Origin of the sequence: Desulfogranum japonicum DSM 18378 (genome assembly GCF_000429945.1) — a bacterium.
Classification (GTDB): Bacteria; Desulfobacterota; Desulfobulbia; order Desulfobulbales; family Desulfobulbaceae; genus Desulfogranum; species Desulfogranum japonicum.
The window spans coordinates 1-57671 of sequence record NZ_AUCV01000014.1 but is presented as its reverse complement, the minus strand read 5'-3'; the positions used below and the strand labels follow the sequence as shown (position 1 = coordinate 57671).

Sequence of the window (57671 nt, the reverse complement as noted above, 5' to 3'; positions counted from 1 at the left end):
ATCCTGTGCCCCAGACAACAACTTCAGGAGAATTGGACATTTTCGCTTCATGAAAGCGACGAATAAGGGCCGGGAGCACGTGGGAATTTTCCGGATGGTAATTATCGTTAATGCCGTAGAGATTTGTGGGCATGGCTGAGATAAAATCAGTTCCATATTGCTGGTTATAGCTTTGACAGAGTTTGATGGCTGCTATTTTAGCGATGGCATAAGGCTCATTGGTTTCTTCCAGATAGCCACCTAAAAGCTCAGATTCTTTCATGGGCTGAGTAGCCAGTTTGGGATAGATACAGGAGGATCCCAGATTGAGCAGTTTTCTCACTCCGCATCTAAAGGCAGCATCAATGATGTTGGCGGCAATCATAATATTTTGATAAATGAACTCCGCCCGGTAGGTATTGTTAGCGTGAATACCTCCGACTTTCGCAGCAGCAAGGAAAACGTATTCAGGCTTTTCTGCGTTAAAAAAGTCTTCAACGTCTTGCTGCCTGATAAGGTCGAGCTCGGAATGGGTCCGGGTGATTATGTTTGTGTAGCCTTTAGATTCAAGGGTTCGCATTATTGCAGAGCCCACCATTCCCCGGTGACCGGCTACGTATATTTTTGCGTTGAATTGCATTGCGAATTTTGTTTGTTTATTTTCTCGACAGTTTGCTTTTCCGCTGGTCGCTTAAGCGTCTTGTTTGACGGAGCACACTGCATCGATTGTTGTTTATACAGCAATCTCAATTGCCTTTGCTGAACGATTGAAAGACATACAGATTTTTCCACCTTGCACGAGGGAGCATTACAGCACTTTGCATTTGCTCTATTCGTGATGGTTCAACACTGTATAGCCTTCATTTATACATAGTTCGTCTTTTTGAGCATCCTGCAAATCAGACCGTACCATTTCAGCAACCAACTCTTCAAAAGTAGTACTCGGAGTCCAGCCGAGCTTATCCTTCGCTTTAGCAGGGTCACCTAATAATGTCTCAACCTCCGTGGGACGGAAGTATCGCGGATCAACACGCACAACAACAGCGCCGGGCTTTAGCAGAGAACCCTTATATTGCTCTGGAATAGTCTCGATGATACCGGTTTCATCTATGCCTTGGCCTTTCCAGAGGAGCTTTATCCCCAATTCCTTGCAGGCAGCATCGACAAAATCACGCACCGAATACTGCTTACCGGAGGCAATAACAAAATCATCCGGTTCATCCTGCTGCAACATCATCCACTGCATTTCCACATAGTCTTTGGCATGCCCCCAGTCACGTTTAGCATCCAGATTGCCAAGATACAGACAGTCCTGCAAATCAAGGAAAATGCGAGCAATTGCGCGGGTTATCTTTCGAGTGACAAAGGTCTCGCCACGTAAAGGTGACTCGTGGTTGAAGAGAATGCCGTTACAGGCAAACATATTGTAGGCCTCACGATAGTTGACAACAATCCAATAGGCGTACATCTTTGCGACTGCATAGGGCGATCTAGGATAAAACGGTGTTTTTTCGGTCTGCGGAATTTCCCGAACCTTACCAAAGAGTTCAGATGTTGAAGCCTGGTAAAATTTTGTTTTTTCAGTTAATCCCAGAATCCTGATAGCCTCCAGCAGGCGCAGAGTACCCAAAGCATCTGAATTGGCTGTGTATTCAGGTTCTTCGAAGGACACCGCCACATGGGATTGCGCTGCGAGGTTGTAGACTTCATCAGGCCGCACTTTTTCAAGTATGTGAATCAAGTTACTGGAATCTGTCAAATCTCCATGATGCAGAATAAATCTTCTGTTGCGCTCATGGGGCCCTTGGTACAAATGATCAATACGATCCGTATTAAAAAGGGATGCCCGGCGTTTAATGCCATGAACCTCATACCCCTTGTTTAAGAGAAATTCGGAAAGGTAAGCACCGTCTTGACCGGTAACTCCGGTAATTAAAGCTTTTTTCATATCAGTTAGAAATCGTTAATGTTTGTTATATGTTACCTGCCGTATTCCCCATAAACCTCTATGACGGTTTCCAGGAACAGTTATATATCAAGGGGGCCAAAGATTGATTATCAGTGTATCCTGCCCCAAATATTCCCTTGAGGAGCAGCAGGACCGGAGCTTATACCACTCAACATCGTCCGGAACAGGCAACCATGGAGTCTCAACCGGACTTACTTCTTCTACGAGGGGAGTTTATTGGATTGAGGATTTGCAGCCATATATTTTTTTTGGACATGGCGCAGAGTGTAGTTCTCTTGCAGCTATATTCATTGCAAACACATAGCAACCAATTGAATTTTACAGTTCAACCTCAACCAGATTAAGGTAAGCGATGAGTTATTTTAACTGGTACAATCACCTAACAATCTCACTGCAAAGCAATTCTATATACAACAAATAACTACCTGCCTCCACCTGCCAGAACAACAGCAACAGTGCGAAAAAGTAATTTTATATCAAGTAATAAACACCAATTATCAATATATCGTAAATCCATTTTCATCCAATCATCGAAAGATATATCATTACGTTTGCCTGACACCTGCCAGATACATGTAAGCCCAGGTTTCATACTCAACCTACGTCTTTGACAAGGCAAATACTCTTCTACCTCTGCAGGAATAGGAGGCCGAGGACCAACCAGACTCATCTCTCCTTTAAGAATGTTGAACAACTGTGGAAGTTCATCCAAACTTGTTTTGCGGAGAAAGGAGCCTACAGGTGTAATCCGCGGATCTTTTGCAATTTTAAAGACAGGTCCATCCATTTCATTCTGATCATTAAGAGAGGCCTTTAATGCTTCTGCGTTCTCAACCATAGTTCGAAATTTATAGACTCTGAATTTTCGACCATTCAATCCCGAGCGAACTTGAGAAAACAAAACAGGTCCCGGCGAGGTAAACTTAACCAGCAAAGCGATCAGCAAAAAAACAGGACTAAGTGCAACAATACTGATCAGGGCTGCGAAATAATCGAAGAAACTTTTAAACAGGAGCTCAAGATCTTTTTTAGGAGTAGAAGATAGAGCAAGCGTAGGAATCCCTACAAAATTCTCAAAAAATATAGACGCAGTTTCTGGCCTGAACATAATTTGCTGCAACTGCCAATCCGGCATAATACGTATCTTAACTCCAATTTTCTCTGCAAAGGCTATTTGATCATTAACGTTTTCTATCTGCTTCAATGGTATGGCAAAGATTACTTCATCAATGACCTGATTCAGCAAAATGAATTTAAACTGACGCATGTCGCCCAAAATTTTTATATTCTTTTCGACTAATTTGCCAGTGAGAGCCGCATCAATTTCCAGACAACCAACCACTTCGTAATTATCGTCTTCTGCTCCCAAAATAGTACGTATTGTTTCCTTTGCGCGATCCCTTGAACCTACGACCAAAATACGAATCTGATCTTTTCCCTTTGATTTAATCACCCGCAGGTAATGGCTTACGGCCAAACGCCTTGCAAATAATACCAAAATCAATACCGAAACATAAAGTCCTAATAGGATACGACTCACTTCAGACTGATGAAGGATGTATAGTGTTACAATAACAAAAACGCTACTCAAACAAACAATCAATATTGCCTTTATCAATTCTCTAAAACGAGATCCTACAATAGTAGGAATAGAAAAATGGAAAAATGACAACATAAAATTATAATAAAATAAATACAGAAGCAATACTGTAAAATAATTTGTACTTGAAGACAATCCTGAATATCTACCCATATGATTTTCTTTCACAAAATATATTATTACATAGCAAAGAGTAGCGATAAATATATCTATCGCATGAAGCACTACGCGAGACCTTCTATTGTTCCAGAAAAACATTATTATCACCTCTTCATTCAAAACTACTATCAAGCAATTCCAATGGCAAAATACCCTATATATATGAGTTAATAGTTATATTATATTTAATAGATCATTTTACTTCTATAGCAAGTGCTAATTCTCTCAAGTCTTTATCTCCTGGACGCAAAGCTAACGCCGATAAATATTGTTCTCTTGCGTAGTTCATTAAGCCGTGCTCCTTGTATAACTCCGCACATTTCACCCGAATTTCAAAATCGTCAGGAAAATATCGGGTTGCAGTTCGAAGCACCTCCAATGCCGCTCCGGACTGATTTCGGCGCATAAAAAAACTGTACTGCTGCCAGAAATATCTTTTCTCAAGTCGTTCTGCCTGACCAAATAAATTAGGAATATGCCGATAAACCCTGGCTGCACTAGCGACTTTCCCTTCCTGCTCATAGAGCTTTGCCAACGCAAGCTGACAGGTAATGCTATCAGGCACGTAACGAGCCAAACCTATTGATGAAATCCCTTGCTCAGAATACAAGTTTAGAGTTTTAAAAGCTTTTCCAGGAAACAAGGCTAGCATTTCAGACAAATAGGCCAATGCCTCCTTTTCCTTAACTGATTGCAGCAGTAAAGATGCATACCAGGAGGCGTAAGCATAATTCTGAGGATCCAACTGCAGGGCAATTTTACCATTTTCTAATGCTGGCCCTATTTCATATACCTCGGCCAGGATTTGTGAGGCTGCTTGAAAGTATCGGGCTGATGCGGGCTGTAACTGTTGAGCAGCCGCAATCTGGTGAATTGCTTCCTGGTGCTCATGCAACTGAATCTGAATTTGAGCATTTAAGAAAGGATACAACGCGTTAAAGGGAGCCCAACAGGCTGCTTTCCTGGCACGTGAAGACAATTCCACCAACTCCCTGACAGATCGTTCTTTCCTCGGCAACACCTGTTGTCCACGCTCAAGCTTCTCTCTTGCCTCGTAGCCGACCTTAGCCAGCGCTGCGCCATAGGTGCTATTGGCAGGAAACTGCAACCCTGCATACAATTCTCCTCCATGAAAAGCGAGGGTGCAAAACAAAAGCAGGGGCAAGGCAGCACAGGTCGCCAAGTATAACGACCGTGGCACTGCAATTGCCGCAACACCTACCCGAGGCTTTGCATTTCTCTGCGATATTTTTACTGAAGCAGACAGCAGCGCCAGCATAATACAAAAGTACAAACCGACGCTGGAGCTTACATGGAAATCCAGTTCCACAATGCAATGCACAAGAAAGGAGAGCAAACCAGCTAATACCGCGCTGTATAAATAGCGGACATACCTCTCCCGACGGGATTTAAAGTGACCATAGGTGGCAACAAGCACTGCAACAACAAACCACGCTATACACACCGACCCAACCACACCGTTTGTTACCAGTGATTCTATATATTCATCATGGGCATGTTGGGGCAGAATTCCAGACGTTGTTGTCTCATACAAGGGATAGGCACTGTAATATGTACCTGCACCTGTACCTGTTATGGCAAAATCTCGTATTATTGCCTTCGAATTTTTCCAAAAACCTGTACGCCCCGTTACAGTTACCAGATCATAATCAATGGCTTTTCCAAGGCGATAATCAACTGTTTGCAAAGCATCCTTACCCACACCGGTCAACAGCACCAACGCTATAAGGCAACCAATGAATGCCAGAGCTGAAAACTTTATCTGCTGCCGGTTAAAACCCAAAAAAAGAAACACAGACAACCCTGCACAACACACCCCTCCCCTTGATTCACTCAATCCCAACCCCAAAACCACCAGCACGATAGCCACGGCATACAAGAGTTGTCTACGCGTTGAACGAGCTTCCAGAAAATACATACATCGCTTGACAATTGGACCTTTTGCACCATTCACCCTGGATCGGTAGTAGAGATAATGGGCCAAGATCAAAGGGGTAACCAAGCACACCATTGCCCCGAAATGATTTTTATAGGCAAAGGTTCCAAAAAAATTCTGTACAGAAAATTCACGTATCCACCATACCCTCGTTGTGCCACTGTAATGCTGCAGGATGCCAATAATGCATACCGTACTCACGACAACAACTATGCTGGCTGTCAACTTGCGCATCTGGGCCCTGGTGCGAATACACTGAATCACAGATACATAAATGGCCGCATAAGCGCTGAAACGAAGCAACTCCTGCAAAGTTTCCCTTGGAGCGAGCGTAATGGGTGCAAAGTTACGCAAGCTTTCAGATGTATTCATGGCGGCCTGACTATATATCTCTGCAGCTTTAGGTGATACGAGGGAGAGCACTCCCATTGGCAGGGGAACTAGCTGTACAGCAACCCAACCAAGATATAGACAAAGCGGCAGCATCCCAGGCACTCTTTCCAGGAGTTCTTCTGTTCGATACCTATGGATAAGCCAGACAAGCAATGCTGAAAAGGCCACCACTTCAATCACCATATTCGACCAGATATCAATACTGCCAAATGCCAATGGTGCGAACACGACGAGAAATACCAATACTGTATTGATGCGATTATCCATAACAATAACAGGTAAACAAAACGTATGATAAGTCTTGCGTTATACAACCAGAACCAAGGAGGATTATTCTGAGAATACAGTCAAAAGAGAGGAGAAAGGGTAACTGCATTTTTCACAAAGGACAGCTACCCCACCTACAACGTTTACGGGGATGTATTGCATACAGCACAGCATTCTAACCATATACTGTTCAACTGTCGCCTTTCGGCATCCACATCATACATCAACGTTTGATATATAAATAAATTATTTTTTACGTCGTATAACAGCAGTAATGCCCAGCATACCTGCACCGAACAGCATCATGGAACCAGGCTCAGGAACACCATTTGCTGTCAACAACATATTGGTCTGGTAACTTGCAACCAGATTGCCATCTGCATCGACGAAGGTGCCACCAATCCAGAAAACCAGGTCGCCATATTGATCCAAATACCAGCCGTCAAACGAATCATCGAGATCAAATGTTATTGTAAAGGTGAACGCTGCCAGTTCAGATTCGCTATAGGTATAGCTGATACCATTGGCATAGGATGCTCCGTCACTAAGCTCAAGAGAGGCATATACAGGCACGGTCTCATCCAATGTTCCGCTGTCGCTGTACAGAAAGGCATACCAGCCGCTTGCGCCCACAGAACCACTGAAATCCCACCCGTCAACCACATACTCCTCGCCCCAGTCAGAGGCGCTTGCTCCACTGATATCACCAAGCCCCCAGAGATTAAAAGAGGTCAGGCGATAATCGTTGGCAAGAGCCTCATTATAAAAATTTGTTTGAAATGCAGCTGTATCTGCACCTGAAGTATAAGTTGTATAAACGGTATCTCCCATGACAACACGGGTAGCGCCATTGTAAATATCTGCTGCTGTGGGTGTGCTGCCACCATTGCCAAAGAGCACCCCTTCAATGTACAGAATATCATTTGCGTTAAATTCAAAGGTATACGAAGCTGCCTGCGCACCAGTGCTGAAAAACAGGCATCCGGCAGCTGTTGCGGTAAGACTCGCCAGTAACTTGTTCATTTCTTCATTCTCCTGCAATATACCGTAACCATACGGTTGTTTTAGTGACACCTGACTGCCAGGCAGATGTCGACACTCAAAGCCTTTTGCCTCTTCAGTTCAACCTTCAGATACTGTAATGAAACACTCTGCCCAATACAAAGATCATACTTTCGGTTGAGCACGCACAACTTCTATGTCCAGCAACTACATACCTCCAGAAACATGTGTTAAAAGAATTCTGCCATGTAATTCTTTTAAAGAATACACATACTCCTGACCAGGCATAAAATATATGATATAAACAACATTTTTTTACTGGGGAAAACTCAAAAAGTAGCAAAAAAGAGCCCCAGTGAATAAGAAAAAACTATGAGTTTTTGTTTATGAATAGACAACACAGCGAACATCCATCAACATACTCCTGTATCATCATTTGATGAAAGGCAAGATACCAGAACAAAATGAAGTATGCAAACTGGCTTCTTCAATAGCGTTTCCGTCTTTTCGGAAGGAATACTCTTGCAACTTATCTTGTCGCCACAAGCTCTCCAACGCCAAATAACTCTCTTCTGATATCGTCAGGTATATTGTTGTGGTTACGAGTTCGTAATGCATCAATACACAGAACAGCGTTCATGCAACATTGAATAACCTCGCGGAGTTACAATAAAAATTTAGCCAGCAATATGCTGATTAAAAATAAGACTATAAAAAAAAACTAACGTAAAAAAAATATTTAAGGAAGTCGCTAATTTATAACGTTTTCACGTGGCGACAACGGCAGACAGAATGCAATCCTGGAGTTGCTCCAGGTCGTCTGCCTGGCTGGTGCGGGTTACTTCAAACGAAGGTACAGATTGAGATACAGCAGCACACTGTTGAAAATGGCCTGCACCTCCCACTTGCTGCATTAACCGAGTGGGCATGGTGAAACGAATATTTTTCAACATGGCTTGCCGAGCTGAAATCCTGGTACAGGACACCCTATCCCCCTGCTCGAGAAAACAGATGGCCTGAAGAGCATACCTCTCATTTGTATTACATGCAGGTACTGGCAGATAACGCTTTACTTCACCATCCTGAACTGGTAGCAGGGTGCCTGCAGAGGGAGATATATGCTCCACCATGTTCGGATGAATTTTCAAAAGAGGAAACGCAGGCAACACCCTGACTGTTTGCTGTTGCATATCAAGGGCCACCACATCATCTGAAAGTACGCTGTACCCATGTTGCATGAGCCTTCCTGCCAGGGTTGATTTCCCGGCACCGGAGTCTCCGACAAGGGCTATAACCCTACCATCAGCATCGGCCACACAGCTGCCATGAAATACCAGATAACCACGAAGATAGAGCAATACCGCAAACACAACTCCGCTTAAATACAAAGCCAGGGTGCGATTATCTGCACAGGGTGCCGGCCGCAAAACTATCAGGTCATCAACAGTAAGCCGGTATTCCCCGACTCCGCTGAAATAGAGCACAGCTGTGCCCCGCTCTGTATCAATATTGAAGAGGAAATTCCGTTCCGTGTAGAAGGCAGCAAGATCTTTTGGCTGCTCAAGACGAATATGCACATCGCAACGTTGCTGCCTGGCAATGGGGGAAAATTCCATCACAGGCAACTGGGAACGTATGGCCAGGCCAAAGGCACTGTACCATTGTTCTTGCACATCCACTGTTGAGAGATACGAGAATACCGCTGCTCAGCGGCAAAAAATCACTGAGCAACGGTAAAAGACAGGCAAGGTGGGTATTACAGACTAGGATGATGCCCGGCAGGCTCAAGGCCCTGACCATCCTGTGCGCCCCAACCTTTGAGGGTAATTTTTTCAACGCTGCCATAATGGGTCAGCTCAGGCTGTGCCCACTGCTTCTTTTCAGTATTATTTGTAACTTTCTCTCTGGTTTCCATCACGATCCTCCGATCATAGTAAAAGACAACAAAAAAGCTGGTAACATAGAAGTATGATGGCAGTAGGTACTTGATAAACACACTCATGGGATGAAATCAAGCCTTATTTAGTTTTGTTTGCCGCAACCCCTTTCTTATTTGCCCTGCCCACAGCTTATGCAGTCCGTTGAACTAACTGTGTTCAAACAACAGTTTATGCAAATATACATTCATGATCACCTCAAATATTTTTTTCAAGATACCAGAACCGGTCGCAACAACGTAACAATACTCTGTGCTATATGATAAAAGATAACTGATCACAGATATAACCACGCCGCCATGAGTTTCAAATTACACACTATTTCAACCAGTAGCAGCGTGCCAACATGCCTGATCCATGTTCGGATGTGGCCTGCCAAAACAAGTAAACCATGACGTAGAACTTGCAAACACAGCAAAACTTTAGTAACAGAAAAAGGTCTCTTCAAAAATGTCATCTCAATAATTCAGCATACAAAACCGACTGGCAGGTTGTGCTTATTTCATAGTTTCTACGGAACATAAGAGGGATAGTTCCGCAAAGCGCAATCCCTGGCTGGTACAGTCTGGGGGGAATGCACCAGCAAATGAGCCTGATCGGTAAGGATGGAGGCAGAGAAGAGGCTACGGCAGGCATGTGCGTTATACGTGTTAAATAAAGGTTACTGTTTTGTGGGTGAAGCTGGTCTGTTGGGGGAGTTCCGGCTAAAAAAGCGTGGGGAAAAGCACTTAACTTTTGTGATCCGTGTAACGCACCCTACCCAAGTTTGTACCAGATGATACTCATGGGAGTATATGGAATTTTTTGGCGGGTTAGGGGTAAATATTACTATTTGGGTAATGGCTGCAGCTTCATGGTGCGACGTGTGTACCATAAAAAAAGCTCTTTAGTGTAAAAGCCCTGGCATAATCTGCCAGGGCTTTTGTGGTGTGGACAAGGCATTACCACCTTTCTGTGCCGATTATCTGATTGACATCCATGCAGGTTGCTTTTTCTTCTTCGCTGAGATCAGCAAAATTTTTCACCTGACCTTTTCCCGGATTAACCGAACAGGAAAACTCTTTACCTGCTTCATCACGTACCCATACCAGGGATTCATACCCAACGCTGTTCAAGTTTGTATTTCTTTCACTATGTTCCATGATATCCTCCTTGGATTGTGTGATAATTACCAACGCTCTGTTCCTATGAGCTGATTAACATCCATGCATTGTTTACGTTCTTCTTCCGTTAAATCGTCGCGGTCACTGATATCGCCTTTGAGTACATCAATGGGGCATACATATTCTTTACCGTGTTTATCTTTAATCCAGGCAAGTGATTCATATCCGTACATGGTAACCTCCATGGGTAGTGTTTATTGTGTTCTTCCTTTGTGATTGAGACATTAATCACCACAAGGGTTGTAGCAATGGGGTTAAAAAAAGGAATAAATGATAGTTTAAATTATCATCTATTAGAAATAAGATGCTATTTGCCGGGATAGAGAGGTCATTCGGAGATGTTGGGTTAAATTTGTGATCTGTGTGGTGCGTGTGACGCACCCTACGAGTGCAGTGCTACGAAGAGCGTGATGGGGATTAGATATAACATTAAGAAGGACGGGGCTATTTTTTTATGCAGAAGGTTGTCACTACGATGAAGCCGTAGGGCGCGTCACACGCACCGAACAGATTGAATTGCTGGCTTTATGGTATTTTCAATACGGTTAGACCACATGCTTTTCCAGCCATTTGAGCAGGCAAACTGTTGCGTAAAGTTGCAAACTGCTTTCAGGCTTCTGGTGACTAAGGAGTTTGTGGGTAAATGCGGGCGCAAGATATTGGCTCAGAAGCGGGTTAGCTGAATCACAATGTTGTGCCAGTATTTCTCTGCCTGCAGTTCGGGTCTGCTGCATGAACACAGGGCTCAAGTTAGCCTTGGTGAGGCGCTGGCAAATTTTGGGAGGCAGAGTGGATGCCATGGCCTTACGGAGAATGGCACGACTCCAGCCATTATGAAACTTCTGTTCCGGAGGTAGAGCCAGGCAGAATTCCACCAGTCTGGTATCGAGAAACGGGTATCGCTCCTCCATATCATATCGGGATGCCACCTGATTGCTGGTTTCCAGAGCAAACATGAGGTGCGGCAGCGCGAGGGTAGCCTTGTGATGATTGCGTGCATTGCCAACATCTGTATGGGTTTGTGATGAACTTTCATAAATAAGCGGAGCCAAAGGGTTACGCTTTGCAAACTCCTCTGAAAAACTGGCCTTGCAAGTTGGCAGAGTTATAACCGTACGCAGGATAGGCGAATCAAGCAGCCATTGGAGTACCGGTTTTACAGCATAGGCTGCTGCCAGCCTCCACAGTGGCTGACGACTGCCACTCAAGTGTTTCATATGCTGCAGTTCCCTATGCAGTCTGATCCACCCGGGCTTAAGAAAAAGCTGGGGTAGAAGTTCGTAGCCATGGGAAACCACAGTATCGCCATCAATACCATCAAGAAACACCTGCACCCCATCATTTCTTGCCTGTTGGTACAGAGCTCTATGTATATAAAGGTTGGGATTGAAAAAGGGAGCATCGAGCCAGGAGAGTTCCTGATCTAACTGCTGATAGATATCAGCCTGGCTTACATCAACAATCCGTGGTTGTACCAGTACCTGGTCAAGCACAGCCTGGCGATACACAGTCTCATCCACCCTAAAAGCATCTTCACCCTCAAGACCGCTAAAAACGGCAGAATAGGTAAACAGCTCCCTGCCAGCCTTGTTCAGTAGGGGTGCGGCTGTACAGACAATGGAAGAGGAATCCAGCCCTCCACTTAATGTAGAGCCAACCACACCAGAGGATTGCAGCCTGCAATGGACAGCTTGAGCAAAGAGTTCCCGGAACATTTGTGCATATTGTTCTGTGTTACCGCAATTTATAGGGGCGACTTCATGCGGACTCCAATATGTATGGGTTGTTGTTTTCTGACCATGAACCTGTTTAATGGTTGCAGGAAGCAGGCGGTGGATATCCTGAAAAAAAGTGTGCGCAGGATTGGGAACAAGGCGCAGAATATAGGCAGCAAGGGTGTGTTCATCTATGGCACTGTCAACCAGAACCTGAAGTGCTTTGATCTCTGAAGCAAACGCAAAAAATTGTGGAGTGTGGCAATAGAATAACGGCCGAATCCCCAACCGGTCGCGCACGCAAAAAAGGCGTTGCTGGCTGGTATCCCAGAGTGCAAAAGCGTAGTCACCCGTCAGGTGACGGGGAGTATCTGTGCCCCAGTGTTTCCAGGCGTGGAGAAGCAGGCCGTTGTCGCTGTAGTCTGCAGGATTCAGGTTCAGGTCATGGGCCAGTTCTGTTCGATTATCAAGACGGACATCCCCGGTTAATAAAAACTGCTTACTCTGGCAGACCAGGGGAGTCTTTTCAACAGTTTGGCCGGTATCTGTTACAAAAAGGCTGAAGCCCAGGCAGGCGCGCCCAAGGGTTTGGACTTGAGGAAGGGCCCCTGCCCGTTCTGACATGGCAGATAACATGGCGTGTACACGTTGACCTGCACCTGGGTGCTGCTCGTTATAGACAATGCCTGCAATGGTGCTCATGGGGTCAGGCGCAGTGAAGGTAAGGGGGTGTAGGAATCCAAATCAGGAATATTGCCGATCACAATCTGATCATCCACTACCACCCAGGCATGGGCCTTAAGCTCGGTTGTTTCTTTTTTCACACCAATACAGAGCTGGGATGCTATCTGATTTCTGGTAAACAGGTATTGGCCAACCAGTCCGTTGACCAGACAGGTGGCATGGGAAAAACGGCGGTCAATGGCTCGGATGGCCCAGAGTATATCGGTTAAAGTATATATGTTTTCGAGCTTACCAGACGGTGTCTGCACATATTGGACAACAGACCTCAACGGGCGCAGGCGCAGGCCAAACCAGATTGCCAGAGACAGCAACAGGGAGGTAAGGAGAAGTTTTTTTCTCGAAAAAGGCAGAGTTAAAAATTTGATCATGGCAAGATATGGCTGCGAGCAGTAAAACATTAATGAAAGTAAAGCATTACCAATTGCAGATGAATGAGAAAGAGCATAAACCGTGTTTAGGGGAAAGGCAAACAAGAAGATATCAGCTGAGAGTATGATGGTGCGAATGACGCATTCCCTACCCTCTTTCCAGCAAGAAAATAATCGGATGAAAAAAGAAATTATGCTGTAAGCAGTTGTTTTTCTCCCTGGAACCCGGGACGCCATACGTTTTATAAGGCTAGGGAAACACACATTCTCCCTTGTATTTATTGTGAGTTTTAATATTATACAGTCTCATTTTTTATACAGATTACAGGCCCTCCACCTTTGGGCGATGGTTTTCTCCGTAGAGAGAAAAACCGTGCCTAGCAGATTTACAGTGCCTGGGATCTGTCACCACTCTTCTACTGCAAACGGCATTCTGCCATTGCCAGGTAAGGGGGAACCATGGCACTTCTTATTGGAATAGATGTCGGCGGTACCCACGCCGACGGCGTACTCCTGGAAGGTAAGGAAATCCTTGCCAAACACAAAATTCAGGTTGACCAGGAAAACCTTAGCGACTCCATCTTTACCCTGCTTCAACAACTGGTACCGGACAATCCCGACCAGGTCGAGCGTATTCAACTCAGCACCACACTGTGTACCAATGCCATAATCAACAATCAGCTCGATGATGTTGGCATGTTTATTCAGGCCGGTCCAGGCCTTAACCCTTCCTTTTTACAGTGCGGGGATTATGTCTGCCTGTTGGATGGTGCCATTGACCACAGAGGCAAAATAATCCGATCCCCAGACAACGACATGGTGCTTGAGGCAAGCAGTCAATTTAGAGATGTCGGTATTGAAAGCATAGGTGTTGTAACCAAATTCTCTCACCGTAATAACATCCATGAACAAACCCTGGCAGATCAATTGGAGCAACAGTTTGCCCATGTAAGCACCGGTCACAGGATTTCCGGTTTGCCCAATTTTCCCAGGCGGGTTTATTCCACCTGGCTCAATGCTGCCCTGAAGAGAAAATTTGTAGAGTTTAAAACCGCCATGGAGGCAGGACTGGAGCATCTCAACCTGCGTTGCCCCTGCCACATACTCAAAGCAGACGGAGGGACCATACCATTCAGTGGGGCAAGTGATTTTCCCTGCGAAAGCGTACATTCCGGCCCTTCTGCCAGTGTCATGGGCTGCCTGGCGCTTATGGAAAACCTGGAAGATGCCGTACTCCTGGATATTGGCGGCACCACCACGGATATTGCCTTGCTTGCAGACGGTATACCGCTGCTGGAGCCCTATGGCGTAACTATACAGGGCCGCCCTACCCTGATTCGAGCCCTGAACACCAGAAGTGTCGGTCTTGGAGGAGACAGTGCCACCTCCTATGCTGATGGGAAATACACCATTGGCCCTCTGAAAAAGGGCGCACCCATGGCTTTTGGCGGAGCAGTTCCAACACCGACCGACGCCATGGTGATGTTGGGGTCCATCGAAGAAGGCGATACTGCACAGGCAACCAAAGCCATGCAGGCACTGCGCCCGGAACAAAATCCTGAGCAAACGGCCACAGAACTGCTGCAATCCTTTGCAGATCAGATTCATACAGCGGTTGAGCAAATGATCGACGAAGTGTTCAGCCGCCCAGTATACACAGTTGCAGCCCTGCTGAGCAGGAAACGACTACAGCCCGCACAGCTGATAACAGTGGGCGGACCAGCCAAAGCCATGCAGGATATGCTGGCAGGCTGCTTTGGCCTGCCCTGTACAGTTCCCGAACATTTTGAAGTGGCCAATGCCATTGGCTCTGCCCGAACCCGCCCCACCCTGCAGGCAACCCTGTATGCAGATACTGCAGATCGCAAACTGGTTATACCGGAAATAGGTTTACAGGACAAAGTCCGCAAATATTTTTCCATGGAAGATGCCGAGGAAAGGCTGCGTCAGGTGATCATGACCCAGGCAGCGGAATACGGACTGGAGGAAATTGCAGACATTGATTTTGTTGAACGTCAGGAAATGAATACGGTTCGCGGTTTTCATACATCGGGAAAAATCATTTCGCTCAAGGCACAGATACGCCCTGGCCTTGCACAACTCTAGGAGGGATGCCATGCACTACATGCCCATAGCCAAACGCTCCACAGGCCTTGTACTTTTTCCGGCCTTTGACTGGTGCATCAGCCCGACACATCCGGAACGTGAAGAACGCCTGCTATACACCAAAGACCAGCTCATTGAAGAAGGATTGGAGGATGTGCACAACATCCACTTTTATAATCCGGAACTGGCTGAATACCATGATATTGACCGGGTGCATTTCTGCGTACCCTCATCGCGTAATCTGCTCACAGAGTCGCATCTTATCTCGGCCGGAGGAGCCATTCGCGCTGCCCGGTCTGTGATGAACAAAGAGGTGGAAAGAGCCTTTGCCGTTGTCCGCCCCCCAGGGCACCACGCCATGCAGACCGTATTCGGCGATCGGGGCTTCTGCATAGTAAACATTGAAGCCATTATGGTTGAATATATCAGAAAGCACTATGGCGTGCGTAAAATCGCCATAGTGGATACCGACTGCCACCATGGTGACGGCACCCAGGATATTTTCTGGAATGATCCTGACACGTTGTTCATTTCTGTTCATCAGGATGGACGAACCCTGTATCCTGGCAGTGGTTTTGTACACGAAGCAGGAGGGCCGTCTGCCCCAGGATACACCATTAACCTCCCACTGCCGCCATCAACTTCTGAAGAAGGCTTTGACATGGCCATGGAACGGGTGATCCTGCCGCTGCTGGAAGAATTTCAGCCAGAAATAATCATTAACTCAGCCGGTCAGGATAATCACTACACAGACCCGATCACCAATATGAATTTTACAGCCCAGGGCTATGCCCGTCTAAACAGAATGCTCAACCCGCATATATGCGTGCTGGAAGGCGGATATTCCATTGAAGGGGCTCTTCCCTACACCAATCTGGGCATAATCCTTGCTATGGCTGATATGGATACCTCCAATGTGCGGGAACCTGATTATGATCCTGCAAATTTTGTTCAGCCCCCGGAGATGAATGCCCATATTGAAGAGGTATGCCGGCAGGCCAGGCAGGTATTTGATGACCGGGAAAGAATGCGCAGGGAGCAAGCTGCCAAAGAAGTGGTGCGTGAACGGAAATCCATTTTTTACGATACCACCGGCTTTGGAGTTGAGGAAACCAAATCCTACCACCTTTGCCGGGAGTGTCCAGGATATATGGAACTGACAGGCTATGGACTTGGTACACATGTGCATGGGTATTCCATTCCGTTTAACAGCTGTCCCGCATGCCAGCAGAAGGCAAGAGATGCCTTTGCCAGGGCAGAGAAAAAGAGTGATACTGTTACAGCATTGCAGGACAGGGCTCGGGATATATATGAAACAAAATAACGTAAAATGATTTCAGGAGGCTGTGCGAGAGCAGGCATTTTGTTACGATCTGACGAAGATATTGATAGAAATAATGGTCACCGACAGCCTCCAACCCTCCACAGAGGAGCGCAGCCCTATCTTGGGCATGGAGGCTCTTTCCAAGGATTGACCAGAAGGTAACCAGGTCCCCCCTTCTCCCCTGGTTTTATAGCAGAATACACTTGTGAAAGATCAAGGATAAAGCACCCAGCCCATTTTCGGGGCCTGCCTGTCTCCTTTGCATAGCGACGTGTCCCTGCTCGTAGTTTTGTATGCTCCACGGCTAAAGATACCTCTTGCCACCAGCACCACGAAGTGGTACATACCTTGGCTCATATTTCATTTCCCGCTAACGTTCTACAGACTGGCACCACAGGCATCTGGCTATCCAGCAGCCTATATTTTTACTGGTTTTTTAAGAAAAACCGAGTAACCTTAATATATAGTTTTTACCTGTTTCGACTGAAAGCAGCTGTATTCTCCGTGATCTTAAGCACATGCAAATACGTCACATCCTGCTCCGAATGCAGCCTGGTTGTTCCAGATCATTCACCCGAAACAATGCTGTCCACTGCCCATCAAAAGCCATTGCTTACCTGGGCTTGCAAGAGGAAAAAGACGTAAAGATGTATCACCACACCCCCTCCGCTGGAGGGCAGCGTATATGAAGCTCAAGCTGGTAGGCCAATTTCTGGGCATTATACTGTTTATCGGCAGTATCACGGCTTGTTTTGAAATCGTCTTTTTTCGTATGCAGGAAAGCCAACAAGCTGAGAACACAGCCGTACAACTGGCAAAAATCCGTTCAGCTATTGAATACAAACTCACCAAAAACCTGTTGCTGATTCAACAAATGGGCAGCTACCTCGGCCTGCACCCTGACCTTGATCAACAAAGTTTTGAACAACTTGCCGAAGCAACACGTCGTCAAAGCTCTCTGCTCTCCTATCTGGAAATTGCCCCCAATTACACTGTCACCTGGACATGGCCTGTACTTGAAACAGGTCAGGAATCAGAGAAAAACCTGCTCTCCCTGGAAGCACAAAAGCCTGCATTGCTTGCCATGCAGGATCGTCCTGACATCTTTTTTTACGGGCCGGTTTCCCAGGCAAACGTCCAATGGGGATTTATCGGCAGAGCCCCGATTTTCACACAGCAAAAAGGTAACTACCGTTTCTGGGGTATAATCTCTGGTATAGTGAATATGAACAAGCTGCTCCAACAGACAGGGGTAGCGAACACTGATCTTCGTCTGTCGCTTCGCTTCAAAAAGCCTGTGAATCCGGCAGTTCCCCTGCTTTGGGGTGATGAGGCTCTGTTTACCCATTCCAGGGCCGTATTGATGGATGTACAATTTCCAAACGGCAGCTGGCAATTGGCTGCCCTGCCCCAGCAGACTATCTCTTTACATTCCGAATCTCACTGGGCAATCCGCCTGGTCGGCCTGATGGTCGCTGCTATTTTTTGTGCGTTGGCTGCCAGAGCACGACACAATTATGAACTTCTCCATAATACCAGCCACCTGCTAGATGAAGCACAATCCATTGCCCATCTTGGCAGCTGGAAAACGGATACTTCTGGAAAACAGACCTGGTGGTCCAATGAATTGTATTCCATTTTTGGTGTGGAGAAGGGAATGTTTGTACCTTCCATATCCAGTCTGCGACCACTGCTGCATCCCGACGACAGGGAAAAGGTTCTTCAGGAGCTGGATAAAGGCTGGGCAACCCGGGAGGAATTCACCACCGAACATCGCATAATCCGCAAAAATGATGGTGAAATCCGCTTTGTCCAGGGGAGAGGTAAAGTACAACTGGATACTTCAGGTGCCCCGAAGTACATGACCGGCACGTTGCTGGATATAACTGATCGTAAAGCAGCCCAGCTGGCCCTTGAAGAGCGAGAAAACATGATTTCTGCAATGGCTGAAGCTTCCCTGGATGCCCTGGTGGCAATCAATGCAAAGGACCATATCATTTTCTGGAGCAGTGCAGCAGAAAAAATGTTTGGCTGGAGCAAACAGGAGGTGGTTGGTAAAACACTTCATGATCTGCTGGTACCACCCGATAAGCGCGAACTGGCCAAACGTGGACTACAGACCTATCATGCCAGTGGATATGCCCCTGTCCTTGGCTCTGTTCACGAATTTTCAGCCTGTACAAAAAACGGCCGCAGAATTCCCATTGAACTGGCGGTGGCACCCTTTATCCTCAACAACGAACGTCATGCCGTTGGCAGCATGCGGGATATAACCGAGCGAAAAACTGCTGTGGAAAAACTGCAACAACTCATCATCACCGATGAGCTGACAGGTATATACAGTAGACGGCATTTCATGAATATGGCTGAAAAAGAAGTACAGCGAAGTCTACGCCATCAAACACCATTCACCCTGATTATGTTTGACGCGGACTCCTTTAAAAACATCAATGATACCCATGGCCACGCAGCAGGGGATCTTGCCCTGAAATGCATAGCTGACACAGCGAAAAGCATGTTGCGAGACATTGATCTGCTGGGACGCCTGGGTGGAGAGGAATTTGCCGTTGGACTGCTGCACACAGATTTGAACGGAGGCATGGATGTGGCCGAGCGTCTGCGTCTTTTTACGGAACTGGCAACAGTGAAACTGGCCTCTGGTTATGAAATTCACTGTACAATCAGCATGGGTCTTGCCACCCTGACACCTGAGTGTAAAACACTAGAGAAACTCATGCACCATGCAGATACTGCCATGTATGAAGCCAAACGACGGGGCCGTAACCGGGTGGTGCCTTTCCATGAAAGCTTCTCTGAACCAAATCCTAATTGATAACAACTAGTTTCTGTATTACAATAGTTCATATCTTGGTGTTATTCCCCACCCACCTATCTCCAAGGAGCAGATATGACCCCTCAGGCCCCCCCTTCTTCCTCTTCCAACAGCAACGATTACTACACCTCGATATTTGAAAAAGCGGGTGTTGAGCAGTTTAAGCTCTGCATACAGCACCATCTGGTAAGCTTTCAGGGCAGGGATCCTCTACGCGCCTCTGACCAGGATGTCTACAGAGCTCTCTCCTATGCCCTTCGTGATGTTCTGATGGAGCGATGGATCAGCACGCAAAAAACCTTTTATGCTGAGAAGAAAAAACGAGTGTATTACCTCTCCCTGGAATTCCTCATTGGCCGTTCCCTGGGTAATGCCATTATCAACATGGGGCTCATGGACGAAGTCACCCAGGCTCTGGAGCAGCTTGGCTACGACCTGGAAGAACTCCGGATGTGTGAAGAGGATGCAGCACTGGGTAATGGTGGCCTGGGAAGGCTTGCGGCCTGCTTTATGGATTCCATTGCCACCATGAAAATCCCGGCCTATGGCTATGGTATTCTTTACGATTTCGGCCTGTTTAACCAGAAAATCGTAGACGGGTATCAGGTTGAAACCCCGGACAGCTGGCTGCGCATGGGTTCACCCTGGATGTATGAAAGAACATCCTTTGTCTACCCCGTCAATTTTTACGGCAGGGTAAGCAGCGCCACTGACAGTGACGGCAATTACCGCGCCAAGTGGGTGGATACTGAAGTGGTAATGGCCATGGCCTGCGATATGCTCGTACCAGGATTCAATAACGGGCATGTCATCAATATGCGCCTCTGGAAGGCCAAGGCATCGCGGGAGTTAGACCTGAAATCCTTTAATATCGGTGATTACGTCAATGCAGTTGAGCTCAAGGTTCGCTCAGAGACAATCTCCAAAGTACTTTATCCCTCAGATGATATACGGGAAGGCCAGGAACTTCGCCTGAAACAGCAGTATTTTTTCGTTGCTGCCACATTTCAGGATATTCTTCGCCGTTATCGCAAGGAAAACAAAAACTTCAAGGATTTTCCAACCCAGGTTGCCGTACAACTCAACGACACCCATCCTGCCATTGCCATCCCGGAGCTGATGCGCCTGCTGCTGGATGAGGAACAGCTGGGCTGGGTGGAGTCGTGGGATATCTGTGTAAAAACTTTTGCCTACACCAACCACACCCTAATGCCGGAGGCACTTGAAACCTGGACAGTTGAAATGCTGTCACGGGTGCTCCCCCGTCATATGGAAATCATTTTTGAAATCAACCGGCGCTTCCTTGAAGAAGTGAGTACATGCTACCCTGGCAATATGAGAAAACTGCAGGAAATGTCAATCATAGACGAGAATCATCCCAAACGGGTTCGCATGTCCAACCTTGCCATTATCGGCAGCCATTCGATTAATGGCGTAGCAGCCCTGCACACCCAGTTACTCAAGGATAATCTGTTTCATAATTTTCATGAGATGTATCCAACCCGGATAAACTCCAAAACCAACGGCATTACGCCCAGGCGCTGGCTGCTTAAATGCAACCAGGATCTTTCCATGGTGATCGGACGTGCCATGGGTATGGGATGGGTTACGGATCTGGACAAACTACGGAAACTGGAAAACTTTGTAGACGATGCAGAATTCAGAGAACAATGGCAAACAGCCAAATTGAACAATAAAATACGGCTCGCCCAAACCATTCAGCAACAGTGCTGTACGCTGGTTGACCCCAACTCCATGTTTGATATCCAGGTAAAACGGATTCATGAGTATAAACGCCAGTTACTCAACGTATTGCACGTGATCAACCTGTACCAACGGATTATAACAGAGCCTGACCTGGCAGTCACACCAAGGACCGTCATTTTTGCAGGGAAGGCGGCGCCATCCTATCATCGGGCCAAACTGATCATCAAATTGATCAACGAAGTGGCACGGGTAATTAACAAAGACCCGCGTGTTGCGAACAAGCTCAAGATAGCGTTTATTCCTAATTACAGTGTTTCTCTTGCTGAAGTTATCATTCCGGCGGCCGATCTTTCTGAACAGATATCCACTGCAGGCACCGAAGCGTCTGGTACAGGAAACATGAAATTTGCCCTTAACGGGGCTCTTACCATCGGTACCCTTGACGGAGCCAATATCGAAATACAGGAAGAGGTGGGTGAAGATAATATCTTTATCTTTGGCATGACAGCCCAGGAAGTGGAATCGGAAAAACGTATCAAATCCAGAATTCCCTACCAGATCTATGAAACCAATCCCACTGTACGTAAAATAATCGATGCCATCGCCAGCGGTGTGTTCAGTGATGGAGACCGGGAGTTATTCAAACCACTGGTCAATGACCTGCTGAATGAACATGACCCATACCTGTTACTATTGGATTTGGAGGCATACCTGGAATGTCAGGAACTTGTTGGAAAATGTTACCAGGATACGGAAGCCTGGACAAAAAAATCCATTTATAATGTCGCCCGCATGGGAAAATTCTCCAGCGACAGAACCATCAAGGAGTATGCCGAAGAAATATGGGGTGTCAAGGTGGGATAAGCGGGCTGCATACGCGCTGCACAGGGGCAGGATACAACAAAGAAACAGCAGGGGTAGATTGCACACTCTGTGTGGTGCGTGTGACGCACCCTACCCTTGCTCACAGGAAAGGATAAAAGAAGATTTGTCCTTGAAGCTTAGGGTCACGGAGAAAATAAATTATCCAACCTTGCTTGTCTCTCAACTCGGTAGCGTCGTCGCGTCAATGGCTCAATGCGGGCAGTATGGAACCATTGACGCGACGACGTTACCAAACCGATACCCTACGCAATTTTTGGATTTGTAGTATTTTCCGCGACCCTTACGTCTCTATCTTCAACTATTGCTGAATCCGGAAATCCCCAGAGTGCGACTTTCACTGCACAAAGCTGGAATCCTAAACTTTTCCACGCCCCTTATAATGGCCAATCAGCCACAGCGTTTCCTGGTACATTCGATGAAATGGTTGCGATAATATTGCATTTCCTCTATGGACTCCCGGATGTCCTCCAAGGCGCAATGACTGTGTTTTTTGATGAACCCATAACGTACATCAGGCGCCCAGCGAGCGGCCAGTTCCTTGATGGTGGAGACATCTATATTACGGTAATGAAAATACGCTTCGAGCCGGGGCATGAACTTGGCCAGAAAACGACGATCCTGGCAGATGGAATTGCCGCACATGGGTGACGCACGCTCAGGAACCCACTTCTGAATGAACTTCAGGGTTGCCATTTCAGCCTGATGATAATCATAACTGCTATCCTTGACGCGCTTGAGTAGACCAGACAAATGGTGATGGGTCTGGTTCCAGTGATCCATGGCATCCAGAATCTCATCAGGTTGCATGATGGCAAGCACAGGACCTGTGGCAAGAACTTCCAAATCAGAAGAAGTCACCACTGTGGCCACTTCCAGGATGTGGTCAGAGTCCGGGTCCAGGCCTGTCATCTCAAGGTCCAGCCAGACAAGATTTGATTCCTGCTGTTTACTCATGGCACCGGTAACCTTTTCAGTTTTCGTTCTTCCCCTTTTTACCATGGTAGACGGAAAGATAAAAAAAAGTCAAATCGTACCTCCTCCCATGGAGGGGTAACATCTTATTTTTCTTCACGTTAGGCCTCTAATCAGTTGCTTCAAATCATTGAGACAGGTTGCCCTGTAGCTGCGACTACGCTTGACCACAATCTCCCCTTGGGATCCACTTTTTTTCTGTCAGCAACTGCCATGGGGATCGGTACATGGGTAAAATAATTATTCCAGTGGCCGATCAGAACATTGGTAAAACCTGCCATGCCGGCATGAACGGCGTTATGACCAAGCTGCAGACAAAACGCAGAATCATATGCTGAAGCAGGCATAGAGCGAATCATATAACTGGGATCAATATATTTCAGGGTTATATCGACTCCACAGCACTTGAAATGCTCCTTAATTCTATCGCGTAGCAACAGGCCGATATCGCCAAGTTTGCGGTTACCGCTCAGGTCACATCCCAGATCATCACAAAACAGAGTCTGCCCGGCACCTTCCCCAACCACGATTACGGCATGTCCCCGCATGCGTAATCTTCTTTCCAGTGCGCTGAGTAACCCTTCCAGGCTGAACTCCACCTCGGGTATCAGGCAAAAGTTGACTTCATTATTAGCCAGGGCTGCCGATGCCGCAATAAAGCCGGACTCCCTGCCCATCAATTTCACAAGACCAATACCATTACGGGCGCCTACAGCTTCCACATGGGCAGTATAGGTAGAATGGCGCGACTCAGCCACAGCTGTTTCATAACCAAAAGAGAAGTCTACATTACTGATATCGTTGTCTATGGTTTTGGGGATACCGATAAGGGCTATTTTCAAGCCACGACGCTCGATTTCCTCCACAATGGCAGCAGCTCCGCGCAGGGTTCCGTCACCACCGATAGCGAACAGGATGCCAATATCCAGATGAACCAGCGTATCGACAATGGTTTTCACATCCTGTGGTCCCCTGGATGACCCGAGCACACTGCCGCCTTGCTGATGTATGCCGTCAACCACCTCTGGAGAGAGTTCAATGGGCCGATGATAGTATGCAGGGTTCAGACCTTCATATCCATAACGAAAACCCAGCACTCTTTTGACCTTATAATGATGGTGCAGACTCAGCACCAGGGACCGAATAACGTCATTCAATCCCGGACAAAGCCCTCCGCAGGTTACAATACCGCATGAGAGCGTGGCTGGATCAAAATATATGTTTTCTCTCGGTCCGGCCATACTGAAACCCGGCGGTTCTCTGTGATCTTCAATATATGGCAGCAGATCTGCATAATGGGAATGGTAGAGCACCTTTTCGCTATCATCTGTAAAACACACACCTTGCATAGGTGAAGGATAACGGCACTCACCAAGTCTCTGAACGTCAAACTGATTGGAATCCATATGAAAGACTCTTATAATATTCGTTGGTTGTTCTGTACTCCCGACAAAATACATCCCAGGAGAACTTTTACCTGGACACGGCCCCTCAGAAAACGAGTCTTACCTTCTGCCTTTTCATAAATTCCTCGTTTCCATACAGATACATATAGTATAAAGCTACTATCAGGAACAACGCAACCTTTGTTACGCTGTTTTCTTCTCTCGCAGTTTTTTGAACAGTTATACATACGGGGAAATTGTCAAGCTTAAGAACTCCCCCCAATATTCGTAAGCTTACTAAGAGCTCACCCTTTTCCAGGAACTGATAAACCAATGACAAATGCACCCGCTTCCTTTGATATCATTATCGTGGGTGGAGGCCCTGCCGGTCTTTTTGCAGCCTACTACCTCAGTGAACACTCTTCTCTCAAGATTCTCTTGCTCGAACAGGGACGAATGGTACAGCAGCGCAACTGTCCTATTGGAGCCAAGGGGTGCATAAAGTGTCGTCCCTGTAACATTCTGTGCGGTATCGGCGGAGCCGGATTATTTTCCGATGGAAAACTCAACTTTATTCATAAGCTCGGCAAAACAGATCTCACCCAGTTTCTTCCTGCAAGTGAAGCCAGTGCCCTGATTGACGAGACCGAAGCTATTTTCAATCGTTTTCATATGGATGGTCCCATCTATCCAACGGATATGCAAACCGCACAATCCATCCGAAAAGAAGCCAGAAAGTGCGGTATTGACCTGCTGCTCATCAAACAAAAACACCTGGGAAGCGATAACCTGCCGCGCCATATACAGGGAATGACCGAGCATATCCTCGCCAATGGAGTGATCATACACGACCTGGAAACTGTCCGGGATGTGATAGTTGAACATAATACCGTAGCAGGTGTGGTAACCGATAAAGGTGAATACCGGGCGAAAAGTGTTATACTCGCTCCCGGACGGGTTGGGGCGGAATGGATTGGTGGCCTGGCAAAAAAATACGGGCTCCAGGTTTCCCAACGCGGGATTGAAGTAGGGGTGCGGGTGGAAGTTCACAATGAGATCATGCAGGATATCTGCTCGGTGATCTATGACCCCACATTCTTCATTCGCACCAGCAAGTACGATGATCAGACACGAACCTTCTGTACAAATTTCGGCGGGTATGTGGCCCTGGAAAATTATCAGGATTTTGTTTGCGTCAACGGTCATGCCCTCATGGACACAAAATCGGAAAATTCAAATTTTGCCTTTTTATCCAAAGTAGTTCTCACAGACCCGGTAGAGGATAATCAGGCGTATGGAGAATCCATAGGGAAACTTGCGACCTTAATTGGCGGTGGTAAACCTATCCTGCAACGGTTTGGCGACCTGAAACGAGGGAGACGATCCACCTGGAATCGCATCAGGAACAGTTATATTGAGCCAACCCTGACCAATGTGGTCTGTGGTGATATTGCCATGGCCCTGCCGGAACGTATATTAACCAACCTGATCGATGGTTTGAAACAACTCAACAATGTTGTTCCCGGTGTAGCCAATGATGAAACACTGCTCTATGCTCCGGAGATCAAATTTTTTGCTACGCAGATCGAAACCAGCAACTGTCTGGAAACAGCCATAACCAATCTGTTTGTTGCCGGAGACGGCCCCGGGGTTGCAGGAAACATTGTCTCAGCCACGGCAACGGCTCTTATCCCTGCCAAAGAAATACTCCGCCGAGCCACAGATGTGTAACTGACCATGGGGTTAACAACGCTGATATTTCAACTACTTCTGAGCAGTAACTCATCGCAGGTGCTTCAAATTTGTGCAAGCGCGATTTTTCGCAGGTAAGCGGAGACTCCCCGTTAAGCTATCTATGCGGGAAACCGCAATCGTGCAAAGAGGTAAGCGACCAGCGGGAGACTCCGAGGAGTCTGTGATCAGTTACGCAGATGTTCCGTCAGAATGAGAAATTATCCCGCATTTCCCATGACTTTTTCTCACAGATGAGTTAACTGTTTCCTTCACTTATGTATTACTGAATACGTAACTGCTCACAGGTAACAAAGAACATGGAAGTACCTGCACCCAAACATATACGGATTCAGGGTATACTGCATGCTCTCTGTCTGCGGTAGCACCCTTTTGAAATAAACCCTAACCCACAAACCAGTAATCATGACCATTGAAGCAGGAAAAACCGTCGCTCTGCACTACACCCTACGCCTCGAAAATGGCAAAGTTTATGAAACTACTGATGGCGAAGAACCACTGATATACCAACATGGCACCGGTGAAATTGTCGCAGGATTGGAACAGCGCCTGGAAGGTCTGGAAAAAGGAGCTCAGGATTCTTTTGTCATTCCTGCCCTGGAAGGCTATGGCGAAGTGAAAATCGAATCCCTTATTGAAGTCCCAAAAGAGCATATTCCGGAGGAAGCACGGGAAGTTGGCAGTGAGATCACCGCTGTCAGCCGCAATGGTCACAAGGTTAAAGGTGTGGTTTATGAGATAAAAAAAGATTATATTGTGGTGGACTTTAATCATCCCCTGGCCGGTATGGATCTGTACTTTGACATCACTGTTGTTGATGTTATGGATCCCCCCAATGAAGAGGCCAGATAGGGCCTATCCATAAATGGCCTTTTCGCCCGATAGCTGTGTTATCTTTGAAATTTTATCCTCGGAGGAAAGCATAGCCTCCGATATCAGCTCTATGCCTGTGATAACATTTTGAAGAAGCCTCGGAGGCTTCGCTTACCTGCTCTCGGACGAAAGCCCTCATTTCTGGACAGACACGAAGTAAACTGTTACAAAAAATTCAGTGTAGTCTGCTGCAATTCCCCTTACTTTCTCTGGTGCAGGTAACGATATCGCTCTCCTTTGCCCCGTGTATCCTAAGAAGGCAAGAGAATGATACATGCCTGATATATTCCAGAACGATCTGGCAGGAAAATCGCATACACTATTTTTGAGTTCTACTTTATCCGTAAACTATTTACCTCCCTGCGGAGCACACAGTACTGTAGTACCACGGGGCGTAAGCTGTACATCATGAATACGAGAAAATCTTTTATCTTTTACCGCGATTTTTCCATTTTTTCCACAACCTATCCTATTAACACGACGCATACAGGTATCGCCCTTGGGGGAATGCTATTGTATGCAAGCCTGTTGTACGCAGTCCTGCAACTCGCCGTCTCCCTCTGCTTTTCAGTTCAGGTATGGCCCGGGACATGGCTTAAAGATGCCTGCGCACACATCATTTTTGGCTTTGTGCTCTACAGCATTTCCCGCAGCTGGAAAATGTGGGCGATCTCATTTACACTGCTCACCACAGTTCTTCAGATCAGCAATGCCCTGAAATTAAATGTTCTGGGGAGCCCGGTCATGCCGGATGATTTTCTGGCCTTTACCAATATGCTGCATCTGTTTTCAGACTGGAGGCTGTATGCCATCATAATTGCAGTTGGCCTCCCTATTCTGACACTGCTGGCTTCCATAGCCTGGAAGCAAAAAAGCACCTGGATGGTATTAGGCTCCCTGACTGTATTCAGCATAATCATTTTTGCCAATGCTCCTGAAGTCACGGCTTACATGGACAAGCGATATGGGGACTGGATATGGAATCAACCGGGAAATTACAAAGACCGTGGCCTTGTGCGGCATTTGATTCATGAAGGCGTACGCAACATGGCCAGGGGTAAAACCAGTGCGGATCGGGAAGAGGTGCTGGGTGCGCTGAATGCGCTCCGCACAGATGACAGTGCTCTGAGCAATCATGGGAAGCCCAACCGGAAACCCAACATATATGTCATACTGCTGGAAAGCTTCTGGGATCCAATGCTCCTGAAAAACTCCGGCATACAGCCAGATCCGATTGATCCACGTTTTCGAAAGCTATGGGAGGCAGCCGGACACAGTACGGCACAGGCCCCGGTCTTCGGCGGTTATACTGCAAACAGCGAATTTGAAGCATTATGCGGCTTTCCTGTAACCAGTAATGCAGTGTTCTTTGAAGGCTGGTTTCGAAATGATGCGCCTTGCCTGCCTAGGTACCTCAAAGATGCTGGCTACAAATCCATAGCCGCCCATCCTAATTATGCTGCTTTCTGGAACAGGGTCAATACATATCAGCGAATCGGCTTTGACCAATACTGGTCAAAAAACGACTTTGTTTTAGATGACATGAACAGGGAATTTCTCAGTGACTCCTCGCTGTACAGGCAGGTTTGGGAAAAGCTGCAAAAGCAACCTGAAAACGTACCTAAACTGACATATATCGTCACTTTTTTCGGTCACCTGGACTATCCCCTTTCAGCCTCCCGACCCGAGGTCATTGATATCGGCGTGGATAACCCTATGCTCAAGGGATATGTGAACCAGGTCTATTATAAAAGCCGAGAGCTTATGGATTTTGTGGAGAAAATTCGCAGGGAAGATCCAGATGCCCTTATTGCTCTTTTCGGAGATCACCTTCCCTTTCTGGGTGCCAACCATAAAGGATTTGTTGAGGAGAAGCTGTTCACAAAGAGCAAGGCGGACTTTGATGCAGCCATGTTTCAGCGATACGTGTCAACGCCATTAATCATCATTGATGGCAGCAAGGGACCAGTACAGGCAGGTGCACTCCCCATGTATCAGTTGCCGGCCCGGCTTCTGGATCGCCTTGGCGATGAGCACCACGGATTTTTGGATTTGGCAGAAAACAAGTCCCTGAGTCATATCCGACCGCTTGCAGGCATGAGTCTGTATCTCCCGGAAAAGGGATCACCCATTCTCTGCAAGCAACATGAAGATAATGCAAATGCACGTTGCCAAGAAATTCTGCAGGCAACCTCTTATCTGACCACCCTGCGGGACGATCTGTTCACCGCTGAACAATATGGCCTTCCCCCCACGATGTAAGCCTCACAAGCAGTCATGAGAAATACGGGCTCAGGCGGTCCATCAGACTCTTGCAGGAGAACATTCTTCGGGGAACACGATGTTCCCCGAAGGGAATTGCTTACAGTGCCCCCTGACCTTTCCGCGATCAGGCTGCCTGATTGCAAACACCTCAGGCGTCCTGCACGCATTACACCCGAAGAATATTATATTTAGAATACTGTCCGGAAATGGACTTTACGAGATTTCACCCCTCGCGTCCCTGCTCGTAAACAAAATCTACAGTTCCGGACAGTCTCTACAGTTACCTTTTCAGAAGACAAAACCGGAACCGGTCTGTCGCGGTACTTTTCCAGGTTCTGTAGCCCGGTCAATGGGCTTCATGGCTCCAATAAGCCAGGCTGGAAGCCATGGCATGGCACTGATCAGAGAAACCAGGATAGCTGCGAGAAACGGCATTGTCTGTACAAAGAGTACCAAACGCCACATACGTAAATCAAACAGTGACAGGTCCTGGGTCATCCCCAACGCATAGCCTCCCAGCAAAAAGGCTATGGCAAACAGCAGTTCTTCCCTGCATGCAGCCATGGCCTGGAGCAACTTATTTTTCGAAGACATTTTTGGTGTTCTGAAAAAGCCGATCCCCTTGGTGATAAAACCTGCCAGCATGGCACGACCAATGGTATGCGAAAGTGCCAGGCCAGCAAGACCTGCAGCAAGACACTGACGGTAACCAGCCTTGATGCGCCAGCGATAAAGAGCAAACATTTTCAGTATCTTAAAAGCAAAGAAGGTCAAAGGCATAAGTGAAAACAATGCTTCCGGGGGACTGAAATATGCCGGTTTCACAATCATAAGAGTTGTCCAGGTCAATGCACCCAGGTTAAAGAGCATATTCACACCATCTGCAAGCCACGGTAACCATCCTGCTAAAAAATGATACCGCTGTCCCCTGGTCAGACTGGTCTTTTTCAATCCAAGCAGAGCTGCCAGATGGTGTCGAATGATCAACATGGCACCGTAGGCCCATCTGAAACGTTGCTTTTTAAAGTCCAGGAAAGTATCTGGCATAAGCCCCTGGCCATAACTCTTGGGCACATATATCGCTTCATAGCCATCAGCAAAGATACGGAGTCCGAGCTCTGCATCTTCTGTGATACACCACTCTGCCCATCCCTGGATGTCCTTCATTACTTGAAGACGAACCATGGTCATGGTTCCGTGTTGAATAATGGCATTACGCTCATTCCGGGTCACCATGCCAATATGAAAAAAACCATTATACTCTGCATGGATCATGGCCTTGAATGCAGACTCCTGGCCATCATGATAATCCTGGGGAGCCTGGACTATGGCTACTTTGGGATTTTCATATAAAGGAGCCAGGTCTTTAAGCCAATCCGGGCTGACCAGATAGTCTGAATCAATTACAGCAATCACCTCGGCATCCTCTGCGGTATGCTTCAAGGCAAAATTAAGCGCACCGGCTTTAAATCCCTCCAGAGGAGCTACATGAAAAAATTTGAAGCGTTCTCCCAGTTGTTTACAGTGCTCCTCAACGGGTTTCCAGACATTGGGATCCTTGGTGTTATTGTCAATGACAAGTACCTCATAATCCGGATAGCAGAGCGCAGCAAGACAATCAAGGGTCTGTATGAGCATGTCTGGCGGCTCGTTATAGGCAGGGACATGGATGGAAACTTTCGGCTGGTATTCTGATTTTTCAGTATCTTTGGGCATTCTTCGCAACGACCCCAGCCAGAGTGCTTCCGCCCATTCATGGGCTTCAGCAAGCAGAACCACCCCTATGCCGAGAGCTGAAAGGATCATGAGCACACCAACTATTAGCGTTCCCGTGGTAAGATACCGCTGGGTATAGTCATAAACAATCCAGACAGTGGCAGTAACAACGGCATAGGTCAACACGGTCAGGAAACCACGCCCCTTATAGGTGAGTCCCTTGGAATCACGAAAGAGAAATGCTGCCACCACCAGGGCCAGTGAAGTACACAGGCCTGCCAGGGTCGGCCATTCAGGAATGCGGATAACCGGTTCAATATGGGGAAACTTCGCCACACGGTCTGCATCATATACGCCCCATGCTGTACCGACTTCTCCTTCGAGCTCTCTTTTCCAGACCTGGTCAAAGGCCTCCATAATGTAATATGTGTAATTTTCCTGTTGCGCCACATCAAGAAATTTACGTAAAAACGTAGCCTGGTTGGCCAATGATGCGCTTGCCTGCCCTCTGGTCGAACCACGGCTTGGCCAGCCAATCTCAGTAATTACAATGGGTTTGTTCGGATACGCCTCCTGCAGCATTTGCATCCGGGATTTAGTGAAGTTGATGGCCTCATTCACCTCTATACCTTCCCAGTACGGGAGGATATGCACAGCAAGATAATCCACATGCTCCACCAACTCAGGATGGTCAAGCCAGACATGCCAGGGCTCCGCAGTGCTGATAGGCGCATTGATGACCTTCTGCATACGGTCAAGGTACCCGATCAAGGTATGTACAGAGACATCATTGCGCAGTAATGACTCGTTGCCGATGACAACCCTTACAATGTTACGAATGGATTCACCATACACGGAAAAGAGCTTTTTCAATTCTGCTTCATTGCGCTCCATATCCGTTCCGATCCAGACGCCAACAGCCACATTCAGGTTGTGCTCACTTGCCAATTTTGGAATATCACCAAGGGTGCCGAGCACAGAATAGGTACGAACTGAATACACGCTCCCCTCAAGCAAAGCCAAGTCCTGCTCAATCTCTTCAATGGTGGGATACTGCTCCAGGCTGGGATCATTATGCATGCGCATAGGGTTAAAAGAAAAACCATCAATATGGCTGGGCCAGGTGGGCAACTGATCCGGTCGATTAAAAATAGCCCAGGTCATAAAGCTGAGGCCCCCGATTAGAAGCACTAATAACAAAGAAAGTTTATTCATAAAGTACACATCCACCTATTTTCACGTACCAAACGTAGCCCGCATTCTTCAAATAAAAAAAACGAACAAAAACAGCCATTTTTATACACATTTACACAAATCATACCCTCTGCAGAAGACTCGTTCCAGCAGTACACGTGTCTCTTTTTAGGTACAACCACAAACCACACACTATGGTTCCCTAATTTAGAAAACCTGAATGCGTTGTCTCCCAACATCTTTTCGCCCACCTTAAAATGTCGCAAAAAAAAGACATCATCCGCAAACTACTCAATTCCTTCAAAGATGAGTTATCTTGCCAGCATCAATCAACCTGCCGTTTCTCCTGTACAGTTCATAACCTGTTGCAGGATATATACATGCTAACCGTAACCCAATCCAATCATAGCAATTTTCTAACCATTTCCTGACAACAGGCAAACATTCATGAAATGAAGCAGGGAAAATACAGCGATTTCCATCTTATGGAAAGAAGAAAAGAACAGAAAAATAATGACCTTGGTAAATAAGACAGAGCGTACTGGTAACCAATTGCCAAGAAAGGCCAGTTGCCAGACGTCACAGACATCTCTATAAACCGTTACAATAAAAAAAGGCTGTATCAGGAGTTCCTCTGACACAGCCCAGTTACTTCTGTGCAACGTATGAATCCGGATCTGTTATCCGACCTCTTCAATGCCCTCAAGCTTCCAATTTTCTGTACGGATGGGACGAGCCCAGGTCCATTTTTCAGCAAACTTGATAGGCTGAGTCATGCTTCCCGAAATGAGGTCGCCTGTGGTGTCGTCCACAGTATAATCGAGCAGATTGGCAGTAAAAAGGACAGTCACAAAATCTTCACCGTTAACTGACCCTGCATCCACCATCTCAACTTTTCGAATGGCGATACTCTCCAATTTGTTAATATGCCCTTTGGCTTTCATTTCCTTGAAATGCTGCTCATACTCCGATGCTAACTGTGTGCCGAGCAGATGACGGTAGCTGTCGAGATCTCGACGCATCCAGCCTGCCTGTACTTGGAAAAACACATCAGAAGCCACCTCTATAAAATGAGCATCATCAAAGCCAGGATCACTCATACGAATTTCTGCCAATCCGCTTTCAAGAGAAGCTTCCGGTGGTACCGGAGGAGGGCCTACGCTATTTGTTCCTCCTGCTCCGAAATTCCCCTGGTATACCTGACCGTTACCGGTACCATTCTGTGGTGGAGGCTGAAAGCCGGGTGATGAGGAACTGGTCGGCCTATTTATAAATTTTTTATACAGGATATACCCTACAACCCCCAAAACAAGCAGAGGTAATATTCCCATACCCGAACCGCCCATACCAAACATGCTGCCAAACAGCAGCCCTCCAAGCGCGCCACCGAGCAGTCCCCCAGCCAGACCACGGCCAAAACTTGACTTCTGACCTGTCTGTTGCTTATTGTAGGACTGTGAAGGCGCCGAGCGAGGGGTGTTACTCGGAGCCGGACGGCTGAACCTTTTACCCCCAGACATACTTTTCGCGTCCGCATATTTGGTGGTGATGCCTGCCTCACAAAACAAAAGGGCAGCCATGACCAAAAAAAGCGGAGTGAATTTCAACCAATTTTGCATAACGTGATTACTCTTTCCTTTGTCATGATTTACTGTTGGCCATCTTGCATACAGGATTCATTACTGCCCGGGTATCATACAGTATTATAGGCTAAAGCAACATAGACGTATTGTTCACAGTAGCCTGCAATACATTTCTGCATCCCTGGCCTGCGCGAAGCCCCTGTGCTTAAACAAAATGTTCTACAGCGTGAAAAAAATCCGGTGATCCCAAACACGAAAGAAGTTAAGCTTTAAATACCCAGAGTCAAGGCAATAACGATGCTCAGGAGTTATCAATGTTGCATGGTAACATGTCTGGCGCCTGGCATCCATTGCACAATATACTCGGAAAAATTCCGGGCGAAGAGTTTTTCTCCTTTTTGAATCTATGAGTTGCCAAAAAACGACACCTGCTGCAGACATCCTTTCCCAGTCGGCCTCCTCTACCTGGGTAAGTATTGCAACAGGAGATAGTGATGAACTGCAAACCCTTTCACTGGTCCTTTCCTCAGTGGATGTTGAACATCAGATACTCCTTTCTTCAGGAGAAATACAGGTTCGACCCGATGATGCCTCCCGGGCTATCGATCATCTGACACAATATTACCAGGAAAATATCAACTGGCCAGAGCCAGAGACTCCATCCTTTCCCCATGGAACACATTTTGACCCAGTCACCTTGCCGATAATGGTTCTTTTATGTTCTTTTTTCCTTCACACAGGCGAATGGACCCAACACAATCCATGGTTTCTCCAGGGGGCCGTAAGCAGGACAGCAATTATTGAGCAAGGTCAATGGTGGAGACTCGTCACAGCGTTGACCTTACATGCAGATATCGTACATCTGACAGGCAATGTACTGATCGGAGGATATTTGATGCATGAGTTAAGCCGTTTTCTTGGACCTGGAACAACCTGGTCCATAGCCATTCTTACGGGTGCCATGGCCAACTGGATAAACATTGCGTTACGCACTGAGCAGCATCTCTCCGTTGGATTTTCCACCATAGTATTCAGCTGCATCGGCCTGTTCGTCGGAATACAGCTGCTCCGCCGTGGAAAATTCACAACCAGCCTGTTAATCCCCCTCGGTGCTGGTGTCAGCCTGCTGGCTCTACTGGGCAGCGGCGGAGAAAGGACAGATCTGGGTGCACATCTTTTCGGACTGTGTGCGGGTATTTTCAGCGGCCTGCTTATCCGTGGATTACACATTGAACAGCAAGCTGAAAGCCACAAATTCCAGACAGTATGCTTTCTCTGTGCCGTCAGCCTGGTAGCGCTCAGCTGGTTTTGCGCTTTTCACTATTCAGGCATTCCATTTCAATACTGGCCGTATTGATCCATTGAGATCAGATAATGTATTTGTCCCGCGGCCCTAAGCTTTAACTGACTGAAATATTTTTTTTGGAAAACCGGACGATTTTGGAGATACTCTAAAAACCCTTCCCTCCCAGACATAATTTCAACGTTTTTTCAAAAAGTCGCTGAAAATGCAAGCTCCAGACGATTGACGACACCACTCTCCATGTATACAATACTTGACGTTTATGCGCGTTCTTTTTTATTCTCTGGTAGAAGGCAGTGTTTATCTGGTGCCTGTCCATACATGGTCTTTTTGTCCAATTTTATGTTATGCTGAGAATTTTGCCCACAGGTATCGCAACATACCCATGGCGATTATTTGAGTATAATATCATAGCGTTGTATTGGAAAGCATCTATCTGGACAGACACTGACAACTCCATTTTCATATTTGCGAAAACTCATACAGAGGTTTTTATCCATGCCAATGAACGAACAACCCCCGTGGGGGCAGAAGAAACGTCCATCCTCTCCTGAGGATTTCCTCGCTTCTCTGATCAAAAAAATTCGGGATTCCTTTGAACAGAAGGACGACCAGAGTCCCGAAGGAAACGAACCATCTCCACCCCAGGGGGAAGGGCCAGGTTTTTTCTCCGGTGCAGGAAAAATTGCCCTGCTCGTTGGAGCAGTCCTTTTAGTGCAGGGCGTCCTCACCTCCTTTTACACCATCCAGCCTGCTGAGCTTGGCGTGCTGCTCAGGTTCGGTGAATATTCCCGCACCACGTCCCCGGGCCTGCATTTTAAAATTCCCCTCATTGAAGAAGTTCGGAAGGTTAAAGTAGAAGAGGTACAAAAAGAGGAATTTGGTTTTCGCACCAAAACCCCCGGTAGATCGACGACCTATTCAAACAGCAATTTTGACAACGAAGCACTCATGCTTACAGGTGACAAAAATGTCATCGAAGTCGCCTGGATTGTACAATACAAGGTAAGTGACCCAATCAATTACCTGTTTAAGGTCGCTGATGTAAAACAAGCTGTTCGCGATGCTTCCGAGATGGTTACCCGCCGTATAGTCGGTAACATGGATTTTGATTATGTGCTTGGCAACCGTGAAATTTTAGCTGGAGATGCCAAACGTGAGTTACAGTCCGAACTGGATAACCTGGAATGTGGCGTACACATCGTTACCCTGCAGTTGCAGGACATTAACCCGCCGGAACGCGTAAAACCTGCTTTCAATGAAGTGAACGAAGCAGATCAGGATATGAAGCGGCTGGTGAATGAAGCTGAAGAGCAATACAACAAAGTCATTCCAAAGGCCCGTGGTAGCGCAAAACAGATAGTGGAAGAAGCCAAAGGATACGCTGTGGAACGCGTCAACCGTTCGCAAGGTGAAACAAACCGTTTCATGGCCATTTTCAACGAATATTCAGGTGCCAGGGAAGTGACAAGGCAGCGTATGTATCTTGAAGCCATGCAGGAAGTACTGCCCCATGTGAAACACGTCTATGTCATGGATGAACAGCAAAACAACGTGCTGCCTCTACTTGATGTGACAGGACGCAACGTTTCCACACAACCTGCACAATAATCTGCAGACATACACAGACACTTACAAGCAGCGAGTACAAGCTATGAAAAAAATATTACAAATTCTTTTCCTTCTGCTGATCCTTGCCACGGGGCTTTCTGTCATGGATGGATTTTTTACCCTTGAGGAAGGTCAACAGGCTGTCATTACCCAGTTTGGTAAACCTGTCGGAGAGCCATTAACCAAGGCTGGTCTCAAATTCAAAATGCCATTTGTGCAGAAAGTTCGTTATTTTGAGAAAAAAATCCTTATCTGGGATGGCGAACCCAACCAGATTCCGACCAATGACAAAACTTTTATCTACCTGGATACCACAGCCCGCTGGCGCATAAGTGATGCTCTGCGTTTCCTCCAGGCTGTCGGTAGCGAACGCTACGCACAGAGCCTGCTGGATGATATTCTTGACGGTACGCTGCGCGACCTGGTCAACAAAAACAACCTTATTGAAATCATTCGCAGCTCCGACTGGACCAGTGACTATATTGCCTCGACCCACCAGTCCAGGGATATGATAAAAGCACCGAATCAAGGTCGTGACGTTATCAGTGACCAGGTGCTGGAAGCTGCCTCCAAGGTCACCCCTCAATATGGTATTGAGTTAATCGATGTGATGTTTAAGCGTGTAAATTACATTGATTCGGTACGGGAAAGGGTCTATGACCGTATGATTTCAGAGCGTAAACGCATTGCAGCGGAAAAACGGTCTCTGGGTGAAGGACGAAAGGCGGAAATTCTCGGCAGGGTTGAACGTGAACTGCAAGAGATCATCTCAACCGCTAAAAAAGAAGCCATGGAAATCAAGGGTGAAGCCGATGCCAAGGCCACCAAGATTTACGGTGACGTATACAGTAAAGACCCTGAATTTTATGCCTTTATTCGAAGCCTTGAGAGCTACCGGGATATTATCACCGACAATACCTCACTGGTACTTTCATCAGATTCCGACTTATTTAAATACCTGAAGAAAGTTGAGCCGGAAAAATAACTGAGCCTGGTCATCTAACACCTTACGTTCACTTGCATCATCAATGCTCCCGGGAGATATTTCGGGTTGCTCCTGCATGAAAAAAGCCGCGTTTCAGACTCTTCTGAAACGCGGCTTTCTCTTTCTGGCTGACCAGCTTAATTGTATTGGAAAACAGCTCGTTGCGATTTGGGGCAGTCTAAGAATGCCAGTTTACCCGTGGTAAACTTAAGGTTCACGGAAAAAATAAATTATTCAATGTTTCCGAAACACTAAGGTCCAGGTCTATTCAAAAATGACGCCAGGCCCTTCATCTGCAAAATTTGGTCTCTGCTCCTCGGAGTACGGAATCCGCCCCCGCTCTTCAAGCAACTCTTCCAGCCGTATTAACTCTTCCTCTGTGCTAATGGCATCCAGTCCCAATTGATCATAACGGCAGCTGCAGTGAATCAACTGTCCGCCACACCAGGGACATACCTCTACCGGACAGCCGAGTTCATGGATTTCACCGGCAGGCACGTGACATGCGGGACAAATGGATGCATCTACCTGTAGTGGTTCATACATTTCCAGTTGTTCAGGTGTTGCGCACAGCTTTTTAAAAGCCGCCGGACTTTCAAATTCAAAAAAATCCAATGCCTCCTGGGCGAGGTAACCGTCTGAAAGACGCCCTTGAAATTCTATCCCTTCACTGGAGACCAGGTAGAGGTAGCCGTCTTCCAGTGAGATCATTGCGCCGAGCAGAAAAATACCCCTGTGCCTGCTCAGGACAACTATATTCTGAACATATGCCTCTTTTGCCTCTGGCAGGTTGGTATAAAACTCGTGGAGCAATCCAAGGCCAAGCCTGTCATCGCGATAAATGTCCAGCACATCTTCTGCTGACTGTAAAGCCCCCTCAGGCACACAAAATTCCATTGCCTGTTGAATTTCTCTATGTATATGTTTAAGTTCCTGCATAATTTTCAAACTTCACCTGTTAATATTACTGTTTGCCCACGCTCTTTGTGCAGCTTCCCATGGCATTCATCGTGTTCTGTTTCTTGATGCCATGTGGTTCGTAGCTGTAGAAATACCATGAAAAACCCTAAACACACGCTCAGGTGTTGTCCAGTACATACCCAAATTTACCATTATTAGCCCGGATTTCTCACAAGTATATTTTGCAGTTGATGAAAGACAATGGACAGACACTACCTCAGCAGTGCCGTCATCAACGGCCTGGATGAGCAACAATTCGCATGGCAGAGACACTCCAAGCATTGAAGGCTATTGTCAAAATATCGAAAATACTGTATGCTGTAAACTTGAATGAGAACTGAAGACTCTTCTCCCTGGTAGAAAGAGGACTTGGTCGCGCGTCCACCTGCCACAACTTTTACCATAACCCGTAACCTCGCCGCAGTGCTTCACAGGCACGCTACAGTTCCAAAGCGAGGTGATCCCGAAACCATTAGGTTCCATCTACTTCTGCATTACCACCAATGCAGGATAACCGTATTTTTTATTTTTAAGGTACATGAGAATATGACAGACGCTATTTTAAAAACTCATGCCCAACTTGTGATTGAAGGCAAAACCCATTATCTTCCAATACTTAAAGGGGCAGAGGGTGATAAAGCCATCGATATCTCCACATTAATGAAAGAAACAGGCTACGTGGTTTATGACGTTGGCTCCAAAAATTCTGCCACATGCAGCAGTGCAATCACCTTCCTGGATGGCGACAAAGGTATTCTTCGCTATCGTGGTTATGACATTGAAGATCTCGCGGAAAAATGCCTGTTTATCGAAGTGGCCTATCTCCTGCTTCATAACAAATTGCCCAATCGTGAGGAACTGGAAGGTTTCCGCACTCTGCTTGAAGAATATGCGTTGCTGCACGAAGATATGATCCACTTTTTCGATCATTTTCCGCCCAACGCTTCCCCTATGGCCATCCTTTCTGTGATGGTCAACAGTCTCCATAATTACTATCCGGAGATGGGTGGCGACCCTTTGGAAAATATAGATAAAACTGCCAGCCGTTTAATTTCCAAGGTACGCACCATTGCTGCATTTTCCTATAAAAAATCCATGGGCCATCCACTGGTTTACCCAAGAAATGACCTGAGTTATTGCGGTAACTTTCTGAACATGATGTTTGACACACCGGTTCGTCCCTATACCGTACAGCCTGAAGTTGTTGCAGCGATGAATAAATTACTTATCCTCCATGCAGATCACGAACAAAACTGCTCAACCTCGGCTGTCCGCCTGGTAGGAAGCGCAGGGGTAAACCTGTATGCATCCATATCAGCAGGAATCAACGCCCTGTGGGGTCCGCTCCACGGTGGAGCCAATGAGGCTGTTATTCAAATGTTGCAGGCTATCTACGCTGACGGTAACGACTATAAAAAATATATTGCCAAGGCCAAGGATAAGAACGACCCTTTCCGGTTATCCGGATTTGGTCATAGAGTCTACCGTACCTATGACCCCCGCGGCACAATCATCAAAAAAGCCTGCGACGGTATTCTGGCAGTATTGAACGTTTCTGATCCACTCCTGGAAATTGCCAGGAACCTGGAGGACATTGTTCTTAATGACGAGTATTTTGTCAGTCGCAACTTGTATCCCAATGTGGATTTCTATTCGGGAATTATCTATCGGGCCATCGGTATCCCGACCAACATGTTTACAGTAATGTTTGCGCTGGGAAGATTGCCGGGCTGGATTGCTCAATGGAAGGAAATGCGCGAGGATCCGCAAACAAAGATCATGCGACCCAGACAGGTCTATGCCGGCGAACCGCAAAGAACGTTCATACCCATTGGAGAAAGGTTTTAACGAACAGGTTTCTTCTGCCACATCGTTGCTTCAATGATTCAATAGCAGTGTATCACGTCAATGAAGCTACGATGTGGCAGAGGTACTACAAACGAAAGGGTATAGCTCTTTTCAGTGCTCCCGGCCCGCATTTATCATGGTTGAAAAGCAGGTTGAATCCAACCAATATACATTTTGGTAATTGGAATTACCCAAACGAACTTCATACCACTTCTTACACAAAACCGGGCACTCAAAAAAGATGATTCTTGACAGCATAACAGACCAGCATGCGCATAGCCTGCGGTGAGGAAATCGGGTGCACACTCAGGCGAGTGCGATGGTATTCTGAAGAATAAAATACCGTAGTTTTGACTGCTGTTCCCTGTTCATTTCACCAAACTGCACACTCAGCCTGGTTGTTTTAAAGCTGCTGAAATAGGAAGAAGGAAACACATCCACCTCACCCACCGTTGCTCCGGGGATATTGGCGATATAATCTTGCTGATGAGTGGAAAAAAGATCAAATGACGCCGCAGATACTTCGTCTTTATTCAACACGATGTATTCAATGGCCATCCCGCCTTCGCTGATATCGACAATCATACCGGGAGTGCTGCCAAGGAAAGCAAATACACCGTCTTTAACCCTGTACCTTGGAAATTTTCTACGTTCCTTTACTGAAACGGTATTGTTATCCATAGTACTCCTTAAAGGTCCTTCAGACCTTGGTAGTCTTAAGTGAGCGACAATACTCTCTGACCAATCTTAAACGTTCAATTGTGTTCAATCGAAAGTAAATGGGGCTGAGCATTAATATGCGTATTGCTTGTCGAGGGGTCATGGCATACCTCCTTGAGAGACTTAAAACTTGTCTTTCTTCATGCAACATTCGCACCACCCGCTCTATATGCGCCAAAAAGGGATATTTCAGCCTATTGGCAACACCTCACACCATTATTATTTCAAATATTCGGATTATAACACCAACATTATTTCAGTTTTCTGGAATTACATACCCACTGTCCTGTGCTCAGCCAAATTGCCCAGCGCCACTATTTCGATAGTGAAATTCTTATACCACAAACACATTCTTTTATAAAGTCAGCAGGTTAAACAATTAGCAAAAAAATTATTTCTCTAGAACTCCGTCGCATTGCAACACATCCGAAAATACGAAAGTTCTTACTAAAACCTCAGCCTATATACGCCTGAATCCAGAATTCGTGTACTTTCAACGCCGTTGCCCGTCTTGCCAACGCATATCAAAAGACAGGCAACGATCTATTATCATATGTTTTTCTGCAAAAAGTCAAACACCCTACAGTTTACAACGCAATGTCTGCGCCGGTCCCTCACGGGTGACTGATAGTCAACAGTCCCTTTTCACTCCTTGCCAAGATTTTGACCTTGTTGCACATGCACTGTCAGAGGAACTGCCAGCTGGGCTGCAGCTTCCATTTCCCGCTTCAGCAGCAGCATGACCTCTTCATGTTCATCATCAGGCACTTCCAGTACCAGCTCATCATGAACCTGAAGTATCATCCGGGACTGATACTGTCCTTCATTCAAAGCCCTGTTTACGCGCAGCATGGCAGCTTTCATGACATCGGCAGCTGTCCCTTGAATAGGGGTATTAATGGCGATACGTTCTGCAAACTCACGTTTACTCTTATTTGTATTCAAGATATCAGGAACAGGACGCCTTCTTCCGAATAATGTGGAAACAAAGCCATTTTCTCTGGCTTGCTCCACAATCTTGTCCATAAATTGACGAATACCGGCAAAATGATCGAAATATCTATCAATAAATGTCTGCGCTTCCTTGCGGCTCAGATCAAGCTGGCTTGCCAGACCGAAACTGGACATGCCGTAAACAATACCGAAATTGATTGTTTTGGCCACCCTGCGCATTTCAGAAGTAACAAGCTCCGGTGCTACAAAGAAGATCTGCGAAGCAGTTCTCCTGTGTATGTCTTCCCCTTGGAGGAACGCCTCAAGCAATTTTTCATCCTTGGAGTAATGGGCCATAACCCGCAGATCGATCTGGGAATAATCTCCGGAGATTAAGGCGTGACCCTGGGGCGCGATGAAAGCTTCACGGATACGCCGCCCCTCAGCCGTACGGATGGGAATATTCTGCAGATTGGGATTACTGGAACTCAGACGCCCTGTGGCTGTACCACATTGGTTGAATGAAGTATGGACCCTTCCGGTATTTGCATGCCGTAATTCGGCTAGCTTGTCAACGTAGGTGGATTTCAATTTTGCCAAATTTCGATAGTGTAAGACCTTTGCAGGTAACTCATGCTGCCCGGCCAGCTTTTCAAGTACCTTAACATCGGTGGACCAGCCTGTTTTAGTTTTTCTCCCCTTCGGTAACTGCAAATCTTCAAACAAAACATCGCCCAACTGCTTGGGAGATTGGATATTGAATTCTTTTCCTGCAAGAGTATAGATTTCCTGTTCGCATCCTGCCAGTTGTGTTGCAAAGTCTAGTGAAAGCTGCTGCAGCAATTCACCGTCCACCAACACGCCATTGGCCTCCATCTGCTGAAGCAAGGAAATCAAAGGCCCTTCAAGATCACGGTATAGCTCCATCATGCCGAGAGTTTCCAGCTCAGGTACCTGCCGTTGATAGAGTGTGCAGGCAGCGAACACATCTTCACAGCTGTAATTTGCAGCATCTTCAAGGGAAACCCTGGTGAATGCGTCTTCTCTTTTATCTCCTTGGACAACTTCGGCAAAGGAAGTCAGCCGCATATCAATCGCTTCGCAGAGATCATCAAGTTTATATGACCTTCTTCCAGGATCAAGCAACCAGGCTCCTACCATGGTATCAAAGAGAGGGCCGTTAAGCTGAATGTTGCCATTTTCCTGACGCCTCAAAACCGCCAGATCATATTTGATGTTATGGCCAATTTTCTCTATACGCTCATCTTCCAGCAATGGTCTGAGGCGTTCAACAACCTGCTGCAGTTCGAGCTGACCTGTCTGGCGGTCACCGTTCTCATTTACGTGGCCACAGGGCAGGTACCAGGCAGCATTTTCATCCATACATACAGAAATACCGACAAGATTTGCCTGAAGAACGTCCAGTGAATCGGTTTCTGTATCAATGACCAAGCTTTTTGCTGTTCGCAGCCTTTCTACAAGTTCAATCAGTTCTTCCTCTGTACTGACCAGGGAGAAGGTGCTTGTATCAACTTTAGCGCTATGCACCTCGTTTTTGAGCAGCGTATGAAATTCCAGTTCTGTAAACAGAGAGCGAAGAGCTTCATTATTGGCCGGCCTGCAGATATACTCTGCAAGGTCTTCAGGGACAGGGGCCTCATGATTGAGCCGTATCAGATCCCGGGAAAGGAAGGCATCGGCCTGGTGGTCCCTGATGCGTTGGGTGGTTTTGTTTTGCTTCAGTTCGTCCAGGTGCTGGTAGAAGTTGTCCAGATTGCCGTACTGTTCCAGATATTTCAGCGCGGTTTTAGGACCAACCCCAGGCACACCTGGCACATTATCAGAACTGTCGCCGACCATGGCAAAGTAATCAAGGAGTCTTTCTGGGGGCAGACCGTATTTTTTTTCAACTGCAGCTATATCCATAAGCCGGTCATTCATAGGATCCCATAGGCGGACCGATTCAGATACCAACTGCATCAGATCTTTATCACCGGAAACGATTACCACCTCACAGCCAGCCAGGGTAAGGACACTGGTGGCAGAGGCTATCAGGTCATCGGCTTCCTGGGTTGATTCTTCAAGGCTCAGAATGTTATAAGCACGCACCAACGATCGAATATGCGGGATCTGTACTGCGAGATCTTCAGGCATAGGAGGACGGTTTGCTTTATAATCAGCATACATATCATGACGAAAGACCTTTCCCCGAGTGTCAAAGGCGATTGCCAGATACTCCGGCTGCTTTTCATTCATGAGCTTTTTTAAAATTGTCGCAAAGCCAAATACTGCATGTGTAGGCAGCCCGCTACTGTTTGACAATGGTTTGATTGCATGATATGCGCGGTATATGTATGCACTTCCGTCGATGAGATAAACTACTGGTTTTACCATGAACATCCCTGTAAAGTTGAGAAAACGCCAAAGAATGGATATGAAATGGATAGCCTCAGGCGTCTATTTTGATGCCGTAAAATGTGGCCTGCTATTCTGGTAGGAATTCTCCAGGCCCGCATTTCTCGTAACTTTTTGAACCACCATTTAACTTTCTGAAATAACAGCACCTGTTAAACGAGTGGGAAAAATTACCTTGCGCGGTGAACAGACATGATAAAAACCGCTCATGAAAAAATCCGGGCTAGCTGGAAAATACCTGCTTTCTCTCGTAAAGCAAAATAAAAAACCTCTGCCAAAACTGACAGAGGTTAAAATTCACGCATTATATTTTTTACAAATACAGCGCTTACGTACTAGGAGGTGTGAGATTTTACCCAGGCAGCCTGTGGTCCTTTATCGCCTTCCTGAATTGCACAGATAACAGCATCGCCTTCGGTAAGATCTCCCATGGAGATGTCCTTGAGAGCACCGGCATGGAAAAACACTTCCCTGTTATCACCGGTTACTATAAAACCGTATGCCTCATCAGGAAACAGTCTTCGCACTGTACCGGCAGCAGTACTGTCTATTGCTGCACCCTGGTTAACTCGAGAGGATTTATGATTCTGCTTTTTACGAACAATCTCCTTTAATTGCAGACCAAGAACGTCAAAGGCTTCCACCAGCAGGGGGCGTACCTTTTCTCCCCACCGCTTGACGACAACGGTATCATTTGGCACCGAGGCAACCAAGCGAACCTCATAACCACCTTCCTTATATCCTGGGGTCGCTTCGATTGTGACACGCAGATGGAGAACAAAATTAGCATAATGACGAATAAGCTTTTGACGCTCATCTTCGATCTTATTCTGCCAACTTTTTCGAATGTCCAGATTTTTGGCCTCGATTTTCAGTTCCATATACATCCTCCACTAAAAGTAGCGTCAGCGGCCCAATGCCGCATATGGTTGTCCGCCCTGAAACAATACAATGCCTTTGAATTCTGCAAAGCGGCTTCCGCCACAAGGTGTTCGCCGAAAAATAGACGGTAAGGTAGTACGACGACCCGTTTCTGCAACCTGCTCGGGTCCCCTATGGTTGGAAAGCATTCTCTGTTTCCGGACAGACGTAACAAAATGGGTATACACGTAATCCCGACCTTTCCATACATTATCCATTGTTCGTCCCAAAAAGCCGGCCGCGCAATGAAAACACGTCATATAGAACAGTTGGCCACTGAAAAAACATTGATATTTCAGAAACAATATGTCGAATATAACATTGTTTGCAAAGCTGGATACTGTTGCTTGAGAAGCACTGCCTGGCTGCCCTGTACTCAGGGCAAGTGGAAATAATCCAGAACGGATAGGGCTATTATACAGGAAGGATATGAAAGAATACGGCATAACCATACCTGTACTATAGCCACTGATAGCCCAAGAAATCAAGAGGGAGAAACATGCTTTATTCATACTTTTTGTAAAATAATCGCTCATCCACATGCAACAAAACGAAAAAACAAGCTCATAAGAGATATAGAATAGTGCATTTTAAAACCATACTCTTCTTGACTCCAGACTCCCCTTGCAGGTAGATTCATAGCCATGAAAATACGTAACCAGAAAACAGGTGTCCTGCTGCTGAACCTAGGAGGCCCTGAAAAAACTGAAGATATCCGCCCTTTTCTTTTTAACCTCTTTTCCGATCGCAGCATCATCCGGCTGGGCCCATGTTTTTTGCAAAAACCCATAGCCTGGTGGATAGCTAAAAAACGGGCCCCGAAAAGTGCGGCGAGTTACGCACACATGGGGGGAGGTTCACCGATACGAAGAATAACAGACCAACAGGCAAGCGCATTGGAAACGCAACTGGGGGCACATGGTTCTTTTCTGGTACGTTCATGCATGAGATACTGGCATCCCTATGCCATGGAAACACTGCAGGAACTTCGGGATGAGGGTGTGGATAAAATCATCGCCCTGCCTCTGTACCCGCACTATTCCGTAGCAACTACAGGGTCATCCCTGGCTGATGTGCGCGACTGCCTGAACAGGCTTTCCTGGTCAGTCCCTCTGCATGTCATCAGGCAGTGGCCGGATCAAACGGCATATATCGACAGCCTGGTCACAAAAATTCGACAGGGGGTGAAACACTTTAACGGAGAGCCGGTGCAGATTCTTTACAGTGCCCACAGCCTGCCGGTTCGCTTCATCGAAGAAGGCGATCCGTATGTCGACCATCTGCAGATAACCATCAAAGCCCTGGAAAAACAGACAGAACGAAAAGGCATCCTCTGCTACCAAAGCCGAAGCGGTCCAGTCGAGTGGCTGGGTCCCTCAACCAAAGAAACCTTGGAAAATCTGGCCAGAAAAAACATGAAAAATGTTCTGGTGGTGCCCATATCCTTTGTCTCTGATCACGTGGAGACCTTGGTAGAACTCGATATTGAATATCGTGAACTGGCAGAAGGGCTGGGTATGCACTTTGTGACTACCAGCGGCCTGAATACGGATCCTCAATTTATTACTGCCCTGAAAAAGCTGGTTCTTTCAGCCGCAGCTTAACCTGGATTTTCACGATTTCCATGTAGCGAAAAATCCGGACCAATTCGTCTACGATGTCTGATAACGACGCATATAGATATTCATCATAATGCCAATGGCTACCATGGTGGTCATCAACGAGGAGCCACCATAGGAAAAGAGAGGAAGGGGAATACCGACTACAGGAAGAAATCCCATAATCATGAACAGGTTAATCACAGCCTGCCAGAAAATCATCATAACCAGACCATAGGCTAACAAGACCCCGAATTTATCTCTGGCTGTCATGGAAATGTGGATTCCCCAGAGCATCAGAAAAAAATAGCAGCCAAGGAAAAAGAGGCAGCCGGAAAAGCCCCATTCCTCTGCCCATACGGAAAAGGCAAAGTCTGTGTGGCGCTCCGGAAGAAAATGCAGGTGTCCCTGGGTTCCTTCCATAAACCCCTTGCCAAAGGTCTGCCCACTTCCCACAGCTATCTTGGATTGCATCACCTGATACCCATGATTCATGGGATCACCTTCAGGATTAATAAAAGTTTCAATACGCCTGCGCTGATAGTCTTTCAAAAGAAATTTCCATCCTATACCGACACAGGTCAATCCGGCACCAACAAGAATACCAATGGTAGTCCAACGCAGTTTTACAAACAGGGTCATGGAGACAAATAGAATACCCAACATGAGCGCTGTACCCAAATCCGGCTGAATAAGGATCAACACAAATGGAACAGCTGTCAATCCCACAGGTTTTATCAAATCTCGCAGCCGATAGCCCCCCTTGACTTCAGTTTTTGAATAGCATGAGGCAAGGACAAGGACCAATATCAGCTTCGCCGGTTCAGATGGCTGCAACCTGAAAAAACCAAGATTGATCCAGCGCTGTGTACCGGCAACGGTGGAAACAAACAGGTTGGTGTAAATCAGAAGAAGTACCACACCCACATACAGAATAAATCCAAACGTACTGAACTCCTGGTAATCAATGGATATACAGAGCAGGACAATGATCATTCCCGCTACCAGCAGGTAGAGCTGCTTATAAAAAATTGGTGAAACCCCGGATTCCCCATTAAAGGTCGAACTATATAAATTCGCCATTGCCATGCCTGATATCAGAATAAGCATAAGCAACATGACCCAGTCAAAATGATGAATAAGACGTCGGTCGAACCGGAGCATGTTAATTCTCCATAACAGTTTGTTCGTGCTTCAGATTGCCGTTGGTATCAGCCTTAGAGTTGGAGGCATCCACCAGCAACTCGTCAAAAAGAACTACCGCGCTCACTTCAGTTTCCCTGGGGTGTATCTCAAAATATTTTCGCAACACAGCTCCTGCAATTGGTGCAGCTGCTGATCCTCCGTGCAGGCCATGCTCCACAACAACAGCCACCACGATTTCAGGATTTTCCGCAGGAGCAAAACTGATGAAAAGCGCATGATCACGGTATTTATAGGGAATATCCTCTTCACGTAAATGCATATATTGTTTGAGACGTACAACCTGAGCTGTACCTGTTTTACCGCCCACCATAATACCCATATCTTTCAGGGAAGCTTTTTTCCCGGTTCCTCGCTTTCCGTTCACAGCTTCCACCAGTCCGTCACGTACTAATTTCAAAGTTCTTCCCTGCCCGGCAAGCCGTTCCAGAATTTGCGGTCTAAAAGACTCAATCACATGACCATCAGGATCTTTGACTTCCTCAACAATGGCTGGTTTGTACAGGGTCCCTCCATTGGCAAGAGCTGCGGTCATCAGTGCTAACTGTACAGGCGTCACCAGATCAAAGCCCTGGCCAATAGCTACGGACAGGGTCTCCCCTTCCTGCCATGATTTTCCATACCTCTTTTTCTTCCACGCAATGGTAGGCACGATGCCAGCCTTTTCATGCTCCATTTCAATGCCTGTCTTTTTACCTAAACCGAACAATTTTGCGTACTTGGCAATCCTGTCGACTCCCAACCTCTGCCCGACCTGATAAAAATAGACATCACAGGATTCACTTAAGGCCCGTTTTAAATTCACAGCACCATGCCCTCCCCGTTTCCAGCACCGGTAGGTACGATTACCAAAACGATAATGGCCAGGACAATAAATAACGCTTTCAGGAGTTATGACCCCTTCTGCCAAGCCGGCAACAGCGGTAATAGCTTTAAAGGTTGATCCAGGGGGATACTGTCCCTGAACCAGCTTATTCACCAGGGGATGATGGGGATTTTCCAACATGCCTTTCCAGGCTTTGTGCGAGATACCACCAACAAATTCATCCAGATGCAGGGCCGGAGCACTTGCAAGCACCAGCATTCTGCCACTGTTGGCTTCCAGCGCGACCACAGCTCCGGCATAATCTTCAACAGCCATAAGGTCTTCTGCTGTTTTCTGCAATTCCATGTCCAGGGTGAGCCGCAGATCATTACCAGGGAGAGGTTCCAAACCTTTCAGGTTGCGTTGTTCAAAACCGAGAGCATTAACCTCCATGTAATTACGCCCTTTTTCACCGCGAAGGTCCTTTTCCCGCAGTCGCTCAAGGCCCATTTTCCCAACCAGGTCACCGCCCCTGTACAAACTGGGTTCAGCAGATTCCAATTCTTTTTTATTAATCTCCCCCAGATACCCTATGAGATGAGAAGCCAGGTTGCCGTAATGGTATACTCGCAGAGGCACAACCTCTATTTTGATACCAGGCAGATTCATCCGGTTGTTTTCTATGTGTGCAACGGTCTCCCAGTTGATATCTTCAGCCAGCCGCACAGGAAGATGCCCGGGCTCATGGGCCATCTTACGTATTTTTTCAAGAATTTCACCAGGTTCAACGTCAAGAGCATTGGTAATTTTCTTTAACCACTCATCATTGATTTTATTATCTTCACGTATCCATACCACATTAAAAGAAGGACGGTTGGTGACAATTTCCCGGCCAAATCGATCCAGAATATTCCCACGGGGTGCGGCTACTTCCAGGTAACGGACACGATTGGAGTCTGCAAGATCACGATATTTATCACCTTGCTGAACCTGCAGGTACCACAGACGGCTGACAATGACTGCAAAGAAAAAAATCAGGACCACTGAAGCATACATGGCCCGTCTTCTCAGCCAATCCAACTCATTATCATCCCGGGAAGTGAGCTTGGTTACTCCGGCGTCTTTTTTGTCTGACTCAAGTAACGGCTTGGGACGACGCTTATTTTTTCTTCGTAAATTTTTCATTGGTACTCAAGAAAATCTGACCTGACATGAGCTAACCCATCAGTGCCGAAACCTGTTATCGCTCTTAATTCGTAACTTGTTCCAAGGCAATATGCCGCGTTGCAAGCGTTTATTCATGGCTTCAAAAATTCGAAACAAGGGAAAGGCACAGATAACCAGCAGCACTGTCCGCAGTATCGTTTTCCACCATGACCACTCCACCAGCGTATCAGGTTCAAAGAAGCTCATCATGACATAAATGACCCATGACACAGCCAGATAACTCACTCCAATCAATGGAACCTGATACAAGGATTCACTGACAGGCAGACGAGTGGAGGCAAACCGGAGTAACCCGTAGCCGCTATAACACAGTACAGAATACATCCCTAGAATAGTTCCTGAAAAAACATCCAGCAGACAACTCAAGGGAAAAAGGATAATCAAACTGCGAAAAAGATCAAGTCGATAGGCAAGATAGGCAACCAGGATATAATAGAGATCTGGAGAAAAATCCCATAGCGGATGAATCATAAAGATGGTCGTCTGCAGAATAACCAGAACAAGGCCTACGAGTATGAATGCAAAAATAATCATATCTATACAAGAGGCCTCCCTGAATCTTCCATTTGCGTCATGACAAAATACTGCCCCATGTTCTTGATGCGAGAAGCAATCGCAGGTACCCCATTGCTGTAGAGCGGCATATATGGAGAGCACATTGCAGCATTACCCGTCAACAGGACAGGTGACTCGTTATTGAAGAAAAGCATAAAACATCGGTAACCGGGTACAAACACTGACGCTAATGACCAACCTGCTCTCTCTTCTGCAAAACAAAGAGATATTCCAACGTGCGGTAATCGACCGAAGGAGTTACTTCAATTTCATGGAAATTTCCCCGTCGTTTCCGAATCACCTTGGTTACGACACCGACGGGCAATCCGGTCGGAAAAACTCCTCCATATCCAGCAGTAACGACACGATCGCCCTCTTCCACCTCCACATTCTTCAGCACATAGTCCAGTTGATAGGTCAGCGCACCTGTTCCTTTGAGAATACCGCGCACCCTTGATTTTTGTAAGAGCACATCAATGGCACTTGATGGCGCAATGGCCAACAACACTTTGGAATAGTTAGGAGCCACGGTGAATACCTGCCCCACGATCCCTTCACCGTTGGTTACCGGACTGCCCTTGACAACACCATCATTGGTTCCTCTGTCTATAATGATGGAACGAAACCACATGGAAGGGTCCTTACCAATAACTGTAGCAGTTATCATTGGCAGGTTGGAGGCTTCACGAAAATTCAGGAGCTTTTTCAGCCTTGTATTGGTAGCCATGGCTTCACGGCTCTTGTGCAACAGGGCACGGCTCTCCTGCAGCTCTTTCCAGAGCCGTTTGTTTTCTTCACGCACCGAGAGAACATCAAGGTATTCTTCCCTGAACGTATCAAAATGACGCAAGCCCGAAGCTACGAACTCCTGTACAGGGCCCGCAGACTCAAGAACAAGTTTGTGCAGGCTTCCAAACTTCTGGCTTCCCACCGTGGAAACAAGAAAAATAAACCCCAGGGTCAGTATAACCCCGGAAAAAACTATAAGGCGAAAAAGGCGAAACCTGGTGTTTCGCGCTCTGCTACTCTGCTTTCTCATGAAACATGCTCAAGGCAATGGAACCGTGTTTAAAGAGATGGAGCTTACCCCGACTTCAAAGCAGCCACAAAAAAGCAGGGCAAAGCAGCATCAAGCTTTATGGTTTATATGAAAGAGGATGCTGTTGCAAAATCCCTTTTACCCAAAATCCACTTTTCATTATCTGTCTGCAGCCTGCCAATGATCCTATTCAATGGCAATTTCACGTAGAATCTCTATATTATCCAAGGCCTGGCCAGAGCCTAGCACCACAGATGACAGAGGATCATCAGCAACGATAATCGGCATGCCGGTTTCGTTTTTCAACAACACGTCCAGGTTCTTTAACAAGGCACCGCCGCCAGTGAGCACAATTCCCTGGTCCACAATATCTGCAGAAAGCTCGGGAGGAGTAACTTCCAAAGCAACTTTAACAGCATCTACGATAATATCCACCTGTTCTGCAATGGCGGACTGAATTTCCTTGGAAGTAATTGTCAATGTCTTGGGAATACCGGAAACCAAATCCCGCCCTTTGATATCCATGGTCTCATACGGCTCTTCTGGCAATACATTCCCGATGGTGGTTTTGATTTCCTCAGCAGTACGCTCACCAATGGCCAGGTTATGTTTACGTTTGATGAACTGGAGAATGGATTCATCCATTTTGTCTCCAGCAACGCGTACAGATTTGGCATACACAATACCTGCCAGAGAAATCACAGCTACCTCGGTGGTACCTCCGCCGATATCTATGATCATGTTTGCCGTGGGCTCAGTAATGGGCAGATCGGCACCAATGGCAGCGGCCATTGGTTCTTCAATCAGATATACCTCACGGGCGCCGGCCGATTCGGCAGATTCCCGAACAGCTCGTTTTTCAACCTGGGTAATCCCCGAGGGTACAGAAATTATGATCCTCGGGTGAACAAGGGTCCTTCTGTTATGTACCTTATTGATAAAGTAGCGCAGCATGGCCTCGGTCACTTCGAAGTCAGCAATAACGCCATCTTTCATAGGGCGTATCGCCGCGATATTGCCAGGGGTTTTTCCCAGCATTTCCTTCGCTTCCCTTCCCACTGCCAGCACTCTGCTGCCACGAAGATCACGCCTTACGGCGACCACCGAAGGTTCACGCAACACGATTCCCTTGCCTTTGACATACAACACTGTGTTGGCAGTGCCCAGATCTATGGCCAGATCATTGGACATCCAGCCGAAAAGAAAATTAAACGGAGAAAACATTCCGATTCCACCTGGTAAAAAATGAATGATATCAATTGGTCTGCGAGAAATACGACTAAAGAGCGGCCAACATGCAGACATGAGACGATTTTTTTGACAACTCAGCAAGCCCTACACATTACCAACAGAAGTCTAAATTGGCAACTTATATGACCTTGGAAATAAAAAAGAAAGAATTTATGTTGACAGTCACCCAACCAACATGGTAATCACTCTCGCACTTCAGCAGAATAAGGGGCTATAGCTCAGCTGGGAGAGCGCTTGAATGGCATTCAAGAGGTCAGCGGTTCGATCCCGCTTAGCTCCACCAAATATAGAAAGGGGTTAACTCAAAATGAGTTAACCCCTTTTTTTTTCCCGAAACCGTTGCCACTCACCAAGGTCAGCGCCTTCAACTTCGCCCCGTTTTCATGGTTAAAACTCGCCAAGAAGTCCAATTCACATCTAACCTCCATATTGTACGGGGTTAACCATTAACGATAACAGCTCTTCTTAATACCTCGTGAAGATTGCACAGACCGCGTAAAATTATTAGAGTTTGGTTAGGAAAATAGTACAACCGAACGAAATCCAGTCCGGCCCGACTTTTTTCAAATCACTGTGAGATGAATTTGAAGCACCATAAAACACACTTGAAAAAATGTTGAGCGACCTGCATAAAAGTCATCCTGGCGGCCGGATCTCAGCAGCCAAACCAAACCGAGTGCCCCACCAATGAACGGCAAACACCTTGGCAATCTTCAACCAAGCGACCCCTTGCATCACTATCTGAAAGATAACATTCTCCCCCAGCTTGGAGCAAATCTTCCGCAGGCACAGTTCTCTGTGCAAAATTCTGAAAGCTCAAAAAATGTTTATCTCTACACCGAGAGTCAGAGCGGTATTCAAGTTATTGGTAAATTTTACCCAGATCGCAGCAACGGAAGCCTGACAAAAGGTGAAATTGAATTCAGAAACCTTGTTCACCTGCGTAACCTCAGTTTTGACAAACCACCTCATTACGTGGTTAAGCCTCTGGGTTTTAATAAGGATATTGGCAATGTACTGGTGATGGAATATCTGGAAGGCGATACACTCAGCTCCATCATTAACAGCGCAGTATATCAGAAAAACAAAAAAAAATTGTATCGCAAACTGACAGCTCTTGCCCACTTTCTTGCCGAACTTCACAATCATACGGCAAATGCCACGCCTGTTCAATTTGATACAATGCTGGACTACATGCAAAGCCTAATTACAGTTTTGCATATCAAGCGCGATTTACCGGTGGAAGAAGTGGAAGAACTGACCAGTCTTCTTGTCGCGTGGCAGAGTAAGGAAGATATGTACCAAGACAGCCAGGTACTGGTTCATGGTGACGTGACACCAGCTAATTTTCTTTTTGGTCACGGCCCCATCGTGTTAGCCATTGACCTGGAAAGGATGCAGTGGGCAGACAGGGTTTTTGATCTTGGACGCTTATCTGGTGAACTGGCTCATTTCTTTTTTCTCGGGACAGGTTCCCCGGAAAAAGCAGAGCCTTTCATAGGTCATTTTCTTTGGGAATACAGCAGGTATTTTCCAGACCAGAAAGAAACATTCCGGGCCATCACCCAACGCCTGCCATTTTACATGGGCATGACCCTGCTGCGTATTGGACGCAACTGGTGGATCAGCCCAGAGTATCGTCCTAAACTGATCAATAGGGCAAAACAGATTTTGCGGAGTACCCATGAAGTTCAAAGGGATTCTATTTGATATTAACGGCACCCTTGTAGACATCCTGACCGATGAATCCCGGGATGACATCTATCGCGCTATCAGCAATTTTATGCGCTACCAAGGCATTGCCATAGATGCAGACAGCCTGAAAAAGGACTATTTTGCCAGATTACAGAGGCAGAAAAAATTAAGTGGAGAGCAATATCCAGAGTTTGATGCAGTCGCATTATGGAGGGAATTTCTTCAGGAGCAGCTCCCGAAAGGCGCAAAAGGACGTCTGGGAAAAACAAAACTGAAAAACATGCCCAACTTTCTCGCAGAAATGTATCGAGCAGCTTCCATGTACAGACTGCAGCTCTATCCAGGAGTTACAGAGGTGCTGACAAGCCTTGCAGACCAATACAGACTGGCCGCCCTTTCAGATGCTCAGAGCGCATGGGCAATGCCTGAACTGCGAGCAGTCGGCCTGGCCGTCTTTTTTGAATCTGTTATTGTTTCCGGAGATTTAGGATACCGAAAACCTGACCCACGCATTTTTTCACTTGCATCTTATCAGATGCAGCTCCCTATGGAGGACATACTCTTTGTAGGCAATGATATGTACCGCGATATATATGGTGCCCAGGTATCTGGTATGAAGACGGTCTTTTTTGCATCAAACCAGGGAAGAACCAAGTACAGAGATACGGAAGCTGACTATATCATTTACTCCTTTGCAGAGCTGCCCACTGCCATTTCTTTTCTCGAAAACAAATAATAAGCCCTGCAGTATCGTTCGCATGCGATCCAAGGCGTACCTTTTAAGCGTTTACTGCTGCGTACCATTTGCTGGATGTAATTACTTTTGAAAGAGGGTCTGACTCAAGATTACACTCGATACAACATGCTCCACCCAACACTCCGGTATTCCACTATTCGTACAAACACACCTCATAAGTATCCTGGCATCGATGCCGTAAAGAGGTCAACCAGGGAACCGCAGAAGAAAATATAAAAATTGAATTTGACCCGGTCAACACGAATTGAGGGGCACCTGAATGTCAAGACTTCCTTACATTATACCATTACTACATATTCTAGTAGCTCAACTTTACCAAGAAGAACACAAGGTGATATAGACAAAACCTATTACAATCAAAAGTTATTTACAAATAATAATACCAATCAAAAAAAGTAATACAGTTCAACACATTCCACTGTAACCTATCGGCAATTATCATTTATCTCAAAAAAAATCCTGGCAAAAGCACTGGAATTACCAGTAAACTGATATATAAAGAAGTGGCTTTTTTACCTGCCAGGCGCATAATCTTAAACATATGGACATTTCTCCCCCCTGCGGGATGCCACTCAACATTTTCCATACGTATACCCCATTTGAAGCAGCCGTTCATCAAGGTATGGAAAGGTCGGCATGAGTCTATATACAGCAAATACAGGCAAGGGATTACCAATCACTTCTTGCTTTAGGGTCGCGGAAAATAATAAATATTCCAAAATTGCGTAGGATATCGGTTTGGTAACGTTGTTGCGACAACGTTACCGAGTTGAGAGACAAGCAAGATTGGATAATTTATTTTTTCCGTAACCCATATAATCAGCATAGTACAGGCCAAAGACGTTAGGCATTCTGGATACGTTTACTCCAAGGGAGAAAAATGTGTACATCTTGACCAGAAGCAAGTCTTACCGCTACGAACACATCAGCATGAGAGCTGCACATCTCCGACCTTGCTCTCTATCTCGCTATACCACCGCCTTTTTCCTGGCATGTTTCTTCACGCTCATCAATATCGCGACTGTCTGCGCTACAGAGGAAGGACAAGCGCCTCCAGCAAGGCATAACATATCAAAGGGCTCTGCTTACCTTACCCAGGAAGAACAGCATTGGCTGGCAACCCATGACAAACTGACAGTGAGAACCATGTCTTCATGGCCGCCAATGAACTTTACCTCACCGCATGGAGAACCTGTTGGAATAGGCGTTGATATTCTCAGGCTTTTTGAAAAATGGAGCGGCATTACACTGCAGATAGAGGCAGGCCCCTTTTCCGATAACCTGGAAGCGGTAAAAAACCGAAAAGTGGCAGCGCTCATGGATGTTACACCAAAACCCGCTCGGGAAAAATACCTCCATTTCACTCGTCCCTATCTCACGATACCGCACGTTATTATTGGTAGAATTGATGGTCCTTACTATCATAGCGAGAAAGACCTGGCAGGAAAAACTGTTGCCCTTGAAGAGGGATTCTACAATATTTTATACTTCCAAAAGAACCATCCAGAGGTACGCATTACAAAATACCCGGATACCAAAGCGTGTCTTCTGGCAGTGGCTAAAAAATCTGCAGATGCCTATGCCGGTAATCAGGCTGTGGCCAATTTTATCATAGCCCAGCAGGTTCTCGCCAACCTGCAGGTACAGGGGACACTCAAGAAACCGGTATCCACCCTCTCCATAGGGGTCAGAAAGGACTGGCCGGTACTGGCAGCACTGTTTGACAAATTTCTGATGGACCTGCCCGTTGTTGAAAAACAAAAGGTGCTCAGGCATTGGGTTCATTATGAGCAATCAGAGATGCGTAAAAGCCCCCTGCGCCTAACAGAACAAGAGAAAACCTGGCTGGAAACACACAAAATTATCCAAGTGGGAGTGCATCCGTTCTGGGCCCCCCTTGAAACGGGTGCAGCCGATCTCCCATAAAGCATAAAATTCACGCAGCCTTTGGTAGTTCCAACGGTTTACTTGATCTCACCTGGATGTTTCTTTCTTCG

At 46.5% G+C, this 57671-nt stretch carries 39 protein-coding genes and 1 tRNA gene (1 of these 40 running past the window's edge); 16 read left to right on the top strand and 24 right to left on the bottom strand.

All coding sequences use genetic code 11. From position 1 onward, the window contains the following. From fcl to G493_RS33720, 11 genes are all read right to left on the bottom strand, one after another. On the bottom strand, positions 1-619 hold the 5' portion of the coding sequence (fcl, locus tag G493_RS0108465) for a GDP-L-fucose synthase (RefSeq protein WP_028580026.1). 317 nt of this gene lie to the left of the window's left edge; the window shows 619 of its 936 coding nt (coding positions 1-619); it begins with the start codon at positions 617-619; the stop codon falls past the left edge of the window. Positions 620-808: 189 nt separating this feature from the next. After that, positions 809-1927, bottom strand: a complete 1119-nt coding sequence (gmd, locus tag G493_RS0108460; protein WP_028580025.1) for a GDP-mannose 4,6-dehydratase — start codon at positions 1925-1927, stop codon at positions 809-811. A 442-nt stretch (positions 1928-2369) separates the two neighbouring features. Then, positions 2370-3806, bottom strand: a complete 1437-nt coding sequence (locus tag G493_RS0108455) for a sugar transferase (RefSeq protein WP_028580024.1) — start codon at positions 3804-3806, stop codon at positions 2370-2372. 94 nt (positions 3807-3900) lie between these two features. Further along, positions 3901-6324, bottom strand: coding sequence for an O-antigen ligase family protein (locus G493_RS0108450; RefSeq protein ID WP_028580023.1), 2424 nt, complete (start codon positions 6322-6324; stop codon positions 3901-3903). Between the two features lie 246 nt (positions 6325-6570). Beyond that, on the bottom strand, positions 6571-7347 hold the full coding sequence (locus tag G493_RS0108445) for a PEP-CTERM sorting domain-containing protein (protein WP_028580022.1): 777 nt from the start codon (positions 7345-7347) through the stop codon (positions 6571-6573). Between the two features lie 746 nt (positions 7348-8093). Further along, on the bottom strand, positions 8094-8999 hold the full coding sequence (locus G493_RS31965) for an AAA family ATPase (RefSeq protein ID WP_153306458.1): 906 nt from the start codon (positions 8997-8999) through the stop codon (positions 8094-8096). An 83-nt stretch (positions 9000-9082) separates the two neighbouring features. Further along, positions 9083-9241: a hypothetical protein gene (locus tag G493_RS33365; RefSeq protein WP_153306457.1), complete on the bottom strand. Its 159-nt coding sequence runs from the start codon at positions 9239-9241 to the stop codon at positions 9083-9085. 963 nt (positions 9242-10204) lie between these two features. Continuing rightward, positions 10205-10405, bottom strand: coding sequence for a hypothetical protein (locus G493_RS0108430; RefSeq protein WP_028580020.1), 201 nt, complete (start codon positions 10403-10405; stop codon positions 10205-10207). 26 nt (positions 10406-10431) lie between these two features. Next, positions 10432-10599 carry a hypothetical protein gene (locus tag G493_RS33820; RefSeq protein ID WP_167332847.1) on the bottom strand — a complete coding sequence of 56 codons (168 nt, stop codon included), beginning with the start codon at positions 10597-10599 and terminating at the stop codon, positions 10432-10434. A gap of 372 nt (positions 10600-10971) precedes the next feature. Next, positions 10972-12843 carry an asparagine synthase-related protein gene (locus G493_RS0108420; protein ID WP_028580019.1) on the bottom strand — a complete coding sequence of 624 codons (1872 nt, stop codon included), beginning with the start codon at positions 12841-12843 and terminating at the stop codon, positions 10972-10974. Continuing rightward, entirely contained in the window at positions 12840-13253 is a 414-nt protein-coding gene (locus G493_RS33720; RefSeq protein ID WP_161629809.1) for a lasso peptide biosynthesis B2 protein, read from the bottom strand. The genes G493_RS0108420 and G493_RS33720 overlap by 4 nt, the downstream gene beginning before the upstream one ends. A 459-nt stretch (positions 13254-13712) precedes the next feature. On the opposite strand from G493_RS33720, the gene G493_RS0108410 reads away from it, so the two are divergent. From G493_RS0108410 to G493_RS0108385, 4 genes are all read left to right on the top strand, one after another. After that, complete coding sequence (locus G493_RS0108410; protein WP_028580017.1) at positions 13713-15359, top strand: hydantoinase/oxoprolinase family protein; 1647 nt, start codon at positions 13713-13715, stop codon at positions 15357-15359. A 10-nt stretch (positions 15360-15369) separates the two neighbouring features. After that, entirely contained in the window at positions 15370-16683 is a 1314-nt protein-coding gene (locus tag G493_RS0108405) for a histone deacetylase family protein (protein ID WP_332308209.1), read from the top strand. A 685-nt stretch (positions 16684-17368) separates the two neighbouring features. Next, positions 17369-19516: a diguanylate cyclase gene (locus tag G493_RS0108390; RefSeq protein ID WP_028580015.1), complete on the top strand. Its 2148-nt coding sequence runs from the start codon at positions 17369-17371 to the stop codon at positions 19514-19516. Between the two features lie 75 nt (positions 19517-19591). After that, complete coding sequence (locus tag G493_RS0108385; protein ID WP_028580014.1) at positions 19592-22087, top strand: glycogen/starch/alpha-glucan phosphorylase; 2496 nt, start codon at positions 19592-19594, stop codon at positions 22085-22087. A gap of 408 nt (positions 22088-22495) precedes the next feature. Here the strand turns inward: G493_RS0108385 and orn are convergent, their stop codons facing one another. After that, positions 22496-23062 carry an oligoribonuclease gene (gene orn / locus G493_RS0108380; RefSeq protein ID WP_028580013.1) on the bottom strand — a complete coding sequence of 189 codons (567 nt, stop codon included), beginning with the start codon at positions 23060-23062 and terminating at the stop codon, positions 22496-22498. 140 nt (positions 23063-23202) lie between these two features. Beyond that, positions 23203-24486, bottom strand: a complete 1284-nt coding sequence (locus tag G493_RS0108375) for an ATP-dependent 6-phosphofructokinase (RefSeq protein WP_028580012.1) — start codon at positions 24484-24486, stop codon at positions 23203-23205. A 312-nt stretch (positions 24487-24798) separates the two neighbouring features. Here G493_RS0108375 and G493_RS0108365 point away from each other — a divergent pair, with 312 nt between their 5' ends. From G493_RS0108365 to G493_RS28445, 3 genes are all read left to right on the top strand, one after another. Further along, positions 24799-26196, top strand: coding sequence for an NAD(P)/FAD-dependent oxidoreductase (locus G493_RS0108365; protein ID WP_028580010.1), 1398 nt, complete (start codon positions 24799-24801; stop codon positions 26194-26196). A 426-nt stretch (positions 26197-26622) separates the two neighbouring features. Next, positions 26623-27069 carry an FKBP-type peptidyl-prolyl cis-trans isomerase gene (locus tag G493_RS0108360; RefSeq protein WP_028580009.1) on the top strand — a complete coding sequence of 149 codons (447 nt, stop codon included), beginning with the start codon at positions 26623-26625 and terminating at the stop codon, positions 27067-27069. 429 nt (positions 27070-27498) lie between these two features. After that, positions 27499-29352, top strand: a complete 1854-nt coding sequence (locus G493_RS28445; protein ID WP_084813485.1) for an LTA synthase family protein — start codon at positions 27499-27501, stop codon at positions 29350-29352. A 291-nt stretch (positions 29353-29643) separates the two neighbouring features. Here the strand turns inward: G493_RS28445 and G493_RS28440 are convergent, their stop codons facing one another. Next, complete coding sequence (locus tag G493_RS28440) at positions 29644-32286, bottom strand: glycosyltransferase family 2 protein (RefSeq protein WP_035274010.1); 2643 nt, start codon at positions 32284-32286, stop codon at positions 29644-29646. A 659-nt stretch (positions 32287-32945) separates the two neighbouring features. After that, entirely contained in the window at positions 32946-33884 is a 939-nt protein-coding gene (locus G493_RS0108340; protein ID WP_028580007.1) for a Tim44 domain-containing protein, read from the bottom strand. A 370-nt stretch (positions 33885-34254) separates the two neighbouring features. On the opposite strand from G493_RS0108340, the gene G493_RS31960 reads away from it, so the two are divergent. The 3 genes from G493_RS31960 to hflC all read left to right on the top strand — a co-directional run bounded on the left by G493_RS31960 (position 34255) and on the right by hflC (position 37747). Beyond that, positions 34255-35205, top strand: a complete 951-nt coding sequence (locus G493_RS31960; protein WP_051309138.1) for a rhomboid family intramembrane serine protease — start codon at positions 34255-34257, stop codon at positions 35203-35205. Positions 35206-35655: 450 nt separating this feature from the next. Continuing rightward, positions 35656-36762 (top strand): FtsH protease activity modulator HflK, encoded by a 1107-nt coding sequence (gene hflK / locus G493_RS0108325; RefSeq protein ID WP_232363733.1) that lies wholly within the window; start codon positions 35656-35658, stop codon positions 36760-36762. 43 nt (positions 36763-36805) lie between these two features. Then, positions 36806-37747, top strand: a complete 942-nt coding sequence (gene hflC / locus G493_RS0108320) for a protease modulator HflC (protein WP_028580005.1) — start codon at positions 36806-36808, stop codon at positions 37745-37747. 264 nt (positions 37748-38011) lie between these two features. On the opposite strand, the gene G493_RS28430 is transcribed toward hflC, so the two are convergent. Further along, entirely contained in the window at positions 38012-38686 is a 675-nt protein-coding gene (locus tag G493_RS28430; RefSeq protein WP_035274007.1) for a hypothetical protein, read from the bottom strand. Positions 38687-39253: 567 nt separating this feature from the next. Between G493_RS28430 and G493_RS0108305 the strand changes: the two genes are divergently transcribed. Then, positions 39254-40555 carry a citrate synthase gene (locus G493_RS0108305; protein WP_035274005.1) on the top strand — a complete coding sequence of 434 codons (1302 nt, stop codon included), beginning with the start codon at positions 39254-39256 and terminating at the stop codon, positions 40553-40555. A 306-nt stretch (positions 40556-40861) separates the two neighbouring features. On the opposite strand, the gene G493_RS0108300 is transcribed toward G493_RS0108305, so the two are convergent. The 3 genes from G493_RS0108300 to G493_RS0108285 all read right to left on the bottom strand — a co-directional run bounded on the left by G493_RS0108300 (position 40862) and on the right by G493_RS0108285 (position 45504). Continuing rightward, on the bottom strand, positions 40862-41236 hold the full coding sequence (locus G493_RS0108300) for a PilZ domain-containing protein (protein WP_028580003.1): 375 nt from the start codon (positions 41234-41236) through the stop codon (positions 40862-40864). A 684-nt stretch (positions 41237-41920) separates the two neighbouring features. Next, positions 41921-44602 (bottom strand): DNA polymerase I, encoded by a 2682-nt coding sequence (gene polA, locus G493_RS28425; RefSeq protein WP_035274004.1) that lies wholly within the window; start codon positions 44600-44602, stop codon positions 41921-41923. Between the two features lie 356 nt (positions 44603-44958). Beyond that, positions 44959-45504, bottom strand: coding sequence for a cold shock domain-containing protein (locus G493_RS0108285; RefSeq protein WP_028580002.1), 546 nt, complete (start codon positions 45502-45504; stop codon positions 44959-44961). A gap of 684 nt (positions 45505-46188) precedes the next feature. On the opposite strand from G493_RS0108285, the gene hemH reads away from it, so the two are divergent. Next, positions 46189-47148, top strand: coding sequence for a ferrochelatase (gene hemH, locus G493_RS0108270; protein ID WP_035274003.1), 960 nt, complete (start codon positions 46189-46191; stop codon positions 47146-47148). Between the two features lie 48 nt (positions 47149-47196). On the opposite strand, the gene rodA is transcribed toward hemH, so the two are convergent. The 5 genes from rodA to G493_RS0108245 form a co-directional block, all read right to left on the bottom strand. Continuing rightward, entirely contained in the window at positions 47197-48306 is a 1110-nt protein-coding gene (gene rodA, locus G493_RS0108265) for a rod shape-determining protein RodA (RefSeq protein ID WP_028579999.1), read from the bottom strand. A gap of 1 nt (position 48307) precedes the next feature. After that, entirely contained in the window at positions 48308-50335 is a 2028-nt protein-coding gene (gene mrdA, locus G493_RS28420; RefSeq protein WP_084813484.1) for a penicillin-binding protein 2, read from the bottom strand. 39 nt (positions 50336-50374) lie between these two features. Then, positions 50375-50911, bottom strand: coding sequence for a hypothetical protein (locus G493_RS0108255; RefSeq protein WP_028579998.1), 537 nt, complete (start codon positions 50909-50911; stop codon positions 50375-50377). Between the two features lie 208 nt (positions 50912-51119). Further along, positions 51120-51971 (bottom strand): rod shape-determining protein MreC, encoded by an 852-nt coding sequence (gene mreC, locus G493_RS0108250; RefSeq protein WP_028579997.1) that lies wholly within the window; start codon positions 51969-51971, stop codon positions 51120-51122. A gap of 186 nt (positions 51972-52157) precedes the next feature. Beyond that, the gene (locus G493_RS0108245; RefSeq protein WP_028579996.1) at positions 52158-53195 is read right to left on the bottom strand and encodes a rod shape-determining protein; all 1038 of its coding nucleotides are present in this window, start codon (positions 53193-53195) and stop codon (positions 52158-52160) included. Between the two features lie 234 nt (positions 53196-53429). On the opposite strand from G493_RS0108245, the gene G493_RS0108240 reads away from it, so the two are divergent. From G493_RS0108240 to G493_RS0108215, 4 genes are all read left to right on the top strand, one after another. Next, positions 53430-53505, top strand: a tRNA-Ala gene (locus G493_RS0108240). A 404-nt stretch (positions 53506-53909) separates the two neighbouring features. After that, positions 53910-54932: an aminoglycoside phosphotransferase family protein gene (locus G493_RS0108230; protein WP_028579995.1), complete on the top strand. Its 1023-nt coding sequence runs from the start codon at positions 53910-53912 to the stop codon at positions 54930-54932. Further along, positions 54907-55653 carry an HAD family hydrolase gene (locus G493_RS0108225; protein WP_028579994.1) on the top strand — a complete coding sequence of 249 codons (747 nt, stop codon included), beginning with the start codon at positions 54907-54909 and terminating at the stop codon, positions 55651-55653. Before G493_RS0108230 ends, G493_RS0108225 begins: the two co-directional genes overlap by 26 nt. 903 nt (positions 55654-56556) lie before the next feature. Further along, positions 56557-57600 (top strand): transporter substrate-binding domain-containing protein, encoded by a 1044-nt coding sequence (locus G493_RS0108215; RefSeq protein WP_028579993.1) that lies wholly within the window; start codon positions 56557-56559, stop codon positions 57598-57600. The last annotated feature ends 71 nt before the right edge of the window (positions 57601-57671 follow it).

Coding starts and splice junctions, on each gene's coding strand:
- G493_RS0108360 (WP_028580009.1), top strand. CDS start 26,623: ATGACCATTGAAGCAGGAAAAACCGTCGCTCTGCACTACACCCTACGC.
- G493_RS0108455 (WP_028580024.1), bottom strand. CDS start 3,806: ATGTTTTTCTGGAACAATAGAAGGTCTCGCGTAGTGCTTCATGCGATA.
- G493_RS0108445 (WP_028580022.1), bottom strand. CDS start 7,347: ATGAACAAGTTACTGGCGAGTCTTACCGCAACAGCTGCCGGATGCCTG.
- hflC (WP_028580005.1), top strand. CDS start 36,806: ATGAAAAAAATATTACAAATTCTTTTCCTTCTGCTGATCCTTGCCACG.
- G493_RS0108390 (WP_028580015.1), top strand. CDS start 17,369: ATGAAGCTCAAGCTGGTAGGCCAATTTCTGGGCATTATACTGTTTATC.
- rodA (WP_028579999.1), bottom strand. CDS start 48,306: ATGCTCCGGTTCGACCGACGTCTTATTCATCATTTTGACTGGGTCATG.
- gmd (WP_028580025.1), bottom strand. CDS start 1,927: ATGAAAAAAGCTTTAATTACCGGAGTTACCGGTCAAGACGGTGCTTAC.
- G493_RS31960 (WP_051309138.1), top strand. CDS start 34,255: ATGAGTTGCCAAAAAACGACACCTGCTGCAGACATCCTTTCCCAGTCG.
- G493_RS0108230 (WP_028579995.1), top strand. CDS start 53,910: ATGAACGGCAAACACCTTGGCAATCTTCAACCAAGCGACCCCTTGCAT.
- G493_RS0108405 (WP_332308209.1), top strand. CDS start 15,370: ATGCACTACATGCCCATAGCCAAACGCTCCACAGGCCTTGTACTTTTT.
- G493_RS28430 (WP_035274007.1), bottom strand. CDS start 38,686: ATGCAGGAACTTAAACATATACATAGAGAAATTCAACAGGCAATGGAA.
- hflK (WP_232363733.1), top strand. CDS start 35,656: ATGAACGAACAACCCCCGTGGGGGCAGAAGAAACGTCCATCCTCTCCT.
- G493_RS33820 (WP_167332847.1), bottom strand. CDS start 10,599: ATGTACGGATATGAATCACTTGCCTGGATTAAAGATAAACACGGTAAA.
- G493_RS0108340 (WP_028580007.1), bottom strand. CDS start 33,884: ATGCAAAATTGGTTGAAATTCACTCCGCTTTTTTTGGTCATGGCTGCC.
- orn (WP_028580013.1), bottom strand. CDS start 23,062: ATGAGTAAACAGCAGGAATCAAATCTTGTCTGGCTGGACCTTGAGATG.
- mrdA (WP_084813484.1), bottom strand. CDS start 50,335: ATGAAAAATTTACGAAGAAAAAATAAGCGTCGTCCCAAGCCGTTACTT.
- G493_RS0108410 (WP_028580017.1), top strand. CDS start 13,713: ATGGCACTTCTTATTGGAATAGATGTCGGCGGTACCCACGCCGACGGC.
- G493_RS33720 (WP_161629809.1), bottom strand. CDS start 13,253: ATGATCAAATTTTTAACTCTGCCTTTTTCGAGAAAAAAACTTCTCCTT.
- G493_RS0108450 (WP_028580023.1), bottom strand. CDS start 6,324: ATGGATAATCGCATCAATACAGTATTGGTATTTCTCGTCGTGTTCGCA.
- mreC (WP_028579997.1), bottom strand. CDS start 51,971: ATGAGAAAGCAGAGTAGCAGAGCGCGAAACACCAGGTTTCGCCTTTTT.
- G493_RS0108420 (WP_028580019.1), bottom strand. CDS start 12,843: ATGAGCACCATTGCAGGCATTGTCTATAACGAGCAGCACCCAGGTGCA.
- G493_RS0108375 (WP_028580012.1), bottom strand. CDS start 24,486: ATGGATTCCAATCAGTTTGACGTTCAGAGACTTGGTGAGTGCCGTTAT.
- G493_RS0108385 (WP_028580014.1), top strand. CDS start 19,592: ATGACCCCTCAGGCCCCCCCTTCTTCCTCTTCCAACAGCAACGATTAC.
- G493_RS0108305 (WP_035274005.1), top strand. CDS start 39,254: ATGACAGACGCTATTTTAAAAACTCATGCCCAACTTGTGATTGAAGGC.
- G493_RS28445 (WP_084813485.1), top strand. CDS start 27,499: ATGAATACGAGAAAATCTTTTATCTTTTACCGCGATTTTTCCATTTTT.
- G493_RS0108245 (WP_028579996.1), bottom strand. CDS start 53,195: ATGTTTTCTCCGTTTAATTTTCTTTTCGGCTGGATGTCCAATGATCTG.
- G493_RS0108255 (WP_028579998.1), bottom strand. CDS start 50,911: ATGATTATTTTTGCATTCATACTCGTAGGCCTTGTTCTGGTTATTCTG.
- G493_RS0108225 (WP_028579994.1), top strand. CDS start 54,907: ATGAAGTTCAAAGGGATTCTATTTGATATTAACGGCACCCTTGTAGAC.
- G493_RS0108430 (WP_028580020.1), bottom strand. CDS start 10,405: ATGGAACATAGTGAAAGAAATACAAACTTGAACAGCGTTGGGTATGAA.
- G493_RS28440 (WP_035274010.1), bottom strand. CDS start 32,286: ATGAATAAACTTTCTTTGTTATTAGTGCTTCTAATCGGGGGCCTCAGC.
- G493_RS0108300 (WP_028580003.1), bottom strand. CDS start 41,236: ATGGATAACAATACCGTTTCAGTAAAGGAACGTAGAAAATTTCCAAGG.
- polA (WP_035274004.1), bottom strand. CDS start 44,602: ATGGTAAAACCAGTAGTTTATCTCATCGACGGAAGTGCATACATATAC.
- G493_RS33365 (WP_153306457.1), bottom strand. CDS start 9,241: ATGGAAACCAGAGAGAAAGTTACAAATAATACTGAAAAGAAGCAGTGG.
- hemH (WP_035274003.1), top strand. CDS start 46,189: ATGAAAATACGTAACCAGAAAACAGGTGTCCTGCTGCTGAACCTAGGA.
- G493_RS0108285 (WP_028580002.1), bottom strand. CDS start 45,504: ATGGAACTGAAAATCGAGGCCAAAAATCTGGACATTCGAAAAAGTTGG.
- G493_RS0108365 (WP_028580010.1), top strand. CDS start 24,799: ATGACAAATGCACCCGCTTCCTTTGATATCATTATCGTGGGTGGAGGC.